Origin of the sequence: Pseudoalteromonas sp. SR43-5, from assembly GCF_014163835.1 — a bacterium.
GTDB lineage: Bacteria > Pseudomonadota > Gammaproteobacteria > Enterobacterales > Alteromonadaceae > Pseudoalteromonas > Pseudoalteromonas distincta.
This window is the reverse complement of the sequence record NZ_JACJEA010000017.1, coordinates 57,672-102,833: the sequence shown is the minus strand read 5'-3', so window position 1 is coordinate 102,833 and position 45,162 is coordinate 57,672. Positions and strand designations below refer to the sequence as shown.

The following is a 45,162-nucleotide window of genomic DNA, read 5'->3' as shown; positions in this document are numbered from 1 at the left end:
ATCTTTGATCAATTTAACGAATTAAATTGCACTATAACGTCGTTAAAAATTTTTTATTTAGAACAACTAGATACAAAAATTTTTGCCTAGTTCTAGCGTAATTTTCTTAACGTTAAATAGACCCCATATATATGCAGATTGGTATTAAAGGGATTTAAAATGAATAAAATTATTATTGGGTTTGCTTTTGCTATTTCATCATTTGGCGCATTTGCACAAAGTACTGATGGTTGGCCAGAAGGCGGTGCAATGCACATGGGCAATACTTATAATTTAGAGGGCAATAGATACAAAACTAAAATCAGTAAAATGATGGATGAGATCTACCCGCAACTAACTGATGATTACCAAGTAGATGCAGTTAAAGCGCAAATAAAAGCATGGGAGCAGTATATAGATGCTACATGTAACGTTGTTGGCATAGCAACGGGTGCCGGTGGCTCTTGGCCCTCAACGTATAGTGTTAAATGCGAAAGAAGCCTAAGTTATGATAGATACTTTGCGACTAAAAATGCGCTGAAGTGTGTTAATAGGTTGAGCAAAGAAGAGTTTGTAGGACGTAGCGAAAAGTTAAACTGTTTAATCCAAACTCTAAACATAAAAATATTTTAAATTAGAGTAGCGCTACAGCTAAATTATACAGTTAGCTGTAGCATGTTAGGCTTTATAACACCTCAATACTTTATAGCAACTCAATACTTACTGTTGCGCCTTTTTCGATATTGCCGCTTTGCGCAGGCACTACAATTAAGCAGTTAGCTTTACTAAGCGACGAAAGTACACCCGAGCCCTGTTTATTAAACGGGGCAACCACTAAGTCACCTTGCTCGTTAATTGTTGCTGTACCGCGTTGAAAGTCAGCTCTGCCAGGGCGTTTTTTAATAACGGATGTAGTAACCGCGTTAAATCGCATTTTAGGATTTACTTCACCAAGACCCGACAGCTTTTGCAGTGCAGGCTCTACTAACTGATTAAACGTAACAGCAGCCGACACAGGGTTACCTGGCAAGCCAAAAAAGTAACTGTTACTTAGTTTACCAAAGGCAAAAGGTTTGCCTGGTTTCATGGCTATTTTCCAAAAGTGAATTTCGCCAATTTCGTTGAGCACTTCTTTAGTAAAGTCGGCTTCTCCAACCGATACGCCGCCTGAGCTTATTACGGCATCGGCGAGTTCATTCGCTTTTAAAAATGCATTGGTGATGAGGTCTTTGTCATCAGGGATAATTCCTAAATCAAGCACGTCGATATTTTTTTGTTGCAGGGCACTAATAATAACAGCGCGGTTACTTTCAAAAATAGCGCCTTGCTTAGGAGGCTGACCAGGTTCAATTAGCTCATCGCCTGTAGAAAGTATGGCTATTTTCAAAGTTCTCACCACGTCTATATTGGCAATCCCTAACGATGCAAGTAACCCCACATCAACGGCTTTTAATTTATCGCCTGCTTTTAAAATAACATCGTCTATAGCAATATCTTCGCCAGCAAAACGCACGTTTTCATTTAGCTCTGGTTGCGCGGTGAACGTAATTTTATCGCCATCTACCGAGGCGTTTTCTTGCATTACAACGCCGTTAGCGGCTGGTGCAATGGCGGCGCCGGTCATTATTCTTACGCATTGCCCAGGGGTAAGCGTTCCTTCAAAAACTTGACCCGCAAACACGCTACCTACTTGTGTATAAGTTAAGCTTTTATCTGAAATACACAGCGCATAGCCATCCATTGCAGAGTTGTTATGAGCGGGTACGTTTATAGTTGATTTAACATCGCTTGCTAAAACGCGATCAACACTTTGCATTATAGAAATGGTTTCAACGTCTTTAACAGGCGTTATTGTGCCAAGTATATTTTGTATTGCAGTTTCAATTGGTAATAAACCGGGTGCATTGCAAACATCGTTCATATATATTGCTTACTTAAATCATTTTATTTTGAAACAATACTTATAATGTCAAAGCTTTACAATACATGGTTGGGTTATTTTTTGTGTGTGATATGCATGCTTTCGTGCAGCGTAAACGCAAAAGAAACGCTGCATGTAGCCGTAGCGAGTAATTTTAAAACTGTATTGGAAACCCTACTAAAAAAATCCCCATTACCTAATGTTGACGTGAAAATATCAGCCGCTTCTAGCGGTGTTTTATATTCGCAAATAGTGCATGGCGCGCCATTTGATGTGTTTTTATCGGCCGACGATTTTCGCCCGCAATCGCTTATTAAAGAAGGTTATGCCGAGCAAAGTAGTTTGATCACTTACGCGTTAGGCGAACTTGCTTTGTGGCAACCCAAAGCTGAAAAAGTAAATGATAAAGTAGCCATTGCTAATCCGCGTTTTTCACCATACGGACGTGCCTCAGAGCACTACGCGAATAACCATTTTAAAAAACCAATAAATTATGTGTACGGTAATAACATTACGCATGCGTTTCAGTTTGTGCAAAGTGGTAATGTAGGAGTAGGGCTGGTGGCTGTTTCATCCCTAAAGGCGGCTTACAGTAACACGCAAGATCAAAAATATTTAGATTACACCGTGCTGCCTACCAATCAATATCCCGATATAATTCAACAAGGCGTTATTATTAGCTCGACTAAAAAGCATGCTAGCGCTAAGCAACTTATGCAATTTTTAATGACGCAGGCTACGCAGCAGCAGTTAATTGAATTAGGTTACAGAATAAAGGATAACAATGCTTCAAAGTGATTTAACCGCGCTGTGGTTAACTATAAAACTTGCCTTTATAACCGCAGTACTCCTTCTTATTTTTTGTATTCCGCTGGCATACAAGCTCGCTGGCTATAACGGTAAATTTAAACCATTTTTAGAGGCATTAATTGCAATGCCTTTAGTGCTACCGCCTACGTTGTTAGGGTTTTATTTACTTGTTTTGTTTTCGCCTGATCACGCTTTTGGGCAGTTTTGGTTTTGGCTAACGGGTACGCAGCTTGCGTTTAGTTTTCAGGGCGTGGTTATTGGCTCGCTTTTTTATTCGCTGCCTTTTGTAATGCAGCCGCTTGTGGCTGGGTTTAAGCATATTAATCAAACCTATAACGAAGCTGCCATTGCGCTTGGATTAAGCCCATTTAAACGCTTTGTGCATTTAATTATTCCGCTTTTAAAACCCAGTATTGGTAGCGCATTTGCTTTAGGCTTTGCGCATACATTGGGTGAATTTGGTTTGGTATTAATGATTGGCGGTAATATTCAGGGGCAAACACAGGTGGTGTCTATTGCGCTTTATGACCATGTTGAATCGTTAAATTATACGGCGGCGCATCAGCTTTCACTTATTTTACTGGCTATTTCGTTTGCCTGTTTAGTGCTGTTATTTAAGTTTAATAAAAGCATTGTAGGGGTTAAGCAATAACATGATTAAGTTAAGCCTTTTTAAAGCACTCAATAATTTTGATTTAGATATAAACCTTGAGCTTGAGTCGTTTGATGTATTGGGTGTTTACGGGCCTTCAGGCTCCGGTAAGTCAACATTACTGCGTTGTATTAGTGGTTTAGAGCCTGCAAAAAGTGTTCATATTAATAATCAGCCAGTGCATGAGTTGCCAAGCGATAAACGCGGCATAACGCTTCAGTTGCAATCGTGTCCGTTGTTTCCTCATTTAGATGTGGCAGGTAATTTAGCGTTTACACAAAAACACTGCAGAAATAAGCAAACCAGCTTAACGCTTCAATACGTTGTTAAAACACTTGAATTACAAGACTTACTAAATCGTGATGTACAAAGCTTATCGGGCGGCGAGCGCCAACGTGTAGTATTTGCGCGCACTTTGCTTGCCGGTCAAAAATTTATAATGCTCGATGAGCCTTTTAGTGCGCTTGATTGGTCATTGCGCTTTAAAACACTTAATAAAATCAATGAGTTAGCCGTTAAGTTTAATATTAAATTTATAATAGTAAGTCACTCATTAAAAGAGCTGCTATTTTGCTGCGATACCCTTATTCAGCTTGATAAAGGTAAGGTGATAAACCAAGGTGCAAGTGCGCACGTTGCAAAAGCTATTTACGCAAACGACAGGCAAACACCGCTGAGCTTAATTAATTACGATGTGGTTAAATTTGATAAAGACTACGGGCTATATCAACTGCAATTACAGCAAAGTGAGCAACCGCTTTTTGTGCTTCCTGCACTTGTCGATAGCAGTAATAAGCTAATTATAGAAAGTGAGCAAATGTCGTTTAGTGCGTTAAAGCCTGAGCAAACAACGCACAGTAATGTTTTAAGGTCGGTATTAACTCAAGCTGAGCTTATTAATAATAAGTGGCAGTTAACGCTTAATGTAGACGGGCAAACTTTGTTTGGCTTGGCTTCAAGACGAGTGTGGGACAAAAACGACTTTAAAGTGGGCGATGTGCTTTATACAACAATCAGTAATCTAGAATAACTAAATGCTGCACACCGCACATTGACTATTTTTAGCAATTTTAAAACGATTAAATTCCATGCTTAAACCATCTACCAGCAATAAGTGTTCGCTTAAGCCGCTGGGTAAACCAGCAAGCATTTTTAGCGCTTCAGTTGCCTGAATACTGCCTATTAGCCCCACAATAGGAGAGAGCACACCGGATTCAGAGCAGCTTTGTGTTTGTTCACTAAAAAATTGCGATAAACAACCATAACAGTGGCTGTTTCCATCCATAGTAAAACACGCGACTTGTCCTTCCATTCGTATTGCAGAGCCTGACACTAGCGGAACTTTAGCTTTAAAACAGGCGCTATTAAGTGCATTACGCGTTGCTAGGTTATCTGAGCAATCAATTACTATATCAATGTTATTAAATAGCTGCTCTGTAGAGGTATTTGCATCAAAAAATGCCTCAATAGTATTTATGTTTATTTCACTATTAAGCGCGTTAAGCTGTTTTTTAGCAACACTGCATTTTGAGCTACCAATGTCGCTTTTTTTATACAGTATTTGCCTTTGCAGGTTGGTCACGTCTATTTCATCGTTATCAACTAAGGTAAGCGTGCCAACGCCTGATGCCGCTAAGTATTGACCTACCGCGCAACCAAGCCCACCCACACCAATAATTAAAGCATGCGATTGCCATAGTTTCTCTTGTCCGTCTATATCAAGCTGCGGCAGCATAATATGCCGAGAATAGCGTAGTTGCTGTTGGTACGTTAACGGTGCTTTTTGCATTTTTAAATATCTCATACTTTTTTTGAACAATACCAATTTGTTAAATCCTAGAGCAAGTAGTAACGCTTTTTATTTGCACTGTAACAGCCCTTACCCCCTCACTCATATAGTGCAACTATAACGCATTAAAATAATAAATACATATAACTAGCTGAAATATATGGTTTTTAATTAGTGGCTCAGTAATTGCTGTGTTTGGTTAACTAAAATTTAACAAAGTTTGAGCTACTACTCATATAAAAGAGTGGGGCATTTATAAAACAATAATACGTTTACGAGGAAATAAACATGCAACCGAGTTCTGGATTTAACTTAATATCCTTTAAAGGAAAAATGAAAGTATTACATCTGAGTTGGATGGTCTTTTTTGTGTCATTTTTTGTATGGTTTAACCATGCTCCTTTATTAGGTGCAATTGCGGGCTCGCTTGGTATTACCATGGCACAAGTTAAAACATTACTAATTTTAAATGTAGCGTTAACTATTCCTGCCCGTGTTGTGGTGGGTATGCTGACCGATAAATTTGGTCCCCGGATTGTTTATGCCGCGCTACTTATTACCTGTAGTATTCCGTGTTTTATGTTTGCTATGGCAACCACATTTGAACAAGCCGCTATAGCGCGTTTTGCGCTAGGCTTTATTGGTGCTGGCTTTGTTGTGGGCATTCGTATGGTGAGTGAATGGTTTCCTGCTAACGAGCTGGGCATAGCAGAAGGTATTTATGGCGGCTGGGGTAACTTTGGTTCAGCAGCAGCGGCTATGTTATTGCCAATTATTGCACTTATGTTTGGTGGCGAAGATGGTTGGCGTTATGCTGTAGGTTTAACGGGTGTATTAAGCGTTATATTTGGTATTATTTGGTACTTAAATGTAACCGATACACCAAAAGGCGGTACATACTTTAAGCCTAAAAAAGTAGGCGCAATGGAAGTAACCAGTAAAGGCGACTTTGTATTACTTCTTATTATGAAAATCCCTATGTATGGTGCACTAGCATTACTTACTTGGAAGCTTTCACCAACCGGTGCTAACCTAATTTCGGCTAACTTTGTACTTGCCGTGTATGCTTTTTTAGTTCTGCTTTATATTTACGAAGTGTATAAAACCTTTGACGTAAATGGTCATATTTTTAAAGAGCCTGTACCTGAGTCGCATCGTTATGAGTTTAAGCAAGTGGCTGTTTTAAATATTTTATATTTTACAACTTTTGGCTCTGAGCTTGCGGTTGTATCTATGTTACCGCTATTTTTTATGGATGTGTTTGCGCTTGATATGGTGTACGCGGGTATTTTAGCCTCAGCTTATGCATTTATGAATTTAGCATCTCGCCCAGGTGGCGGTTGGATTTCAGATAAATTAGGTCGTCGTATAACACTTATTGTACTTACAACGGGTCTTGCTGTTGGTTATTTTGTAATGGGCTTGGTTGATGCATCTTGGCCTTTATGGCTTGCAGTTGTTGCGGCTATGGCGTGTTCGTTCTTTGTGCAAGCTGGTGAAGGCGCTGTATTTGCTGCAGTACCGCTAATTAAGCGTCGTTTAACTGGGCAAATAGCTGGAATGACAGGTGCTTACGGTAATGTAGGTGCAGTAGTGTACTTAACGGCATTGTCACTTGTTGATTATCAAACTTTCTTTTTCATTATTGCGGGTAGTGCATTACTTGGTCTAGCTGCACTGTTTTTTATGAGAGAACCAGATGGCCATATTACTGAAGTAAATGAAGACGGCACCGTTGAACTTATTTCAGTGACTTAAGGCATTATTGACTATGTTTGATGAAACACTCCACGCTAAATCGCTAAAAAATGAACTCAACGTTTCATTTGGCGGGCACAGTGCTAAAGGGTTAAAAGCAGAAAACCAAGATGCGTTTGCAGCTCTCAATACCAAAGCGCAAGAAAAAGAGTCTAAAGGCGTTATTGCTTGCTTAGCCGATGGGTGTTCATCAGCAAAAAATGCTAAACAAGCGTCTCAACTTTCGGTTACTCATTTTATAAATGAGTATTTAAATACCCCCGAAAGTTGGGCGGTTAAAAAGTCAGTGTCGAAGGTGTTAGCAAGTTTAAATCAGTGGCTTTATTCGCAATCGGTTAATTACAATCACTTAGGTCAGCGTCAAGCCGATTGGATGACGACTTTTACAGCACTTATTTTAAAGTCGGCAACGGGTTATATATTCCACTTAGGTGATACGCGTATTACTCGCTTGCGAGGAAATAAAATCGAGGCAATAACACGGGATCACAAAGTAAACGATACGCTAACGCGTGCTCTTGGCGCGCAACTTCATCAAGAAATAGATGTATACGAGGTTGACCTAAAAGCAGACGATATTTATATATTAACCTGCGATGGCGTACACGATGTGCTCCCAAGTAGTGATATAGCTAAATTAATTAACGAGTACACTAATTTAGAAAATGCAGCTAAAGCAATTACCGAACTTGCATTAGCACGAGGCAGTGACGACAACGTAAGTTGTTTACTGGTAAAAGTAGAAAATATTGCCGAGCAAAAGTTAGATGAACTTTACCATTCGCTAACACGACGAAAAATTCCACCTGCGCTTAATGTTGGGCAAAAAATTGATGACTACACGGTTATTCGTAAATTACATGCCAGTAGTCGCTCGCACATTTATTTAGTGCAACAAGCGCCCGATATACCGCCAGTGGTTTTAAAAGCACCTTCGGTTAATTTTGAAGACGATGTGCACTACCTTCAAGGCTTTATAAGAGAAGGATGGGTAGGGCAACGCATAAACCATTTAAACGTGATGAAAGTGCTAAGTACGCAATCGCAGAGTCGTTTTTTGTATCATATTTGTGAGTACATGGACGGGCAAACACTCAGTGATTGGAAGCACGACGTGCCGCACCCAGAAATAACCCAAGTACGCAGTATTATTGAACAAATAGTACATGCACTAAGGGCGTTTCAGCGGCTCGATATGGTACATCGTGATTTAAAACTCGATAATGTAATGATAGATGCGCACGGTAAAGTAACGCTAATAGATTACGGCACAGTAAGTGTTGCGGCTATGGACGAGTCGGTTAAACAAATTGCGGATGATTGCCCGCAAGGCACTGCCGACTACACCGCACCCGAAACACTTATTACTATGCACGCCGATTTTAAAAGTGATTTGTTTTCACTTGGCGTGATTGCATATGAGTTATTGTGCTCAAAATTGCCTTATAAACCACTGCCACTTAACCACGTAGCGCCAAAAGATTACAGCCATTGGCATTACACAAGTATTCGTAAATACAGAGCCGATATTCCGTTTTGGTTAGATCAAGCCCTTATGAAGGCGCTTGCCCCTAAACCTGAGCTCAGATACCAAGCTTTTTCTGAGTTTATAAACGATATCAACAAACCTAATCCTTATTTAGAAAGTACCGCTAATAAAAGTTCAATAATGAAACGCGATCCAGTTATGGTGTGGAAATGTATTTCGCTGTGTTTATTTATTGCTTTGGTATGTGTATTAATAATTAAAACTTAGAGAACCAAAATGCTTAATTACAAGAACAACTTACCTATTATTTTTATACTGGGTTGCTTCACTGCGCCTTTAATAAGCCAAGCTGCGCAAACTGATCTTGATTTTAGACTGCGTTTTGAAAGCGTTGATCAAGAAAATGCTCTAAAAGATGCAAGCGGCTTAACACTTAGAACCCGCTTAACGCATCAAACAGACGAGGTGAATGGTTTTTCAGCACTTATTGAATTAGAAGACACTCGCAGCCTATTAGGCGTAGATGATTACAACAATACAGTGGGGAAAAACACTAATTATTCTGTTATTGCAGACCCAGAAAACACTGAGATAGACCAAGGCTTTGTTAAATATGCCCGCGATGGTCTATCGCTAAAAGTAGGGCGCCAAATAATAGCTCTTGATGGGCAGCGTTTTGTTGGGCACGTAGGTTGGCGCCAAGACAGACAAACCTTTGATGCCGCGACCATTAATTACGCATTTAATAACATAAATTTACAGTACAGTTATTTAAATAAGCGTAACCGCATATTTGCTGACGATAAAGACATTAAATCGTCCGATCATTTAATTAATGCAAGCTTTAAAACAGACTACGGTAAAGTGGTTTTATACAGTTACTTATTAAGTGACGATGCACTACAAGACGACAGTTTAGATACTTATGGCGTTTCTTTTAACGGTAATAAAACCCTAAACGACATAAAATTTTATTACAAAGCGGAGTATGCAACGCAGTCTGCTTCAACAAGCGTGAGTGATTTTGATGCTGATTACTACACACTTGAAGGCGCTGTGGATTTAAATGGGTTGGGCATAAAAACAGTAACTTTAAAAGTCGGCATAGAGTCACTTGGCTCTGACAATGGCGATTACGGGTTTGCAACACCGCTTGCCACGTTACATAAATTTAATGGTTGGACAGATACGTTTTTAAATACACCCACACAGGGCTTAGACGACACTTATATAAGCTTAAACGGTAAAGCGTTTGACGGAAAATGGCTGGTGGCTTATCACAGTTTTGATGCTAATGAGCAATCAAATGGGGTTGACGATTTAGGCAGTGAACTAAACGTACAATACGTTAAACCTATTAATAAACAATATGCAGTGGGTGTCAAATATGCTGATTACTCAGCGGGCGATACCGCTGCTAATAAAGTCGATACTCAAAAATTGTGGGTATGGATGAGCGCTAAATTTTAACCCTCTCTATCTTCTAATATTCACTTGTAATTTATAGCGACACAAGATGGTGCAATTGCACCATCTTGTGGGACTTTATGCTTTTCACCTCTGCACCAATGTAGGCAACTTGCTGATTTTGAATGCTTATATATTTGGCTTACATATTGCTATAACAAACCTATAACAAATTATTCGATTTCAATTTTAGTCCATTACTAAAATAGGTATCACTTTAAGGTGGGTAAATGTTAAGCAAGCAGCGTGTTGTAGTGGTAGGAAACGGAATGGTCGGGCACCATTTTGTGCAACAGCTAGTTTCTCAAAATCAAGCTGATGAGCAATTTGAAATTACGGTACTTAGCGGTGAAGACCGTTTAGCGTATGACCGCGTACAACTATCCTCTTTTTTTAAAGGCAAAACCGCAGACGACCTCGCACTTACATGTAATAAAACCTATGACGATTGGCAAGTACGCTTTCATACTCATTCTAAAGTGGTTGATATAAATCGTGATACGCAAACTGTAACGACCGCTAAAGGGGAATTGTTTGAATACGACAAACTTGTGCTTGCTACAGGTTCATTCCCATTTGTACCGCCTATACCGGGTAAAGATCGCGAGCATTGCCTTGTTTATCGCACCATTAACGATTTACACGCAATAAAAAATTCAGCCCACGGCAGCAAAGTAGGCGTGGTAATTGGTGGCGGTTTACTGGGGCTTGAAGCTGCAAACGCATTAAAGCAATTGGGTTTACATACTCACGTAATAGAATTTGCACCGCAACTTATGGGTGTACAAGTTGATGCTGGTGGCGGTCGGCTACTAAAAAACAAAATTACAGATTTAGGTGTTACTGTGCATACATCGGTAGCAACTGAGGAAGTAGTAGAAGGTGAAAGTTGCCGTTACAAAATGTGTTTTAAGGGCGGTAAAACCCTTGAAACCGACATGATTGTATTTTCGGCAGGTATTCGCCCTTATGATAATTTAGCCCGCGAGTTTAATTTAGAGATAGGTGAGCGCGGCGGTATTGTAATTAATAACCACTGCCAAACGAGCGACAAAAACATATACGCTATTGGTGAATGTGCACTGTGGAATAATTTTATTTTTGGCTTAGTGGCACCTGGTTACGCCATGGCTAAAATAGCAGTTGGTCATATTTTACAAGATACGCAGCAAGGTTCCTTGCAAAGTACTGGCTTAGACAATAAAGCCGATGAATTTAGCGGTGCCGATATGAGCACTAAGCTCAAATTAATGGGTGTTGAAGTAGGCTCTATTGGCGATGCACATGCAAGAAGCGAAGGTGCAATAAGCTATTATTTTGAAGATCAACCCAATGGTATTTATAAAAAAATAGTCACCAATTCACAAAGTAATAAGCTGATTGGCGCGGTACTTGTTGGCGATACCAGCGATTACGACAATTTGCTGCAATATCATTTAAACGACATTGAACTTACCACCGCTCCCGAAGCGCTCATTATGCCCCTTGCCGGCGACATAGCAGAGCTAAGCGCCGATGACTTGCCTGATAACGCCATTATTTGCGCGTGTCATAAAGTAACTAAACACACCATTGAACAAACAGTCGCTAAAGGCTGCATAGATTTGGCAAGTGTGCAGCAAAGCACCAAAGCCAGTACAGGCTGTGGAGGGTGTGAAAAGCTCGTTCAAAACGTAATAAACAGCGCACTCGCTAAAGCAAGTAACACTATTAACGTAGTTACCCTTAATGAGCCTGTTAAACAGCTCGCATAAATTAAAGCACATTAAAAGAGAGCAGTATGACAACCGCAAACACATCACCAACTATAAATAAAACGAGTTTAAAACAAACAACATGTGCTTACTGTGGTGTAGGGTGCGGTGTTGATATTTCACTTTTTAATAATGTGCCAACCAAGCTTGAAGGCATGCGAGAGCACCCCGCAAACTTTGGTCGTTTATGTGTAAAAGGCACGCATTTGCTAGACACCACAGGCAGTGATAACCGCTTAACGTCGCCCCTCATTAATAATAAAGCAGCCACGTGGGATGAAGCAACCGACCACGTTGCCAATAAATTTAACGACGTAATACAAAAGCACGGACCCGATGCGGTGGCATTTTATGTGTCAGGGCAGTTACTTACTGAAGATTACTACATCGCGAATAAATTAATGAAAGGCTACATAGGCTCAGGCAATATCGATACAAATTCGCGCCTGTGTATGTCATCTGCTGTGGCAGGTTACAAACGCGCTTTTGGTGAAGACGTAGTGCCGTGTACCTACGAGGATTTAGAGCAAACTGAGCTGCTTATTTTAATTGGCTCAAATGCAGCGTGGACTCATCCGGTTTTGTATCAGCGAATGGAGCGTGCAAAACAGCTTAACCCAAATATGAAAGTGGTGGTTATTGATCCGCGTAAAACTGACACCGCTGAGCTTGCCGACACATTTTTAAATATAAAACCAGGCAGTGACGCTGCGCTTTATAACGGTTTGCTTAATTATTTAAATGAGCATAACCACCTCGATACGCAATTTATTGCTCAGCACACAAACGGCTTTGAAAGCGCATTGCAAGAGGCACAAAAGTGGAGCTGTGAGGCAGTTAGCGACTTTTGCGATATAGCAATTAAGCAAGTCACTGAGTTTTACGCGCTATTTGCTAACAGCCCAAGTGCGATTAGCTTTTATTCAATGGGTATAAATCAGTCAAGCTCGGGTGTAGATAAATGCAACGCCATTATTAATGCACATTTAGCCTCAGGTAAATTACTTAAACCAGGCAGCGGTCCATTTTCGATTACTGGGCAGCCCAATGCGATGGGCGGGCGCGAAGTCGGTGGCTTAGCTAATCAGTTAGCGGCGCATTTAGATATTGAAAACGAAGCGCATCAGTCACTTGTACAACGTTTTTGGCTTGCGCCAACTATTGCTAAAAAAGCAGGCAGTAATGCTATTGATATGTTTGATGAAATAGCGGCAGGCAAAATAAAAGCAGTGTGGATAATGGCAACAAACCCAATGGTGAGCTTGCCGAATAACACCGCTATAAAAAAAGCATTAGAGACCTGCGAGCTGGTGGTTGTATCTGACTGTATTGCAAAAAGTGATACGTTAAAATTTGCCGATGTTGCTTTTCCATCAACCGGATGGGGCGAAAAAAACGGCACAGTAACTAACTCAGAGCGCAGAATATCAAGGCAGCGCCCTTTAGTAGCGCCTTATTCAGGAGCTAAAAACGATTGGCAAATTATGTGCGAAGTCGCTAAAAAAATGGGCTTTGAAGGGTTTGACTTTACAGATCCAAGTGGCATTTTTGAAGAATGGGCACAATTAACCGACTTTGAAAATAATGGCAGCCGAGTATTAAACCTCTCTGGTTTAGTTGGGCTCACAAAAAGCCAGTACGATAACTTAAAACCCATAATGTGGCCTGTTGTTAAAAATCAGCCTTATAAAAACGGTCAGGTTTTTACAGATAACCAATTTAGCACCGCTGATAAAAAAGCGCGTTTTATACCCATAACGCCGCAATTACCTGTGCAACAAACATCAAGTGATTATCCGTTTATAATGAACTCAGGACGTATACGCGACCAATGGCATACGATGAGCCGCACGGGTAAAAGCACTGCGCTTTCATCGCATATTACACGCCCGTACATTGAAATTAATCCGCTTGATGCCAGTAAATTAGCAATTAAACAAAACGATTTAATAAGTGCGATTGCGCAAACTGGGCAGGTTACCGCGCATGCAAAAGTAACCGATTCCGTGCGAAAAGGTGAATGCTTTATGCCTATTCATTGGAATAAGCAATTTGCGTCATCAGCAACAGTAAGTGGGTTGTATCAATCGGTAGTTGACCCTCTATCTGGTCAGGCTGAGTGCAAACACGGCGCTGTTAATATAGTTAAGGCACCCTTTGTGCAATATATGCAGCTGTTTGTTAAAAACGAACTTGTTATAAACAGTGATTTTTGGCTCAAAGTTAATGCAAGCAATTGCTTTAATTACCAATTGGCGCTTAATGAACCACAAAGTGATTTACTGTATTACTGCCAAACCTTGACTGGTTTACAAGGGCAGTGGTCGGCTATGAATACGGCAAAAGCCATGCATGTGCAGTGTATTCAAAACGATAAATTAGCGTTCGTAGGTGTTATTTCTAATGAGCAAAAAGAAATATCACTTGAGTGGATAAACCATTTATTTGCAGAGCCATTACTGACCTTTACACAGTTACAGTCTTTGCTTTATGCAACCCCCGATGAAGAATTTACCCAAGGCGTGCAAGTGTGTAGCTGCTTTAAAGTAAGAGAGCAGCCAATTATAAACGGCATTAAAAACGGTGCAAACACAGTCGAGCAATTGGGGTCTGAACTTAAATGTGGGACGAACTGCGGTTCGTGTAAAACGCAATTAAGCCAATTAATAAAACAACATTACAAAGCCGGTTCTAGCAGCATTGATGTTGCGGTTGAAATGTAAACAAACAAGGAAGCATATGCTTAATGATCAATTTGGTCGGCAGTTTAACTATTTGCGCCTCTCAATAACTGATGTATGTAATTTTAGTTGTAGTTATTGTTTACCAAACGGGTATCAGTGCGATACGCCGCGTAATTTTTTAAATAAAAACGAAATTAGCACTCTAGTAAATGCGTTTGCAGAGCTAGGTACTAAAAAAGTACGCATTACAGGTGGCGAACCGTGCTTGCGAAACGACGTAACCGATATTATAAAACTCTGTAAAAATACACCTGGCATAGAAAAAGTAGCCATTACTACCAACGGGTTTAATTTATTAAAGAAAATTGATGAATTTGCTAAGGCAGGGCTTGATGCGCTTAATGTCAGTATTGATAGCTTAAATCCGAGTATGTTTAAACTCATAACAGGGCACGACAAACTTAACCTTATTTTAAAAGGGATTGAACGCGCGGTAGAACTGGGCATAAAAGATATAAAAATAAATGCAGTGCTTGCCAAGCAGTTTAATAAAAACCAATTGAAGGATTTTTTAGCGTGGGTAAAACACCACAAAGTTACAGTGCGCTTTATAGAATTAATGGAAACCGGTGACGGCGCAACATTTTTTGAAGAAAACCACTTAAGTGGGCAAACGGTTAAAGCCCAATTACTCGACCAAGGTTGGTTACAAGTCGTTAGGGGGAAATTAAATGGACCCGCTGAGGAGTTTTGTCATCCTGATTACGATGGTCGTATTGGTTTAATAATGCCGTACAGTAAAGACTTTTGTAAAAGTTGTAATCGCTTAAGGGTGTCGGCGCTGGGTAAATTACACTTATGTTTATTTGCAGAGCAAGGTATAGATTTACGCGAACTACTCAACGAGGACGATACTGCAGCGACCGTAAAGGCAATTCGAGCCGCTATGGGCAATAAAGAAATAAGCCATGAGCTGGATAAACGCTTAACAGGTGCGACAACTCACTTAGCCATGTTAGGCGGCTAATATGGAAGCTAATATAAAATCTAATATGAAAGTTAAGCGAGATTTTACAGGCGTTGTGCTTGCTGGTGGTAAGTCATCAAGAATGGGCACAGACAAAGCCGATTTAGTTTTAAAAAATAAAACGCTATTGCACAATGCGTGTGATTTATTAAAAGACGTAGGCGCTAAAAACATACTTATAAGTCGCAACGTTACAAATCCAGTCAAGTCATTGAACCATTATTCACCGAGCGATTATCCCTCAGAAAAGTACGTTAAAGATATATACCCAAATAGTGGACCCCTTGGCGGAATTTATTCCACATTAATAGCCACTGAGCACGACTTACTTATTACTGCGGTAGATATGCCTCTACTTACGAGTAGTTTGTTAAGCATAATTGTGCTGGCTTCTCAGTCAAATAACGTACAAAGTGTGAGCAATCAATTAAATCAGTCACAAATACATGCTTGGCACTTTGAAAATGAACCACTACCGCTGTATATTCGTAATACAAGCAGTGTAAAAAATCATTTAAAACACATACTCACAAACGCTAACAGTCATAAATCAATAAAACAGTTTACCCAAAGCATTGGTGTGCAAACGCTTTTATGTAATAAAGCGCACGCATTAATAAACACCAATACACCGGCGCAATTTAAAGCTGTAAATGAGCATATTGACCAAAGCATTAATCAATTAAGAAGAACATTATGAGTCACACAACTGAGTCACAAATAGCATTAAACATTGCCGTAATGACGGTAAGCGATACACGCGATGCGATTACCGATACTTCTGGTCATTACTTAATTAAAGCGCTAACTGAAGCTGGTCATCACTTAGCTGATAAAGACATAGTTAAAGATGACGTTTACCAAATGCGTGCAGTGGCATCGCAGTGGATAGCCGATGACACCATTCATGCTATTTTAGTGACTGGCGGTACAGGTTTTACTGAGCGCGATTCAACACCAGAGGCATTTGCGCCGCTGTTTGATAAAAGCGTAGACGGTTTTGGTGAGCTATTTAGGCACATATCGTACGGCGAAATTGGTAACTCTACTATTCAATCTCGTGCATTGGCAGGACTTGCTAATAACACCGTTATTTTTTGTATGCCAGGCTCTACAGGCGCATGTAAAACTGCGTGGACAGGCATAATAAAAGATCAACTTAACTCAATGCATAAACCGTGTAACTTTGTACCGCACATTACCATTGGTAAAAAGTGTGAATCGCGTGAGCAATAGTATGTTGAGTCACGTTGACGAAAACGGCCAAGCGAATATGGTTGATGTATCGCTCAAAGACGTAACCTTGCGCGATGCCTCAGCTGAAGCATTTATTAGCATGAGCAAGCTTGCCTTTGAACAAGTAATGCTTAATCAAAACAAAAAGGGTGATGTGTTAGGCGTGGCACGCATTGCAGGTATTCAAGGCGCTAAAAAATGCGCTGATTTAATTCCGCTTTGTCATCCGCTTGCACTTAGTAAAGTCGCTGTTGATTTTGAACTTGATGAAGCAAACAGCCAAATTAAAATAACCAGCTACTGCAAACTTGCAGGTAAAACGGGGGTTGAAATGGAAGCGTTAACAGCGGTATCTGTGGCTAGCCTTACTTTGTTTGATATGTGTAAAGCAGCCGACCCACTAATGGAAATTAGCGGCATGCGCGTTACTCAAAAAGCAGGGGGCAAAAATGGTAGTTGGCAACGCGATTAATCCAAACGATGCAATATCTAGCGCCGGGAAAGTAGAGTTATTGTTTTTTGGGCAACTAAAAGAGCGGTTAAAGTGCAGTAAATTAAGTCTTGAGATTACGCAGCCGCTTACTATTTCAGAGCTTAAATTAAAATTAGTGAGTCAATACCCGCACTGGCAACCGTGGCTGGAAGAGCGTGAGCTACTTGCAGCGCTTAACCAAACTATGTCATCAAGCGACGAAATAGTGAAAGCAGGGGATGAGCTTGCCTTTTTCCCGCCGGTTACAGGTGGCTAATGAGCATACATATTCAAGTACAAACCGATGATTTTAATGTAGGTGACGAGCACAATACGCTTTGTAGTAATAATAAAAGCGATGGCGCTGTTGTCACCTTCACAGGTTTGGTAAGAGAGTTCAGCAGTGGCGATAACGTTATTGCACTTGAGCTTGAACACTACCCTGGTATGACCGAGCAACTCCTTCAATCTATTGCAGAGCAAGCACAAACTCGCTGGCAACTGGCGCGAATATCTATTATTCACCGCGTTGGTTACTTAGCACTTGGCGAGCAAATTGTATTTGTAGGCGTAACGTCCCGCCATCGCCAAGCCGCGTTCGAAGGCGCACAATTTATTATGGATTACTTAAAAAACCACGCCACGTTTTGGAAAAAAGAGCACTTTAAAGACTCATCAAATTGGGTTGAGTTTAAACAAAGTGACAAACAAGCGCTGGATAAGTGGGAAAAGTGATGCAGATATTTCATTACTTGTGCTCTACAGAGGTTATATAGCTCTCAGTTTGCGTGTGAAGTCTGCGTTTTTCGTGTTATAAATCAGCAATATTAGATTGTTAGCTCGACCCAAGTCTGGAAGACATATGCGCACATCAAAAATGTTATATTTTACAATATTATTACTTGTTCTACTTTCAGCTTTTCTTGCTGTATGGGTATATGATTTAAAAGAAGGTAAAGATTTACTGAGCTTTACCATATCAACAGTAAGCTTTTGTATAGCCGTATTAGCTTTATTTATTACTGTTAGAACATATACATCAATTGATAGTGTAAATAATATTAGCAAAATGGAAGGTAACATTTTAGATAATGAAAATTACGTAACCTCACTTCCAGAGTTAATTAATCAGTTTAAGTCCCAAAATGAAAATACACTAGAGAAAGAAATTTTTGACTCTATTGAGCATAAACTAAAAAAAGAGTCAGAAACCGCCGTTCTTTTTGCCGATACCCTTCAGTATATAATTGACCTAATTGTATTATTTCCAGCTGTTTTTAATGCATCAGAAACTAACAAAGTACTTTATAAAAAGCGTATGGATACAATTTTGTCAGAAGTTGATAGGCGCTGTGAAATATTGCACTCGGTGAGTAAAGGTAATTCAATTCAAATAACGGAAACGATAAAGCTATTTAAAGCTGTTGTGTCTTACCAAAGTTTTGTGGCTGATGATAATTTTAATATTCATGCAGACTTACTTCATGTGAGAGGTCCAATTCTTCGTAATCCAGTTACAAAAACCATTTACCATAATTACCTAGGTTTGTATTACAACAAAAAAGGCATGCATTTATTACGAGAGTCGCTAAATATGAACTCTGTAGATATTTTGTCGATTGATGGTTTAGAGCTGGCTCAAAAAAATATTAATACCATAGAGCCATCAATACTTGAAGAAGTAAGTATGTATCTTAAATCTGCCGCTGAGCAGTTTGATAAAGCACTTAAAGTATCTAGCGAAGATGTTATGTGGCCTGGTTTTATTAATTACAATAAAGCACGTACGGTATATTTTTTAGCTTTACTATCAAATAGCGAACTTAATTGGTTAGATATTCTCGACGAAGCAATAGAGTCTCGCAGCAGGTTAAATCGACTAATTGACGAAATTTTAATGATAGACAGATCAAAATCAGCCAATATTGTTAGCACACATTTAAGAGAATTTTTTCTATATCAAGAAGAGTTAGCACGCACAGTAAAATTGAATATTTTACTGTCGAATAATCTAACCAGACAAAATAATGCACCTATTATATATAAAGGGATTAATATCTCTGATATATCAAACGAAAAACTAACTGACTTATTTGTTTCAATACAAAAGTTTTCTACAGTTAGTATTTACCAAGAAAAAATCATAAGCCGACTTAAGAATAACCTCGCTGTGACAAACTAACAAAGCTTCAGCGAGAAAGTAGGGGATATACTATTTTTACGTCTTTTTTCTCATCATAAAAAAGCCACCTACCTATGCATGAAAAGTCATAGCAAGAATAAATGGCTCTTTATTAAAATGTTTTTTGGACTGAGCTTATTTTGTTACACTTTTCCTATACTCAAATCAGGCATTAAATTGAGCCTGTTATGGATAGCATGATGGATGAAAGATAACTTAGTTCGCACCGCTTGAGTAAGTACAAATGGGTAGGCATCGGCAAGTCCCATGCTGCGATTTAGTGAATTTAGAATGATCGAAAATTCCATCCAAGTATCTAAAATAGCATCAATCGATGTTTGTGAATTAAAGTAATAAGCACTTTGTGGCAATCTAAGCTCGTCTGCTTCATCTAATTCAAACTCATTACCGGTTGTTGAGCCTGTAATTGAAAAGTTTTTGGCTGTTTCTAAAGTATCGATAATATGCATGTAATGCGCCCATGTTTCTGCCCAGTCTTCATAAGGGTGCATAGTAGCGTATTCACTAATAAAGGTTTCATGCCAGTTAGCTGGCGCGCCTTGCTTGTAATGAGTATCGAGCGCTTGCTGGTAATCTAATTCGTCATCACCAAAATATTGCTTACATAAAGCATGTTTTTTTGATGAATTTGCGATTAGTTGATCAAAATAATAATGACCGAGTTCATGGCGAAAATGGCCAAGTAAAGTACGGTAACGCTCGCCCATTGCTATTTTAGCTTGAGAGCGTGCTACGTCGTCTGCTTCAGCTAGGTTTATAGTGATATGCCCGCAATCGTGTCCTGTAAATACAACGTCTTGACCTATAATAGGGCTTACAAAGTGATCGCTTACGTTACGGTCTGCTATAAAATCGAAGCTTAATCCGCTTTCAGGTTCTTGAATCGTGGTATTTAAAGGGAGTGATAATGATTTTAATGTATACAAAGCGCGACGTTTTGCTGTCTCCATTTTTTTCCATAATGGAATATGTTCAACAATACTTAAATCAGGCACCGTTTCATTAAAGCGGCACGAAAAACACAGCACTTCGTCTTTATCGGCAACAGGTATAAATGTGTCTAAATTAACCATACCATTGCATACGTGATACTGAGCGTTGTTATCACATTTTTTATAAAAAACTTCAGGCGCTTCTGCTTTGTAAAATAACCCCGATTGCTCATCAATTTCATAGGGTTCAACTTGGTCGAACTCATCATCAATACCCACGGTTCTGCCGCAAGCCAAACAATGGCTGCTTTCAAAAAATAAAATAAGTTGATCTGTGCAATTACATTTAAATGTTTTCATATGTTACCGAATAAAAAAGAGACCGTATAAACCACTTTTACTTAGCGCTATGCTACTGGAGGATAGTGGTTAAATCCTTTTTAAAAGTTCAGACTTTTTAATATTAAATTCATCATCACTCAACGCATTAGAGTCGCGAAGTTGTGCTAACTTTTCAATAATTTGAAGTGTTTCGTCTACCGAGTATTGCCCCACAGTATTATTAGCCGGTGCTTCAACTTGGTTTGGTGTTGACGATGCAAAATTCGGCTGCGTTACTTGCTGCGTAAAATCTTTTTGTGGTTCTGGAGACGTTGGCGTTTGCCCTGAAATTAATGGCAGGGTATTTACATTAATTGTCCCCCACTGACTGTTAAATGTAAGAGAGGTATTATTGCCTTGCTGTTGGCTTACACCACCAATATTATGATCTAACGTGTCGTATACGCTCACTTGTCCATTTAATTCAACGGCTAAGCGATTAGGGAATATAGCGTAGCGAATATTATTTTGCGCACCACTGCTAAATGGGCTGCCTAGATTACCTGGCCACCACTGATTGCTGCCAGGCGATCCTACAGGAATAACCGGAAATATTTGGTTATTGCTCAATATATTAGCAAGTTCGTTGCACAAGTTATCAACGGTTGATTTTAAACCGTTGTTAAACATGTCGCCAACCATTGTCATTCCGCCACGCATCCATTGACCAGAACCACCAAGTTCTTGGCAATTAAACTGTGCCATTGAGCAACCGCCGTTATTAACGCTAACTAACATGTGAATTACTGCATCGTGACTGAGGTTATAACGAGATGCTATACCATTAACTAAGTTTTCACCGACATCTGTTAGCTTTTGCATAAGAAAATATCCTATTAGGTAGATTGGGTTGATTTAAAAAATCTTAAATACGCTAGGGCGTGTAGATTTTTGGGATTGAAATTTGTTCAATCTAGGGGCGATTTAATCGCGGCGCGAGGTTTGTAACCTAGTGGGCTAAGTAAAAACCGAGCAACAAAGAGTCAATCGTCCCTAGAAAGAACCCAGGGGCAGCGCATGTTTGGCATTTATGCTGCGTTATCGCGTATGTATGGGGAACAACCACACATCATAGACTCTGCCTTGCTTAAATACCAAACACACTGCTGCAAATTCAACCACCAAAGAACAACACGCCCTAGTGCTGCATTACCTTTAGCTTTGATGATAATGAAAAATTAACAGGTTAGTGAGGTGTGCTGGTTTTTCAAATTGGACGTGTTCTGTTTTGTTTGAAATTAAAACACACCACTGCAAAACTAATCTTTAAAGTAAGCATCTATGTATTAAAAGTTGCTTGTTTTATGTCATCGAGATTGTTAGTTTTACTGTAACGTAAGCGGTTAAAAATCGATCTAGTATAGCACCGTTACTTACTTTAACAGCAGCTTTATTGTGAACTATTTCTTACTATTTAATGATTATTTTTAATGATTTTTAAACTCTAAATAAATCCTTTTAATTATATCAGTTTAGCGGTATAAATAACGCAGTGAGTATTTTAAAAAATCTAAATATATTTGTTTTATTTCAATATTTTAAATTAACAGGATTTAATTGTAAGTTATTTTAAAGCACTATTTTGGTGCATTTTCTGCACCATTAAAAATCTAAAATTGATGGTTTAAATTACACTAAGTTTACTATTTATTGAATAGGTGTGTTTTTCCTATTAATTAGGTCAAAACCTTTATGCATAACGTTGCTTTGTGCAAGAGCTGCGAGTGGATGAACAGTACTACTTAAGCAAGTCTTTTGGTATAAAAATTGCACAAGTGAATTAGTCCAAATAATATTTTCAGCGTTATATTGTGGCCATACATTATTAAAGGGGAATTAATAGATGACAATTACAGTTGGGATTTCGCACCATACTCAGTATAAATACGACCGGTCAGTTAATATGGGGCCGCATATATTCCGATTACGTCCAGCGCCACATAGCCGTACAAAAATTAAAAGTTATTCTTTAAAAATAGTTCCAGAAGATCATTATATAAATTGGCAACAAGACCCTTTTGGTAATTACCAAGCGAGGGTGGTGTTTAACAAGCCAACTACCGAATTTAGTTTTACAGTTGATTTGGTCGCCGAACTAACGGTTATTAATCCTTTTGATTTCTTTTTAGAAGATTACGCCGAAAACTTCCCGTTTGTTTACGATGCTATTTCAAAGTCAGAACTCTCTCCTTATTTAAAAAAACGCAAAGCCAGTCCAAAATTTAAAGAATTAATTGAATCTTTAAACCCTAAAGAGCCGCTTAGAAGCGTTGATTTTTTAGTGGCTGTTAATCAAGCTATTTATGAATTAGTAGGTTATGGCATTCGTTTAGAACCCGGTGTGCAAACGGCAAACGAAACAATAAGTAAAAAAACAGGTTCGTGTCGTGATTCTGCTTGGTTATTAGTACAATTGTTTCGTCATTTAGGGTTGGCATCTCGATTTGTATCGGGTTACCTAGTACAGCTAACCTCAGATCAAAAATCACTAGATGGCCCAAGCGGTCCAGAAGAAGATTTTACCGATTTGCATGCATGGACCGAGGTGTATATTCCGGGTGCAGGTTGGATAGGGCTTGATCCTACCTCGGGTTTATTTGCTGGTGAAGGTCATATTCCATTGGCGTGTACGCCAGAGCCAAGCTCGGCAGCGCCGGTAACCGGCGGTATAGATGACTGTAAATCTGAGTTTAGCTTTTATAATAAAGTAACGCGTGTACACGAAGACCCACGTGTTACTAAGCCGTATTCTGAGGCGCAGTGGGCGGCAATTAACCGTTTAGGTCAGCACGTTGACAATGTTTATAATGAAGAAAATATACATTTAACCATGGGCGGCGAACCTACGTTTATTTCTATTGACGATATGGAACATCCTCAGTGGAATACTGATGCCGATGGTAAAGAAAAAAGAATATTAGCTCAAAATTTATTTGTAGAAATGAATAAAGTATACACAAAAGGTGGCTTTACTCATTACGGACAAGGTAAATGGTATCCGGGTGAGCCATTACCACGTTGGCAATACGCATGTTATTGGCGCAAAGATGGTGAGCCTTTATGGCAAGATGCTGCACTATTAGCCGATCCTAATAAAGATTATAAATTTGATCATACCGATACTAAAAAGTTTGCTGATAAACTGTGTGACTCACTTGGTCTTGAAACCAAGGCACTTACTACGGCTTATGAAGATATTTTATATCACATGTGGCAAGAAGCCTCATTACCTACCGAAATAAAGCCAGATCAACCAGAACTTCTCCATGCAATGAGCCGAAAAGGCTTTTTAGCTAAAATGGATAAAGGCATAGAAAAGCCTGTTGGCTATGTTCTACCTTTAAAATGGAACGATAGCAAAAACTGCTGGCAGTCGTGTACGTGGGAGTTTAAACGGGGTCATTGTTTTTTATTACCGGGTGAATCACCACTTGGTTATCGTCTACCTTTAGACAGCCTTGAGTGGAGCGGCAATATTATTGACCGCGACCCGTTTGATATTCCAGAAAATTTTACCAAAGCTAAAAAGCTTAAAAAGGGCTTTATTGGTAAAGAAATGGTTAAAACTGCGCTTGTAATGGAAGTGAGAGAGGGGCGTTTATATATATTTATGCCACCAACAAGTCATTTTGAACATTACATGGGTTTAATAAGTAGTATAGAGAGTGTGGCTAAAGAACTTAAAATGCCGCTTGTTATTGAAGGCTATAGCCCACCTAAAGATAGCCGCGTAGAAAAATACGCTGTAACGCCAGATCCAGGTGTTATTGAAGTAAATATTCATCCTTCAACATCGTGGGATCAATTAGTCAGTCGAACCACAACGTTATACGGTTTAGCAAAAGAATGCCGATTAGGTACCGATAAGTTTATGGCAGATGGTCGCCATACTGGTACTGGTGGTGGTAACCACGTAACGCTTGGTGGCGAAACACCTGAGCAAAGCCCATTTTTACGCAGACCCGATATTTTAAGAAGCTTTATTACCTATTGGCAGCATCATCCTGGTTTGTCGTATTTGTTTTCGGGGCTTTTTATTGGTCCTACAAGCCAAGCACCGCGAGTGGATGAAGCCCGTGATGAAGTTTTATACGAGCTAGAAATTGCCTTTTCGCATATGCCCGAAGGTGAGGTGCCTGAGCCTTGGTTAGTTGATAGGTTACTGCGTAATTTATTGGTGGATTTAACGGGTAATACACACAGAGCAGAATTTTGTATTGATAAGCTCTATTCACCCGACTCAGCCACAGGTCGTTTAGGGATTGTAGAATTTAGAGGCTTTGAAATGCCTCCACATTCACAAATGAGTTTAGTGCAAATGCTACTGTTACGTACTTTACTTGCTTGGTTTTGGAAAAAACCTTACCACAAGCCATTAATACGTTGGGGTACTGAGTTACACGATAAGTTTTTATTACCACAATATGTAGAAAACGATTTAGCTGAAGTAAGCCGCGATTTACAACAGGCAGGTTTTCAATTTCAGTTAAGTTGGTTAAATCCATTTTTTGAATTTAGATTTCCGGTGTGTGGTACGCGAGAACTTGATAACGTTACACTTGAGCTTAGAACCGCAATCGAGCCATGGCATGTACTGGGCGAAGAGGCGAGTGCGTCGGGTACGGCGCGCTATGTAGATTCGTCATTAGAAAGAGTACAGATAAAAGTACAAGGAACAATGAGCGACCGCTATGTTGTAACTTGTAATGGTCGAAGAGTGCCGCTTAAACTGGTTAAAGGTAAAGCAAAAGATGAAATGGTCGCGGGTATACGATACAGAGCTTGGCAGCCACCTACAGCGCTTCACCCAACTATTGGCGTACATGCACCATTAGTTTTTGATTTAATCGATACGTGGGAAGGTCGTTCCGTTGGAGGCTTTGTATATCATGTGAGCCATGCTGGGGGTCGTAATCCTGAAACGCTACCGGTTAATGCATTTGAAGCCGAAGGGCGCAGGGTTGCAAGATTTTGGGAGCATGGGCATACACCATCGTTACTTGCATCAGCAGAACCAAGCTGGAGCCCATCGGCGGTTACGCATAGTTTTCAGTCGGCGCAAAGCGCAAGTGAATACGTAGTGCCTGATGAAGAAAGTAGTAATCCTGATTATCCAAATACCTTGGATTTACGCAGGCAGCCTAACTTTAAATAATAATTGATAGTTGTGTCATTCCACTTTGAAATTATTTAAAGTGGAATGACTAAATATTTTTAAAGCATCATTATGAACACGGCTATTTACTATAAATTGGAGCGCTTTCAGCTTGTATATTAACAATAACGCGATGCCGGAATTGCCTGAGTGGTTGTCTTTATACCTTGATAAATCACATGGACATGATGAACTAGCAAACCACAGTGGTTTTAACCCAGACCATTGGGATACTTTATTTAAGCGTTTAGCTAGTCTAACAGCAGATGATGTTAGTAGCCGCGCTACAGAAATTAGCCAATTGCTACAAAATGGCAATATTAAAAATGAAAGCAATAAGCAGTGGCACTTCGACCCATTGCCATTTATGTTATCTAAAGCCGATTGGGCATTGCTCGAAGAGGGAATAAAACAAAGAACCCTTTTATTAAATAAAATTCAGCAAGATATTTACGGTGACCAAACATTATTAGTCGATGGTCATATTCCTGCAAAGCAGCTTTTTCAAGACCCTAATTACTTACGCGAAGGTTTTAGTTTACCTAGTAACGAATTAACACTTTTTTTTACAGCATTAGATGTTTACCGCACGCCAACAGGCGAATTTAAAGTATTAAGCGATCATTGTCAGTGCCCGCTGGGCTTAGGGCTATTAATTAAAAGCCGTATTATTGCAAGGCGTGTAATGGCTGAAGAATTTGCAGAATGTAATGTTCAGCAAATTAAAGAGTTTTTAAACCTATTCCAAGAGGGTATTAATGAATATACCCACTATATGGATGACCCACGCATTGTAATTCTCACCCAAGGAATTGATGACCCTAACTACAACGAGCATGCATTCCTATCTACCTACTTTGGCTACACATTAGTACAAAGCGCCGACTTAACCGTACGTGGTGGTGACGTTTGTTTAAAATCGTTACAAGGCTTGGGTAAAATTAATGTCATTTTACGCTGGGTTTCTGATCGTTGTATTGACTCTTTAGAGCAAACTGAATATTCACTTCATGGTATTCCGGGCTTATTACAATCGGTACGACAAGGGTCGGTTAAGGTTTTAAACCCGTTTGGTAGCGGTGTGCTCTCGTCACCTTCAATAAAGTGCAACTTAGAAAAGTTATCGCAGCAAATTTTAAAACAACCGCTGTTATTAGGTGAGCCAAATTATTTAAGTGTAAAAGAAGCGCAAGCCGTTGATTGGAATAACCTCGAACTACTATCTGCTATAGACCCTACACTCAAGTTAGATGGAGTGTTAGACGAGCAAGAAATAAAGCTACTTATTAGCAAAGAACCCGATAATTACTTTTTCCAAGAAAAACCTTCTTTTAGCAGTGCACCATTTTGGCATGACGGGCAATTAATCTCCAAGCCAGTGGTGTTTAGGTGTTATGCATTAACCACTGAAAATGGCGTAGAAGTACTTCCTTCAGCACTGTGTTTTTCGAACGAAAAAAGTAACAACCCAAGAGTATCTGGTTGGATCAAAGATACATGGATAAATACAGCCGATAGAGTTGATTTAGGCGAGCATAATCCACCGGTACCAATTAGAAAAAGAATGGATGTAACGCTACTCGAAGGGGTTATTTCGAGCCGTACGGCTGAGCACCTTTTTTGGTTGGGCCGATACTTAGAACGCTGCGAAAACACCATACGTATATTGCGTATTTTTATAGACAAGTACACCGAATTTTCTGTTTACCCAGATTCAATACGAAAAAGTATAGTTGCACGGCTTTCTAATGCCATTAGGTCGCAATATATTGTTTATCCCTATATAGAACCTGATTTAAAACTAGATGGCATTGATGTAAATCTGTCTAAAGAAACCGCCTTTCAACTCCTTGCAGACGAGCAATGCGCTGGCAGTATTATTAATACATTAAAGTACATTGCAAATGCGTCGGTGCAAATTCAAGAATTACTATCTCATGATAGCCGCCGAATAATTGATGATATTAATGAGCAAATTAAAGTATTTAAAAATGTAAATATTAATATTCCAACGCGTGCAATGCAAAGCAGCCTAGATAGAGTTATAGGCTCAATTATGGCTTTTAATGGCTCGATTACAGATTGTATGCCAAATAGTAATGGCTGGTTTTTACTCGAAATGGGCAGAAGAGTAGAGCGTAGCTTACAAATAACATCATTAAGTGCGGCTTTATTAACCAAAGAGTTAGACGAGCCCGAAGAGCTTGGCTTACTTGAAGCAGTACTAAGTTGCCAAGTTAGTTTAGTTACGCATAAGCGCCGATACAGAATGTATCAAACCATTGGTACAGGACTTGAGCTATTACTTTTAGATGCTGAATACCCACGTTCTTTATTATTTCAGTTAGAGGAAATTAATAAGTTGTGTAAGCATTTACCCACAAAACGCAGACAAGGTGTAATTGCGGCACACGAAAAAGCAATTTTACTATCTAAAACAAGTTGTTATGTAACTGAGAAAGATTACCTACAAAAAAGTGAAAATAGACAACGTAACCAGTTAATCGAATTTAACCATAATACGCGTATGAACTTAGATACATTTTGTGATGTATTATTACTACAGTATTTTTCTCATACCCAAACGGCAAATAAATTGAACTGGACTAATATTGAGCAAGCTCAATCGTGAAATATAAAATAAAGCACTCGACTACATACAACTATTCAGACTTTGTTAGTTTGTGTCAAAACCAAGCGCGATTAACGCCAAAAACGAATCGCGGGCAAATATGCCACAGTAGTCGTATAGAAATTGAACCTACTCCGACTTACTTACAAACATTTACTGATTATTTTAATAATCAGGTAACAGCGTTTGAAATAGCAATACAGCATAAAAAACTTAAAGTAACGATGATCAGCGAGGTAGAACTGTTAGTCGGCGCTAATAGCAATTTAGAGAGTGTTGATATTACTTGGCGAAAAGTACGTGATTTATTGGTTAAACCAAATACGGCAGAATTATTAAAAACGTCTGAATTTGTACTACCTTCACAACTTATTCCAATAGATAAAGGAATTAAGGAATACGCATTAATTTCGTTTGATGCACACAAAAATATAATTTCTGCATGCAAAGATTTAATGGCACGGATTTTTCATGAATTTCATTATGATCCTGGTTTTACAACAATTAGTACGCCTTTGAGCACTGTTTTTGCACAAAAAAGGGGCGTTTGCCAAGACTTTGCACACTTTGCGCTTGCATGCTTACGTAGCGTAGGGTTAGCAGGTCGATACGTAAGTGGGTACATAGAAACCATGCCGCCAGAAGGCGAAGAAAAGCTAGAAGGTGCAGATGCAACTCATGCATGGTTTGCGGTATTTGTGCCAAACTTTGGCTGGGTTGATTTTGATCCAACAAATAATGTTTTACCACGCGATCAGCATATTACTCTAGCCGTAGGGCGAGACTTTTCTGACGTAACTCCTTTAAAAGGAGTGGTATTTGGTGGCGGTAGTCAATTGCTTGATGTAGCGGTTGATATGATTCGAATGGAATAGCAGTTTAACTACGTCATATATGATGATGGATAAGGTGAAAGAGTGTATGAAAATTGATTGGAAAGCGTACCAAACAAAAGGTTTCTTTGATGAATTAATTGATGCACAAGGAAACGTTAGATCGCATGGAACACAATTAGCACAATTTTTTGCTAATTTATCAGCAGAAGAATTAGTAAAAGCCAGAGCGGTTGCTGATTTAGCAATTAAAGAAATGGGTATTACTTTCACGGTTTACAACGAAGGTAATATGATTGATAGAGCCTGGCCGTTTGATATTATTCCTCGAACTATTGGTAAAAAAGAATGGCAAAGCGTAGAGGTTGGTTTAAAGCAACGTGTTGAAGCGCTAAACCTTTTTATAGATGATTTATACCACGACCAAAAAATAATAAAAGATGGTGTTTTTCCAAAAGGGTTACTAGAAAAATCAGTTAACTTTCGCGAGCAATGCGTGGGAATAAACCCGCCAAATAAGATATGGGCGCATATTTGTGGCTCAGATTTAGTACGCGATGGTAGCGGTACAATGTATGTGCTTGAGGATAACCTGCGTGTTCCTTCTGGTGTATCTTATATGCTTGAAAATCGCTCTGTAATGAAGCGTGTATTCCCTGAATTATTTGAGCAAGTATCGATTTTACCTGTTGATGATTACCCTTCACAATTATTTGATATGCTAGCGGCAATGTCGCCTCGCCCACAAGATAAACCAGAAGTCGTGGTACTTACTCCTGGGGTATTTAACTCCGCTTATTTTGAGCATTGTTACCTTGCCCAAGAAATGGGTTGCGAACTGGTAGAAGGGCGCGATTTAGTTGTTGAAAAAGATGACTGTGTATACATGAGAACAATCACAGGGCTACAACGAGTTGATGTTATTTATCGTCGTATAGATGATTTATTTTTAGACCCAGAAGCCTTTTTACCAGAATCCCAACTTGGCGTTCCTGGATTAATGCGTGCTTGGTCTAAAGGTAATGTGGCTTTAGTTAATGCACCAGGCGCAGGTGTTGCTGATGACAAAGTAGTTTACGCCTATGTACCTGAGATGATTAAGTACTACTTAGGCGAGGAAGCTAAACTTGCTAATGTCCCAACGTTCAAATGTTTAGATCCGAAAGAATGCGACCATGTGATTAAAAATATCGATAAGCTTGTTGTTAAACCTGCAAATGAATCTGGCGGATATGGATTATTAATTGGTCCTAAATCGACTAAAAAAGAACAAGAAGCGTGTATTGCTCAAATTAAAGCGGACCCACGAAATTGGGTAGCTCAACCAACATTAGATTTATCAACAGTACCAACATTTGATGGTAATAAACCAGATGGTCGACATACCGATTTAAGACCGTTTATTTTATCATCAGGTAAAGATACGCAAGTTACCACTGGTGGATTAACGCGTGTTGCTATGGTTAAAGGCTCTTTGGTGGTTAATTCATCACAAGGTGGTGGCAGTAAAGATACTTGGATTGTTGACGAAGAGGCTAAATAATATGTTATCAAGAGTAGGCGAAACTTTATATTGGGTATCTCGATACATTGAGCGCGCGGAGAATGTGGCTCGTTTAATCAACGTTAACAATTTACTGATGATGGACTTACCCAAAGGCGTATGTACCGGCTGGGAGCCATTAATTGATATTATTGGTGTACGCAAAGCGTATTCAGAAAACCATACTGATTTTTCTGAGCAAAAAGCATTAAGGTATTTACTTGTTGGTAGTGATAATAGCTCGTCAATTTTAAACTCTATTACTTCGGCACGAGAAAGCGCGCGTACAATTCGTGATGTAATACCGCGAGACGTATGGGAAGAAATTAACTCTCTTTATTATTATGTAAAAGATAATCAAAAAGAAGGGATAACAAAGCGCGGACGTTTTGATTATTTAAAAAAGATTATAGATTCAGCCCATCAAATATTTGGGGCGTTAGATGCCACAATTAATCATGATCAGGGCTATGTTTTTATCCGCTTTGGTTCGATTATAGAGCGCGCAGATATGACATCGCGAATTTTAGATATTCGCTCTGCTACGTTAATTACTAATGAAGAAGAAGTGAAGCCGTTTGATAATATTCAGTGGATCAGTTTATTGCGTTCGTTAAGTGCTTATCAAATGTATCGCCAAGAAATGGGCGTTAGAGTACAGCGTGCTGATGTAATAGAATTTGTGATGCACAGCAAAGTATTCCCACGATCTATTTTATTTTGTATGAATGAATTAAAAGCATTGGTTTTACCTTTGCCAAACTCAACAGAAATTATTAAATCAATTGATGATGCAATTGTTGAGTTAGAAAATAAAGACGTACGAGTACTTAAAAATGGTCTGTTGCATGACTTTATCGATGAAATACAAATAAACTTAGCTGGAATACATAACGGACTGGCCGAAACGTATTTTTTAAAACAAGCAGAATAATAAAAACTGTATATTGTTAAATGACTGCTTAGTCTTAAGCGGTCATTTTTTTGCTTAAATTTATTTATAATAATTTTAAAACCTGCATAATTAATCTTTACTTCCTCATCCGTTGGTATCGCAATGAAAATCATCTCGACTAATATCTCTAAAATTAAAACTCTTATTCATAATGGTAAAGAGGTGAAAACGGGAATATTCAAAACGCCAACTAACGAACCTGTTGTTATTGAAAAGCTAAATATTATAGGGGATGAGCAAGCTGATTTAGTTAATCACGGCGGGGTTGATAAAGCGGTTTACGCGTTTTCGCACAATCATTATGATTATTGGAAACAAACCCTCGAGAATGATGATTTGGCAGTAGGTGCCTTTGGCGAAAACTTCACGATTTCTGACCTTGATGAAGCGAATATACACATAGGTGACCATATTCGAATTGGTACTGCATTACTTGAAGTAAGCCAGCCTCGTGTGCCTTGTTTTAAATTAGCTATCGCCCTTAATAATAAAAACAGCCTTAAACTGTTTACGCAGCATTACTGCACTGGCGTGTATTTTAGGGTACTAGAGCAGGGCGTTGCAAAAACGGGTGATAGTGTTGTTATCGAGAAGAAAGCCTCGCACGACATATCAGTAAAAAAACTGTTCCAGGCTTTTTTTGATAAAAAATATCCAGATTATGAAAGTGTATTATTAGCAGCACTCGAATTGCCGGAGCTTGCTCTTGAGTGGCAAACTAAAATTAAAAAGAAGCTTTGTATTAAAAATGAACTAAGTTAAGCGTAAATTGTTATTTATTGAGGAGCTAGTAAAAAAGATAAAACCTGCTATACCTAATGTGATAAATACTATAATTATTATAGTGTTATTAAAAAACTGTTGGGTTAGTAGCTAAAATAGGTGTCGTATATGAATATCTCCAGAAAACTGATGCTTATTGTGATTTTAACAGCTGCAGAGGTAAGTATTACTGTTTACTCAGCTTTTGAAATAGCTAAAGGAGCCAAGTTTCACCAACTTAATTTTCTTCACTTAAAATATACTCATCAACTTACTAAGTCAGTTAAAAAAATAGAAAATGATCTCCCCATAGATATAAATACCATTGAGTCAGATATATTGTTAATTAGGCAGCAACCAATTGACTGTATTGAAGAAATAAATCCATTAAATTATGCTGTTATGAAATTTATTAACACAGAGCAAACTTTAACAATTTGTGAAAAAGATATAGAAATTGCGGATAAAACACTACTGTCAGTTACTCAGTATGAAAAAGGTGAGCTCAGTAGAGCTGATTTTTTACTAAACCTTAATGCTGCACTTGTCAGCTTTAACAAACACTCTGAGATGTTTGAAGAACCAATCAGAAAAACAGTATCGTTTATACTAATGACGTTAATTCCACTTGTTATCGTCATATCTTTTTTTAATATTATTTTTATAAGTTACCTTTCTCGTACTATATCCAGCTCTATTCGAAATCTTACCCTGCTCTTATCAAGTAAACCCGAAAGCAATATTAACCTAGATGATGAGCTTGATATAAAAACGTCGGGTGAATTAAAAGCACTCGTTATCGCGGCCAGGCAGCGGATTAAAAATGATCTTTTAAATATTGAAAACAGTATTGAACTCAAAGAGATTATAAATAGCCAAACAGCCTCCCTGCAGCAAGCAAATGACGAACTTGCACAGTTTGCTTATCGAGCTTCTCATGACCTGAAATCACCGTTGTCAGGGGCTAAATCCCTAGCGCATTTTGTTATTGAAGATATAAAAGCAGGAGATACTGAAGAGGCAAGTCGAAATGCATTGGTTATCTATCAACAAATGGAAAAGTTAGAGACACTTGTTGTTGATATTTTACTATTAGCTAAAGCTGAAATTGGTAGTGAAGATAGAGATGTAATTGATTTTAATCAGTTGATTATTGATATGAAAGAGCGACTCACTTGGCTTATGAAAGACAACCCTTGTAAGCTCGAGACAACAATTAATCTATCAGTACCTATAAAGTCAGAAAAAGCGCGTTTTGCTCAAATTATTGAAAACTTAATTTCAAACGGGTTGAAGTATTACGACAGAAATAAAGACTCCCCTTATCTCCGCTGTGATATTTTCAATGAGCAAGAGACGTTTTTTATTACTGTTACAGATAACGGAATGGGAATACCACAAAAGCATCAAGGTGAAGTGTTTGATATGTTTAAGCGATTTCATGCACAGACGAGTACGGGCTCTGGTTTAGGGATGGCGTTGGTTAAAAAACATATTGAGTACTTAAACGGTGAAATATCACTGCAAAGCTCTGATAAAGGCACAACATTTAAAATAGTAATACCATTGGATAAGCTAATATGACAAAAATTAAACCCCCTATATTAATTGTCGATGACAACGAAGTTGACCGGTATATTCTTAAAAGGCTAATAAAAGAAGCCAAGTTAGATCTTACAATTTTTGAAAAAAAAGATGGTCAAGAAGCATTAGAATTTTTAGAAAATTATGAATCTAATAGAATAAAGTACCCTGATGGATTTCCTCCAATTCTTATATTTTTAGACATTAATATGCCAAAAGTTAATGGCATTCAATTTTTAGAGAAGTTCTCTAAACTCAGAAAAATGATAGAGATAAGCTCGTGTGTAGTTATGATGTTTAGCTCATCTGAAAGAGAAGAAGAAAAAAAGATTATAATGTCACACGACTTTGTAAAAGGTTACCTTGTAAAAGGAAGTTTTCAGGCAGCAGAGTTAAAAGAAAAAGTCATGGCTGTTATTGGTCAGCATTTAGATAAATACAGCTGATGTGCATGTATTTTAAGTTTTAACCTATTAGGCTGTGCCAATTGAAGAGCCTTTAGTTTGAGTATGTGGCTCAAACCAAAGGTTTTTAGCTTAAAGTTATATAGGTGTCTGATTTAAGCTTCAATTTTACAGAGGGTCAAAATAACCTATTTATTTAAGGATGATTTTTTACAATAGTCATCGAGTATCAAGTTAATCTCGTTTGCAGGCATAGGTTTTGAAAATAGAAAACCTTGCAAGTAGTCTATGTTTAGTTTTTTACATAGCTGATGTTGGGCTTTCGTTTCGATTCCTTCAGCTACCACAAAAAAATCTAATTTTTTTAGCATTAAAGATAAACTCTCGATTATTTTTAATCGCTTATTATTTTCTCCATCCAACGACTGCATGCTTTTGTCTAATTTTACTATATCAATAGGGTAAGATATTAGATGAGATATGGATGAGTACCCCATACCAAAATCGTCCAAAGCAATCCTAAATCCCTTGTTAGACAAAGAAGTTAATATCTCAATCACTTCTTTACTATTTTCCATAAAAGCTGTTTCTGTTATTTCAAGAATAATACTGTTGGTTTTTAAGTTGTATGTTTTGACTGTCTCTAATAAATAGCTCTCTAAAATCTCTTTTTGTAGCTGAATAGGTGAAATATTGATAGATAGTGTTAAGGGAGTTTCATAGCTTTGCTGCCATAAAGATAACTGCTCTAAAGCGCTCGCAATTATCCATTTTCCAAGAGGGGCTATTAATCGGCACTCTTCAGCAATAGGAATAAATTCATCAGGAGTATAATGAATGGTTGTACCTGGCCAACGGATAAGGGCTTCGACACCTGTCATTATTTGTGTTTTTGAACAATAAACAGGTTGATAAAATAGCCTAAAGTTTTTTTCCTCTATATGCTCTTTTATACTATTTTGAATATCTACTCGGCGACTAAATTCGTACTGATATTGCTCTTTGTAAAAGCTAATTCTACTTTTACCACTTTGCTTTGAGCGATACATTGCAATGTCAGCACATTTTAGCAGTTCATGAGATTCAGTAGCATCATTTGGGTATATGGCACTTCCAATGCTAACACTGCAATTTAAAGTTCTGCCTTCATGCAAAAAGGGTTTAGAAACTTCTGCTAGTATTCTATTTGCTATCATACCTATTTGATTAATATTGCAAATTCCACCTATTATAACTGCAAATTCATCGCCTCCTAAGCGTGCAAATCCTTCATTTTGCCTCAGGCAACTATGAATCCTTTCTACTGTTTGTATTAAAATTTCGTCGCCGACACTATGGCCAAGCGTATCATTAATATTTTTGAAGTTATCTAAATCTAAAGCAAGTAACGCCACGCAGTTTTTAGCACGTTTATTGTTAGCTATCATTACTTTTAGTATTTCTTCAAAATGATATCGATTAGACAAACCAGTAAGCTGATCCCGTTCTGCCATATGCTTTACAGCAAGATAACTGTTGTGCATACGTTGTTCTGCCTCGAAGCGTTTTTTGGCATATATAAGCGCTTTATTTAAACTATCCCTCGTTATATCACCTTTTGGTAAAAAGTCTTGAGCGCCTGCTTCTATACACTCAATAGCCAAAGCTGAGTTCTCTGAGGAGCTAATCATGATAATTGCGGTGTTACCGAGTTTAGGCTTTGCACGCATTTCAATTAGCATTTCAATGCCATCTTCTTTAGGCATATTATAATCGAGTAGTATTATATCAAAGTGCGTGTCTTCAATGGCTTTCAAGCCCTCGGGTACGCACGTTACTTCGGTAATGTCATGATGATGAGAGCCATCAGAAATAAGCATTTTTTTTATTAATTTGCGATCAACTAAGTCATCATCAACAATTAAAATATTCATAAGTTCCTTCTAAGAGCAGCATCTACATGATGCTCGTTTATAATTGATAATTTCATAGTTAAACTTTGGGCCAAAAAATAGTGAATGTACTGCCGAGTTCCCCATCGGAGGCTACTTCAATTTTGCCCCCATAATTAATAATGAGCTTATTGGCAATACAGAGTCCGATGCCGCTCCCTTCAACATCATCTCGAGATTGCAATGTCTGAAATAACTTAAATATGAGTGAAAAATATTTAGGGTTAATTCCTGGACCATTATCTTTTATTTCAATAATGTAATATTGATTAGAGGGGATAAGTGAAATGTCGATAACCGGGTGCTCTTTATTGTTATGTTTTATTGCATTACTAATAAGATTTTGAAAAACAGTTTTAAAAGGGATCAGTGGTATATCGAGTACTTCGTTATTGGCGTGTATATCAACAGTGACAGCTTGTGGAACTTCTAAAATTTGTTCTATATCTTGGTAAAGACTTTCTAAAGATATGTTTGCACGAGTTGAATCACAGCTATTTATTCTCGAGTAACTTAGTAAATCTTCTAGCAGTACTTGCATTCTATTAGCCCGGCTGAGCACAAGCTGAAAGTTTTCTAGGTGCTCCTGGGGGAGTAAATCTTTGCAATCATCATAAACCCATTCTAATAAACGTTTTATAGCATTTAATGGCGACTTGAGATCGTGTGAAGTAATACTGGTAAATTCATCAAGTTCATCGCTCATTTTTTGTAATTTTTTAATTAAGCGATCTTTTTCAGTTTCGTCTTTTTTGTTTTGCTCGCAAATTGTTGAATTATACTTAGCACTGTTTATTTTATCTAATAAGTTTTTACGTTGGACTAACTGATTTACAAAGTTTTTTTGTAAACTATTTAAAATTGATTTTTCTTTTTCTGTAAGTAGTGAATCACTTGCTCGCTCGAATATCAACCATCCAAACTTAAGGTTTGAGGGCAATATAATAGGCGATATAACTCTAAATATTTTAAGGTCATGCTCAATAATCGATTCATTAAAAATATCATCAGCTAGTTGCTCTTTAGCTACTGTTATTTCTGAACCTGATTTATATAGCTCAACGACACCTGAAGGCTGATTAGCAACAATAGAAAATGAGCTCGCATCAAAAATGTTTAAAATTAGCTCAGCAATGTTTTTTATGTTTGTTTGAATGTCATTATCAAGAGAAGTTGTTAATTGCTGCTCATCTATTAATGATACACCTTCTATATAACTCTCTACATTGGGCATTCAAACTCCTACAACAGTATTAAATATGCCTCATTAAAATGAGATGCAACAAATGATTAACTTATTGTAGTTGATTATTTTGAATGCGTTGAATAATTTGCATTATAAATAGACTTCAAATTAGGGTTTTACCTTATTATAGTCAGCAGGTTATGAATCAATTTTAAAATAAGGCAAAACTCAATATGGGTGTGAAATTTGTAACTTAATAAATAACTATTATTTAGGGTAGTGGTATTACTAAAGATCAACATGCCCAAGTAAAAACAGCATATTTAATCGCTCATTTGTACAATTGTTTGCGCTACGCTAAATAAGGTTTTATGCGTATCCATTGCTTGTTTTTGTAGCTGTTTATGGGCTTGCTCTTCGGTGAGCTTTAACTGCTCAATAAGTATGTACTTGGCTTGGTGAATTACCTTTTGCTCACTAATAACTTTTTTAGCGTCAAGTAACGCTTGGTTTATTTGTTTTATATGCTGGCTTTGCTCGATAATTAAATCATACATAGTTTTATTACTGTTGAGCTTATCGGCCGCTATATTTTGGTTTACTTCTGGCTCTGGTTGCTTAATGGCTAATTGGCCAAAAGTAGGGGCTATGTGTTGCTCTGCCATATTGTTAAGTACTTGCTTATTTGTATTTAAACTACGTTGAGCACAGGCTATTTGCATTGCTGCGGTATCAATTAATTGATCTGCTATATTTTGTTCAATTTTGTGCATTATATCTATGCGCGTAGTGGTTACTTCGTACCATACTTCGCTTAGTTGCGAGAGCGGTTGAGCATTCTCGTCATCGAGTTTTTGCAGTAAACTTCTAAGTTGCTCTACCTGATTATTAACCTGATGTGTTGTTAACGTGGCAAAGCATTTTAAAAGGTGCGCATCGGCGTACTCATTAAAAAAGTCAAAGCTGTGGTTTTGCTCTTGTTCAAAATGCGCGAGTTGTTGTTTTTGCTCAGTGGTAAATTTACTCGCTGCAAATGCTTGTGCACCACAGGCGCGCTCTTGTCCTGCGTACTCTTTACCTTGCATAAAATTGAAAAATGCGACTAACAAACGCGTTATTTTAGGATCGCTTGCGCCATCTGCTGCCTCTAAAATAATATTGAGTAAACTAGCAATTAACTGAGTGAATGACTGCGTAGCATGCACTGCACTAATGTTTTGTTGTGCTATTTGATTGCGTAGTTCGGGCAATGCGTCAAGTGTTTGCAGGCTATAGGTAATTAAATTAAATAACCGAGTATGACCAGTATCGGCGTTGTCGTTTATAAATGTTTGTTTAAGAGAATCATAAAATGCAGTTTGTGCGCTGCTGCTTAAAGGGATTTGTTCTTGTAATTGGGTTTTAAATCGCTCGCGATTTGAGGCCAAAAAGATATTACTCATTGCACGTTCTTTTTGTAACTGATGTACAAAATCGCCTAACTTAGTAAGCGAGGCACAACTGTTTTGTAATTGCTTTAGCGCGTGTATTTCTTGATACTTAGCCGCTAATAAAAACTGTTTTGTGAGAGGGTTGCTTGTCGCCATTGGTATTATTCCACACTTTTTTGTTTTTAAAGTGCAACCACTGTTCCAATCATTAATAAATTTCATCATTGAATTTAAAATCAAGCTAATACAATTGCTTAAAGTATTATTTTTATTTGTCACTGTGTTTCTATAATTTAACTTGCCATTACTTTTAACTTATTTGGTGCATTTAAGTATGTTATTGCACACAACTTGAACCCAAATTAAAAACAAAAAAAGCGCCTACTCCTGGGGAGGTAGTAAGCGCGAAAAGTGCATTATTCATTTTACGTCATGCGTTAACATTTACACTGTTTAGTAACTCAGGACTAATAGCCATTTTATGATTTATTACTTCACCAATCATAATTAGGGTAGGGCCTTGAAGGTTGTGTTTAGCATGCTCATTTACTATTTTCTCAAGCGTACTGGTAATTACTTTTTGCTTAGTAGTAGTGGCATTCTCTATTAGTGCGATGGGTGTATTACTTGGCCAGCCCACTGATTGCAAACCGCAGCTTAGCGTTTGTAAGCGCGAAAGCCCCATATAAACCACTAAAGTGGGGTTGTTGTTTGCAGGCATAAACGCGTAATTTTGCCAATGAGGTTGCTTGTTAGGATCGGCAAACTGCGCTGTTAAAAATGTAACACTGCGTGCTACATCGCGTGCAGTGAGCGGAATACCCGTATAAGCGGACGTAGCACAAGCCGTTGTCACACCCGGAACAATAGCAAAATTAATATTATGCTCACTAAGCGCATCGGCTTCTTCGTTAATACGTGCAAATATACTCGGATCGCCGCCTTTTAAACGCACTACGTTTAAGCCTTGTTGTGCGTATTTAACCAGTAGTTCGCAAATGTTAGCTTGGGTCATCGAATGTTTACCCGCACGTTTACCTACAAATACTCGCTGTGCTTTTTTAGGAAGCGTTTTTAATAAATCATCGCTTACTAACCAATCGTATAAAACAACATCGGCGGTATTAATTAAACGCTGCGCTTTTACTGTAATTAGCTCTGCGTCTCCTGGGCCCGCACCAATTATATAAACGTTGCCGCTTTTGACGCTGCGACTATTTGAGCTTGTTAGCTTAGTAACAAGCTTATTTAGCCACACGTTTTCAATACCCGAAAAATAAGACAGTACACTCATACTATTCCCCTAAGCCACAGCTGTTGTAACTTTTGGTTCAGCGCTTATAAATACACTGCCGTCTTCAATTTTTGCATTAAAAACCGGTAGGTGTATTGCTTCTGCTTCTAAACATTCGCCTGTTTCTAGGCAAAAGTGTTGCTTATATAAAGGCGATGCGACAACTAATTTATTGTCGACTGAGCCAATAATGCCACGCGACAATACATTGGCTTTGCCAATCGGGTCGTAGTTGCTAATGGCAAACACAGCCGTTGGATTTTGTGGAATGTAAAAAATAGCCACTTGCTGATTATTAACTAATGCGCATACGCCGCTATTAGCCACTAGGTTGTCGATTGTTCCAATATTATGCCAAGACATCAGCTTGCTCCTGTTCAACTTCCATTACTGGAATACGGTTTTGTGTATTACGTTGCTCACGTTTTTCGGCTTCTGTAGCAGGGCGAATTTGGTTACGCTCTTGCACAAACAAAATGTTGTCGTCGGTTTCGGGGCTATTAACAAACTGGCGGAATCGTTTGGCAGCATCTGGGCTTTCAATCGCTTTTTTCCATTCACACGCATAGGTTTGTGTAATTAACTCCATTTGCGCTTCTAGTTCGTCGCAAATGCCTAAGCTGTCGTCAATTACTACGCTTTTAAGGTAGTCTAAACCGCCTTCAAGGTTTTCCATCCATACCGACGTACGCTGCAATTTGTCAGCCGTTTTAATGTAAAACATAATTACGCGGTCAATGTATTTAATTAGTGTTGGCGTGTCTAAATCGGTCGCAAATAAATCAGCATGGCGAGGGCGCATACCGCCATTACCACACACGTATAAGTTCCAGCCATTTTCGGTGGCTATAATGCCAATATCTTTACTTTGTGCTTCGGCGCATTCGCGGGTACAACCCGATACCGCCATTTTAAATTTATGCGGTGCGCGTAACCCTTTGTAGCGGTTTTCAATTTCTATTGCGTGTCCAACGCTATCTTGCACACCATAACGACACCACGTACTACCCACACACGATTTAACAGTTCTAAGAGACTTACCATAGGCATGACCGGTCTCAAATCCGGCTTCTATAAGTCGCTCCCAAATAACAGGAAGCTCTTCTAAACGCGCACCAAATAAATCGATACGCTGACCACCAGTGACTTTGCAGTATAGGTTAAAGTCTTTGGCTACTTGTCCAATTACAATGAGTTTGTCGGGTGTTATTTCGCCGCCAGCAATACGCGGTACCACAGAGTACGAACCATCTTTTTGCATATTTGCTAGGTACGTATCGTTAGTGTCTTGCAAACCAACATGAGCGGGCTCTAAAATAAAGTCGTTCCATGTTGAGGCTAAAATAGAGCCAATGGCAGGTTTACATATTTCACAGCCATGACCGCTGCCGTGTTTAGTTAGTAAGTCATCAAACGTTTTAATGCTTTCTACTTTTACCATGTGCAATAGTTCTTGGCGTGAATACGCAAAGTGCTCACATACATGGTTGATAACTTCAACACCACGACTTGCTAATTCGTTATCAACAACTGATTTTAGTAACGCAGCACAACCGCCACAGCCGCTTGCTGCTTTAGTGCATGATTTTACCGAGGCTAAATCGCATGAGCCGCCATCGATTGCACCCACGATGTCGCCTTTACTCACATTGTGACACGAACAAATAGTGGCGGTGTCGGGTAGGGCACTGCCAGATAACGACGGCGCGCCGCCGCTATCTGGTAAAATTAAACACTCAGGGTTTTCTGGTAAGTCCATGTCGTTAAGCATGTACTGCAATAAAGTATCGTAGTCGCTGGTATCGCCAACTAGTACAGCGCCCAGTAACTTATCGCCTTTTTCACTTAGTATGATTTTTTTATAACAGCCGCGAATAGCGTCTTGGTATATAAGCTCTTTACAGTCAGGCGTTTTTGCATGAGCGTCGCCAATTGAGCCTACTTCTACGCCTAACAACTTAAGTTTAGTGCTCATGTCGGCACCTAAAAACTCAAGCTCGCCACCACTTAATTGGCTCGCTGCAACGCGCGCCATGTTGTAACCCGGTGCGACTAAGCCAAATAGTTTTTTGTCCCACAGTGCACATTCACCAATGGCTAAAATATCAGGATCAGATGTTTGGCATTGGTTATTAATAATAATACCGCCGCGCTCACCGAGTTCTAAATCAGCAATTTTGCCGAGTTGGTCATACGGGCGAATACCAGCAGAAAACAAAATTAGGTCTGTTTCTAAAAATGACTCATCCGAAAAATTTAATCTAAAGCGACTGGTTTCGCCTTTTACTATTTCACTGGTTGCCTTTGATGTGTGTACCGTTACGCCAAGTTCTTCTATTTTATTTTTTAGAAGCGTACCGCCTTGTCCATCAAGCTGAACAGCCATAAGCTGCGGTGCAAATTCAACTACGTGGGTATCAAGTCCTAGTTGCTTAATCGCATTTGCGGCTTCAAGCCCTAACAAACCACCGCCAATAACTACACCACTTTTACTTACAGCGGCACTGGCTTTTATTTGTTCTAAATCTTCTAATGTACGATACACCAAACAATGAGGTTGGTCGTTACCTTTTATAGGCGGCACAAATGGAAATGAACCTGTTGCCAATATAAGCTTATCGTACGGGTATTGCTCACCAGTTAGCGTGGTTACTATTTTTGCTGTTCTATCAATGCCTTCAACCCACTGGCTGGTATGCACATTAATATTAAGTTGTTTGTAGTTGTCGTGAGTGGTAAGTGCTAAATCGGCGGCTGTTTTGCCATCAAATACACTTGATAAGTACACGCGATCGTATGCAAGATTTGCTTCTCCGCAAAGTACAGTAATGTCTGCGTTGGCATCGCTTTGGCGCATTTGCTCAACAAAGTGGTGTCCGACCATACCATTACCAATAATGAGTATTTTTTGCGAGGTTTGCATAGGGCATTCCTTAAAGTGACGGTTTAGATACAAATAACAAAAAAGCCCGCCACAAATACGCAATATGCATAACTGTGTGCGGGCTTCTTTGCCGATGGTTGCTAATAGCTATTGTGCTCACAACCTAAATTTTTGCCGTAAGTAAAACGGGCTTGTTAATAGAATGTTTGCAAAAATACAGCCAGTTTTTTAAGTTATTGTTTAAATAGTATTTAATGTGTTTTTAGAGTGAGGATAAAACCTATTTTGTTATATGTTGGTGCGCGCCTGGCACTAAGAGGGTGCAAGTATTGTCATTGTATTGTGCATTATCAGTCAATAAAACACCCATTATCATTCATTGTGTATTGAGTTAAATTTAGCCCATAAAATACGCACACGAATTACAAGCAAAATGATAAACACAAATTCAATAGATGATTCCCCTTTTCACGAAGGCGAGTTGGCAATACAAGACAAACTCGGTAAACGAAAAATAATGGCAACATTTAGCAAACGTGGCGTGCGCTCATTTATGCCAGAGCAGCATAGAAAGTTTGTGGCTCAAAAGGTTACGTCGTTTATTCAGTTTTTATTTGAAAAGTTTGAAGCTAAGCCAAAAACAAAAAAGCCTAAAATCAGTTAAGTGATTTTAGGCTTTTTGGTGCAGGTTATTAAATTTATTTTAAAATAACCACAGGCACATCGCTGTTCTCGAGCATTTTAATGGTGTTACTGCCCACAAAAAACTGCCTTAGTTTAGAGTGCCCAAATGCACCCATTACAATTAGTTCTACATTATTTTGTTCTTTATATTGCATTAACGAGTCAAAAATATTGCCCTCTAAAAAGCTTGCCGACACTTCAAAGTCCATACTGATAAGCTTGTGCTGTGCGTTAACAAATTTTTCTTCAAGGTCTTTTTCGTTATTTTTAATACTCACTAAATGACAATGCAAACCATGTAACAAGCCGCCATCAATCACTTGTTGTAGCGCTTTGTCGGCTGTTTCGCGGCCGTCGTACGCAATCATAAATGATTTAGGTTGTTTAAATGTTTCAGGAATAAGCAAAATAGGTTGTGTTGCATTGCGCACTAAGGTTTCTATATGTGAGCCCAGCACCGCGAAGCTATTACTATGTCCAGCACCATTTTGGCCAATAACAATAAGGCGTGTATCGTCTTTTAAGTCTATAACGGTATCGAGCAAATCACCGTGGCGCTTAATTAGTTCAAAATTAGTAACACCTGCCGATTTAGCATGCTCACTTACTGAATTTAATAATTCGTCAGCCATTTTTAAACTTACTTTGCAGCGTTGTTCGTCAAGCTTAGTCATTTCATCAAGAAGTGTTGACTGTGCACCAAGCCCAATACTACCAGAGTAGTCGCCGATATTAGTTTGCTGCGTTTTTTCAATTGTATGCACAAAGCTAATTGGTTTATTTAGCTTTTTTGAAGCCCAAATAGCAGCATCGGTTACATTTTTAGTAATGGCTGAGCCATCTACATAGGTAATTATTTTAGTCATTGCATTCTCCTTAATGTCCGCCAAGTAGTTTTTCGACTTCTTCAGGGTTGTTATGCACACCAAATTTATCAATTACAGTTTCGGTTGCGCTATTCATACCAATAATACTAACCGTTGCGCCTTCACGCCTAAATTTAATAACCACCTTGTCGAGTGACGATACACCAGTTATATCCCAAAAATGTGCATGGGTTAAATCAATTACCACGTTAGAAACCGCATTTTTAAAATCGAACGATGCAATAAATTGCTCAGCTGAGGCAAAAAATACTTGGCCAACGACTTCATAGGTTATTTTATCGTTGCTTTCATCATGCTTGGTTTTAACCACCATAAAGCGACCAATTTTATTGGCAAAAAACAACGTAGCTAACAACACACCAACTAAAACGCCAATGGCTAGGTTATGCGTGGCAACAACCACAATAACGGTGGAAATCATCACTACATTTGATGAAAGCGGGT

General features: G+C 38.6%; 37 protein-coding genes (1 of these 37 cut by a window edge). 25 read left to right on the top strand and 12 right to left on the bottom strand.

Features of this window, described 5'->3' with window-relative positions:
- The first annotated feature begins 159 nt into the window (after positions 1-159).
- A complete protein-coding gene (locus H5090_RS11860; protein WP_182695799.1) occupies positions 160-612 on the top strand; it encodes a hypothetical protein in 453 nt (150 codons plus the stop codon).
- A gap of 70 nt (positions 613-682) precedes the next feature.
- Here the strand turns inward: H5090_RS11860 and glp are convergent, their stop codons facing one another.
- Complete coding sequence (gene glp, locus H5090_RS11855) at positions 683-1,900, bottom strand: gephyrin-like molybdotransferase Glp (RefSeq protein ID WP_182695798.1); 1,218 nt, start codon at positions 1,898-1,900, stop codon at positions 683-685.
- 96 nt (positions 1,901-1,996) lie between these two features.
- On the opposite strand from glp, the gene modA reads away from it, so the two are divergent.
- From modA to H5090_RS11840, 3 genes are read left to right on the top strand one after another with little or no spacing between them, the layout of a single operon-like run.
- Positions 1,997-2,698 carry a molybdate ABC transporter substrate-binding protein gene (modA, locus tag H5090_RS11850; protein WP_024606456.1) on the top strand — a complete coding sequence of 234 codons (702 nt, stop codon included), beginning with the start codon at positions 1,997-1,999 and terminating at the stop codon, positions 2,696-2,698.
- Positions 2,685-3,362, top strand: coding sequence for a molybdate ABC transporter permease subunit (gene modB / locus H5090_RS11845; protein WP_007375247.1), 678 nt, complete (start codon positions 2,685-2,687; stop codon positions 3,360-3,362). Before modA ends, modB begins: the two co-directional genes overlap by 14 nt.
- Before the next feature lies 1 nt (position 3,363).
- Entirely contained in the window at positions 3,364-4,392 is a 1,029-nt protein-coding gene (locus tag H5090_RS11840) for an ATP-binding cassette domain-containing protein (RefSeq protein WP_182695797.1), read from the top strand.
- Here H5090_RS11840 and moeB read toward each other — a convergent pair whose 3' ends face one another.
- Positions 4,393-5,151 carry a molybdopterin-synthase adenylyltransferase MoeB gene (gene moeB, locus H5090_RS11835; protein WP_182695796.1) on the bottom strand — a complete coding sequence of 253 codons (759 nt, stop codon included), beginning with the start codon at positions 5,149-5,151 and terminating at the stop codon, positions 4,393-4,395.
- A 288-nt stretch (positions 5,152-5,439) separates the two neighbouring features.
- Here moeB and H5090_RS11830 point away from each other — a divergent pair, with 288 nt between their 5' ends.
- From H5090_RS11830 to H5090_RS11775, 12 genes are all read left to right on the top strand, one after another.
- The gene (locus H5090_RS11830; RefSeq protein WP_024595623.1) at positions 5,440-6,909 is read left to right on the top strand and encodes a NarK family nitrate/nitrite MFS transporter; all 1,470 of its coding nucleotides are present in this window, start codon (positions 5,440-5,442) and stop codon (positions 6,907-6,909) included.
- Between the two features lie 13 nt (positions 6,910-6,922).
- A complete protein-coding gene (locus tag H5090_RS11825) occupies positions 6,923-8,665 on the top strand; it encodes a bifunctional protein-serine/threonine kinase/phosphatase (protein WP_024595624.1) in 1,743 nt (580 codons plus the stop codon).
- Positions 8,666-8,674: 9 nt separating this feature from the next.
- A complete protein-coding gene (locus tag H5090_RS11820; RefSeq protein WP_182695795.1) occupies positions 8,675-9,868 on the top strand; it encodes an alginate export family protein in 1,194 nt (397 codons plus the stop codon).
- A 227-nt stretch (positions 9,869-10,095) separates the two neighbouring features.
- A complete protein-coding gene (locus tag H5090_RS11815; protein ID WP_182695794.1) occupies positions 10,096-11,619 on the top strand; it encodes an FAD-dependent oxidoreductase in 1,524 nt (507 codons plus the stop codon).
- Positions 11,620-11,645: 26 nt separating this feature from the next.
- Entirely contained in the window at positions 11,646-14,342 is a 2,697-nt protein-coding gene (locus tag H5090_RS11810) for a nitrate reductase (RefSeq protein ID WP_182695793.1), read from the top strand.
- Positions 14,343-14,358: 16 nt separating this feature from the next.
- Positions 14,359-15,330 carry a GTP 3',8-cyclase MoaA gene (gene moaA, locus H5090_RS11805; protein WP_182695792.1) on the top strand — a complete coding sequence of 324 codons (972 nt, stop codon included), beginning with the start codon at positions 14,359-14,361 and terminating at the stop codon, positions 15,328-15,330.
- Between the two features lie 25 nt (positions 15,331-15,355).
- Entirely contained in the window at positions 15,356-16,030 is a 675-nt protein-coding gene (locus H5090_RS11800; RefSeq protein WP_404936427.1) for a molybdenum cofactor guanylyltransferase, read from the top strand.
- Positions 16,027-16,566 (top strand): molybdenum cofactor biosynthesis protein B, encoded by a 540-nt coding sequence (moaB, locus tag H5090_RS11795; RefSeq protein ID WP_182695790.1) that lies wholly within the window; start codon positions 16,027-16,029, stop codon positions 16,564-16,566. Before H5090_RS11800 ends, moaB begins: the two co-directional genes overlap by 4 nt.
- A 1-nt stretch (position 16,567) precedes the next feature.
- Positions 16,568-17,038 (top strand): cyclic pyranopterin monophosphate synthase MoaC, encoded by a 471-nt coding sequence (moaC, locus tag H5090_RS11790; protein WP_007375236.1) that lies wholly within the window; start codon positions 16,568-16,570, stop codon positions 17,036-17,038.
- Complete coding sequence (locus tag H5090_RS11785) at positions 17,016-17,315, top strand: MoaD/ThiS family protein (RefSeq protein ID WP_182695789.1); 300 nt, start codon at positions 17,016-17,018, stop codon at positions 17,313-17,315. The genes moaC and H5090_RS11785 overlap by 23 nt, the downstream gene beginning before the upstream one ends.
- A complete protein-coding gene (gene moaE / locus H5090_RS11780; RefSeq protein ID WP_182695788.1) occupies positions 17,315-17,773 on the top strand; it encodes a molybdopterin synthase catalytic subunit MoaE in 459 nt (152 codons plus the stop codon). The genes H5090_RS11785 and moaE overlap by 1 nt, the downstream gene beginning before the upstream one ends.
- A gap of 127 nt (positions 17,774-17,900) precedes the next feature.
- Positions 17,901-19,220, top strand: a complete 1,320-nt coding sequence (locus tag H5090_RS11775) for a hypothetical protein (RefSeq protein ID WP_182695787.1) — start codon at positions 17,901-17,903, stop codon at positions 19,218-19,220.
- Between the two features lie 143 nt (positions 19,221-19,363).
- Here H5090_RS11775 and H5090_RS11770 read toward each other — a convergent pair whose 3' ends face one another.
- Entirely contained in the window at positions 19,364-20,533 is a 1,170-nt protein-coding gene (locus H5090_RS11770) for a putative zinc-binding metallopeptidase (RefSeq protein WP_182695786.1), read from the bottom strand.
- A gap of 69 nt (positions 20,534-20,602) precedes the next feature.
- Complete coding sequence (locus H5090_RS11765) at positions 20,603-21,376, bottom strand: SHOCT domain-containing protein (RefSeq protein WP_182695785.1); 774 nt, start codon at positions 21,374-21,376, stop codon at positions 20,603-20,605.
- Between the two features lie 1,021 nt (positions 21,377-22,397).
- Here H5090_RS11765 and H5090_RS11760 point away from each other — a divergent pair.
- The 8 genes from H5090_RS11760 to H5090_RS11725 all read left to right on the top strand — a co-directional run bounded on the left by H5090_RS11760 (position 22,398) and on the right by H5090_RS11725 (position 34,464).
- The gene (locus H5090_RS11760; protein WP_182695784.1) at positions 22,398-25,709 is read left to right on the top strand and encodes a DUF2126 domain-containing protein; all 3,312 of its coding nucleotides are present in this window, start codon (positions 22,398-22,400) and stop codon (positions 25,707-25,709) included.
- Positions 25,710-25,821: 112 nt separating this feature from the next.
- Complete coding sequence (locus H5090_RS11755) at positions 25,822-28,341, top strand: circularly permuted type 2 ATP-grasp protein (protein WP_182695783.1); 2,520 nt, start codon at positions 25,822-25,824, stop codon at positions 28,339-28,341.
- A complete protein-coding gene (locus tag H5090_RS11750) occupies positions 28,338-29,216 on the top strand; it encodes a transglutaminase family protein (RefSeq protein ID WP_182695782.1) in 879 nt (292 codons plus the stop codon). Before H5090_RS11755 ends, H5090_RS11750 begins: the two co-directional genes overlap by 4 nt.
- A gap of 46 nt (positions 29,217-29,262) precedes the next feature.
- Positions 29,263-30,717: a circularly permuted type 2 ATP-grasp protein gene (locus H5090_RS11745; RefSeq protein ID WP_024604870.1), complete on the top strand. Its 1,455-nt coding sequence runs from the start codon at positions 29,263-29,265 to the stop codon at positions 30,715-30,717.
- Position 30,718: 1 nt separating this feature from the next.
- A complete protein-coding gene (locus tag H5090_RS11740) occupies positions 30,719-31,651 on the top strand; it encodes an alpha-E domain-containing protein (RefSeq protein WP_182695781.1) in 933 nt (310 codons plus the stop codon).
- 123 nt (positions 31,652-31,774) lie between these two features.
- On the top strand, positions 31,775-32,434 hold the full coding sequence (locus H5090_RS11735) for an MOSC domain-containing protein (protein WP_024604871.1): 660 nt from the start codon (positions 31,775-31,777) through the stop codon (positions 32,432-32,434).
- Between the two features lie 129 nt (positions 32,435-32,563).
- Entirely contained in the window at positions 32,564-34,018 is a 1,455-nt protein-coding gene (locus H5090_RS11730) for an ATP-binding protein (RefSeq protein WP_182695780.1), read from the top strand.
- Positions 34,015-34,464, top strand: coding sequence for a response regulator (locus H5090_RS11725; RefSeq protein ID WP_024596059.1), 450 nt, complete (start codon positions 34,015-34,017; stop codon positions 34,462-34,464). Before H5090_RS11730 ends, H5090_RS11725 begins: the two co-directional genes overlap by 4 nt.
- 146 nt (positions 34,465-34,610) lie before the next feature.
- On the opposite strand, the gene H5090_RS11720 is transcribed toward H5090_RS11725, so the two are convergent.
- From H5090_RS11720 to nirB, 6 genes are all read right to left on the bottom strand, one after another.
- Positions 34,611-36,335 (bottom strand): GGDEF domain-containing response regulator, encoded by a 1,725-nt coding sequence (locus tag H5090_RS11720; protein WP_182695779.1) that lies wholly within the window; start codon positions 36,333-36,335, stop codon positions 34,611-34,613.
- Positions 36,336-36,393: 58 nt separating this feature from the next.
- On the bottom strand, positions 36,394-37,587 hold the full coding sequence (locus H5090_RS11715) for an ATP-binding protein (RefSeq protein WP_182695778.1): 1,194 nt from the start codon (positions 37,585-37,587) through the stop codon (positions 36,394-36,396).
- Positions 37,588-37,862: 275 nt separating this feature from the next.
- Positions 37,863-39,125, bottom strand: a complete 1,263-nt coding sequence (locus tag H5090_RS11710) for a nitrate- and nitrite sensing domain-containing protein (RefSeq protein WP_024606321.1) — start codon at positions 39,123-39,125, stop codon at positions 37,863-37,865.
- A 274-nt stretch (positions 39,126-39,399) separates the two neighbouring features.
- Positions 39,400-40,263: a uroporphyrinogen-III C-methyltransferase gene (cobA, locus tag H5090_RS11705; protein ID WP_182695777.1), complete on the bottom strand. Its 864-nt coding sequence runs from the start codon at positions 40,261-40,263 to the stop codon at positions 39,400-39,402.
- A 9-nt stretch (positions 40,264-40,272) separates the two neighbouring features.
- Positions 40,273-40,626 (bottom strand): nitrite reductase small subunit NirD, encoded by a 354-nt coding sequence (gene nirD, locus H5090_RS11700; protein WP_182693842.1) that lies wholly within the window; start codon positions 40,624-40,626, stop codon positions 40,273-40,275.
- Positions 40,613-43,186: a nitrite reductase large subunit NirB gene (nirB, locus tag H5090_RS11695; protein WP_182695776.1), complete on the bottom strand. Its 2,574-nt coding sequence runs from the start codon at positions 43,184-43,186 to the stop codon at positions 40,613-40,615. The genes nirD and nirB overlap by 14 nt, the downstream gene beginning before the upstream one ends.
- A 394-nt stretch (positions 43,187-43,580) precedes the next feature.
- Here nirB and H5090_RS20890 point away from each other — a divergent pair, with 394 nt between their 5' ends.
- Positions 43,581-43,811 carry a hypothetical protein gene (locus H5090_RS20890; RefSeq protein ID WP_024596345.1) on the top strand — a complete coding sequence of 77 codons (231 nt, stop codon included), beginning with the start codon at positions 43,581-43,583 and terminating at the stop codon, positions 43,809-43,811.
- A 34-nt stretch (positions 43,812-43,845) separates the two neighbouring features.
- Here H5090_RS20890 and H5090_RS11685 read toward each other — a convergent pair whose 3' ends face one another.
- Together H5090_RS11685 and H5090_RS11680 are read right to left on the bottom strand one after the other, a co-directional pair.
- A complete protein-coding gene (locus H5090_RS11685) occupies positions 43,846-44,697 on the bottom strand; it encodes a universal stress protein (protein ID WP_024596346.1) in 852 nt (283 codons plus the stop codon).
- 10 nt (positions 44,698-44,707) lie between these two features.
- On the bottom strand, positions 44,708-45,162 hold the 3' portion of the coding sequence (locus H5090_RS11680) for a SulP family inorganic anion transporter (protein WP_182695775.1). Its footprint extends 1,036 nt past the window's final position; 455 of the gene's 1,491 nt are visible here — the last part of the coding sequence; the start codon falls outside the window, past its right edge — the gene reads right to left on this strand; its stop codon occupies positions 44,708-44,710.

What these genes read in the sequence shown, in the direction of transcription:
- H5090_RS11860 (WP_182695799.1), top strand. Translation starts at nt 160, where the DNA reads ATGAATAAAATTATTATTGGGTTTGCTTTTGCTATTTCATCATTTGGC.
- glp (WP_182695798.1), bottom strand. Translation starts at nt 1,900, where the DNA reads ATGAACGATGTTTGCAATGCACCCGGTTTATTACCAATTGAAACTGCA.
- modA (WP_024606456.1), top strand. Translation starts at nt 1,997, where the DNA reads ATGCTTTCGTGCAGCGTAAACGCAAAAGAAACGCTGCATGTAGCCGTA.
- modB (WP_007375247.1), top strand. Translation starts at nt 2,685, where the DNA reads ATGCTTCAAAGTGATTTAACCGCGCTGTGGTTAACTATAAAACTTGCC.
- H5090_RS11840 (WP_182695797.1), top strand. Translation starts at nt 3,364, where the DNA reads ATGATTAAGTTAAGCCTTTTTAAAGCACTCAATAATTTTGATTTAGAT.
- moeB (WP_182695796.1), bottom strand. Translation starts at nt 5,151, where the DNA reads ATGCAAAAAGCACCGTTAACGTACCAACAGCAACTACGCTATTCTCGG.
- H5090_RS11830 (WP_024595623.1), top strand. Translation starts at nt 5,440, where the DNA reads ATGCAACCGAGTTCTGGATTTAACTTAATATCCTTTAAAGGAAAAATG.
- H5090_RS11825 (WP_024595624.1), top strand. Translation starts at nt 6,923, where the DNA reads ATGTTTGATGAAACACTCCACGCTAAATCGCTAAAAAATGAACTCAAC.
- H5090_RS11820 (WP_182695795.1), top strand. Translation starts at nt 8,675, where the DNA reads ATGCTTAATTACAAGAACAACTTACCTATTATTTTTATACTGGGTTGC.
- H5090_RS11815 (WP_182695794.1), top strand. Translation starts at nt 10,096, where the DNA reads ATGTTAAGCAAGCAGCGTGTTGTAGTGGTAGGAAACGGAATGGTCGGG.
- H5090_RS11810 (WP_182695793.1), top strand. Translation starts at nt 11,646, where the DNA reads ATGACAACCGCAAACACATCACCAACTATAAATAAAACGAGTTTAAAA.
- moaA (WP_182695792.1), top strand. Translation starts at nt 14,359, where the DNA reads ATGCTTAATGATCAATTTGGTCGGCAGTTTAACTATTTGCGCCTCTCA.
- H5090_RS11800 (WP_404936427.1), top strand. Translation starts at nt 15,356, where the DNA reads ATGAAAGTTAAGCGAGATTTTACAGGCGTTGTGCTTGCTGGTGGTAAG.
- moaB (WP_182695790.1), top strand. Translation starts at nt 16,027, where the DNA reads ATGAGTCACACAACTGAGTCACAAATAGCATTAAACATTGCCGTAATG.
- moaC (WP_007375236.1), top strand. Translation starts at nt 16,568, where the DNA reads ATGTTGAGTCACGTTGACGAAAACGGCCAAGCGAATATGGTTGATGTA.
- H5090_RS11785 (WP_182695789.1), top strand. Translation starts at nt 17,016, where the DNA reads ATGGTAGTTGGCAACGCGATTAATCCAAACGATGCAATATCTAGCGCC.
- moaE (WP_182695788.1), top strand. Translation starts at nt 17,315, where the DNA reads ATGAGCATACATATTCAAGTACAAACCGATGATTTTAATGTAGGTGAC.
- H5090_RS11775 (WP_182695787.1), top strand. Translation starts at nt 17,901, where the DNA reads ATGCGCACATCAAAAATGTTATATTTTACAATATTATTACTTGTTCTA.
- H5090_RS11770 (WP_182695786.1), bottom strand. Translation starts at nt 20,533, where the DNA reads ATGAAAACATTTAAATGTAATTGCACAGATCAACTTATTTTATTTTTT.
- H5090_RS11765 (WP_182695785.1), bottom strand. Translation starts at nt 21,376, where the DNA reads ATGCAAAAGCTAACAGATGTCGGTGAAAACTTAGTTAATGGTATAGCA.
- H5090_RS11760 (WP_182695784.1), top strand. Translation starts at nt 22,398, where the DNA reads ATGACAATTACAGTTGGGATTTCGCACCATACTCAGTATAAATACGAC.
- H5090_RS11745 (WP_024604870.1), top strand. Translation starts at nt 29,263, where the DNA reads ATGAAAATTGATTGGAAAGCGTACCAAACAAAAGGTTTCTTTGATGAA.
- H5090_RS11740 (WP_182695781.1), top strand. Translation starts at nt 30,719, where the DNA reads ATGTTATCAAGAGTAGGCGAAACTTTATATTGGGTATCTCGATACATT.
- H5090_RS11735 (WP_024604871.1), top strand. Translation starts at nt 31,775, where the DNA reads ATGAAAATCATCTCGACTAATATCTCTAAAATTAAAACTCTTATTCAT.
- H5090_RS11730 (WP_182695780.1), top strand. Translation starts at nt 32,564, where the DNA reads ATGAATATCTCCAGAAAACTGATGCTTATTGTGATTTTAACAGCTGCA.
- H5090_RS11725 (WP_024596059.1), top strand. Translation starts at nt 34,015, where the DNA reads ATGACAAAAATTAAACCCCCTATATTAATTGTCGATGACAACGAAGTT.
- H5090_RS11720 (WP_182695779.1), bottom strand. Translation starts at nt 36,335, where the DNA reads ATGAATATTTTAATTGTTGATGATGACTTAGTTGATCGCAAATTAATA.
- H5090_RS11715 (WP_182695778.1), bottom strand. Translation starts at nt 37,587, where the DNA reads ATGCCCAATGTAGAGAGTTATATAGAAGGTGTATCATTAATAGATGAG.
- H5090_RS11710 (WP_024606321.1), bottom strand. Translation starts at nt 39,125, where the DNA reads ATGGCGACAAGCAACCCTCTCACAAAACAGTTTTTATTAGCGGCTAAG.
- cobA (WP_182695777.1), bottom strand. Translation starts at nt 40,263, where the DNA reads ATGAGTGTACTGTCTTATTTTTCGGGTATTGAAAACGTGTGGCTAAAT.
- nirD (WP_182693842.1), bottom strand. Translation starts at nt 40,626, where the DNA reads ATGTCTTGGCATAATATTGGAACAATCGACAACCTAGTGGCTAATAGC.
- nirB (WP_182695776.1), bottom strand. Translation starts at nt 43,186, where the DNA reads ATGCAAACCTCGCAAAAAATACTCATTATTGGTAATGGTATGGTCGGA.
- H5090_RS20890 (WP_024596345.1), top strand. Translation starts at nt 43,581, where the DNA reads ATGATAAACACAAATTCAATAGATGATTCCCCTTTTCACGAAGGCGAG.
- H5090_RS11685 (WP_024596346.1), bottom strand. Translation starts at nt 44,697, where the DNA reads ATGACTAAAATAATTACCTATGTAGATGGCTCAGCCATTACTAAAAAT.